We start from the raw sequence: 44,178 nt of genomic DNA, 5'->3' as shown, positions 1-44,178 counted from the left end.
GCCAGACACCAACCGTCGCCATTACTGGGAGCTGCGGTAAAACCACTGTGAAAGAAATGGTTGCGAGTATCATGGCGCAAAAAGGTCAGGTACTGTTTACCGCAGGTAACTTCAATAATGATATTGGCGTGCCACTGACCTTGCTTCGTTCGACTCCGGAAGACGACTTTGCGGTGATCGAACTGGGTGCGAATCACATTGGTGAAATCGCTTATACCACGCAATTGGTCAAACCGGATGTCGCTTTGGTCAACAACGTTGCAGCCGCGCACTTAGAAGGATTTGGCTCGATAGATGGCGTTAAGCAAGCGAAGGGTGAAATCTACCAAGGATTAAAACCGGGCTCAGTAGCGGTGGTTAACTTGGACAGTAACGGCGGGGACTACTGGCAACCAGTTCTGGCTGATAAACAGGTTAAAACCTTTTCGGTGAACGCAAAGCAAGCGGACTTTTCTGCTCGCGAGATTCAGTTGAACGAGAATGGTGAAGCTTCGTTTGTACTAGTGACCCAAGATAACGAGTTCGCGGTTAAGTTAGGCATTATCGGTGTTCACAATGTTTCTAATGCTCTGGCGGCAACCGCGCTGGCGTTAGAATTGGGTGCGACCACAGAGATGATTCAACTTGGGTTAGCGAACTTGGCCAAAGTGAAAGGTCGGGTAGAAACGGTCTCCCTGAGCGAAAACATCAAATTGATCGATGATAGTTACAACGCTAGCGTGCCGGCGATGAAAGCCGCCGCAGATCTGTTGAACGGTTTCAAAGGCGTTCGTTGGTTAATTTTAGGTAATATGGCTGAGTTGGGCGATGAAAGTCTTGCACTTCACCGCCAAGTCGGGGAACATGCTGCCCCATTCAATTTTGAACACGTGCTTACCTATGGCGCTGATGCTAAAGCGATCAGCGACGTATGCGAGGGTAAGCATTTTGATACTCATGACAGTATGATTGAGTTTGTTAAGCAGCAATTGACTCAACGCCAAGAGCCTCAAACACTTCTGGTCAAAGGCGCCAACAGTGCGGGTATGAGCAAAGTCGTTGCTGCTTTAAAGGAGATATATTCATGATCATTTGGCTTGCAGAGCTGCTACAGCCATATTTTTCATTCTTCCGTTTGTTCGAGTACCTGTCATTTCGAGCGATTGTCAGTGTCTTAACTGCTCTAGGTATTTCGTTATGGATGGGACCGATTATGATCCGCCGCCTGCAGATGTTGCAGATTGGTCAGGTAGTTCGTAACGAAGGCCCTGAATCTCATTTTAGTAAACGTGGTACACCAACCATGGGCGGGATTATGATCCTGACCGCGATTGTGACAACGGTTTTGCTTTGGACGGATTTGTCTAACCCTTACGTATGGGCAGTCCTAGCTGTTCTTGTTGGTTACGGCGCTGTCGGCTTTGTCGATGACTATCGTAAAGTGGTACGCAAAAACACCGATGGCTTGATCGCACGCTGGAAGTATTTCTGGCAATCGGCGATCGCGCTAGTGGTGGCGTTTGCTCTATACGCACATGGTAAAGATACCGCTGCAACGCAGTTAGTGGTGCCGTTTTTTAAAGACATCATGCCGCAACTTGGTTTGATGTACATTGTACTGACTTACTTCGTTATCGTCGGTACCAGCAACGCGGTTAACTTAACCGATGGCCTAGACGGCTTGGCCATCATGCCAACTGTGTTGGTTTCAGCGGGTTTTGCGGCGATCGCATGGGCGACGGGTAACGTTAACTTTGCAAACTACCTACACATTCCGTATGTACCGCAAGCGTCAGAGCTAGTGGTGGTGTGTACTGCTATTGTTGGTGCCGGTTTAGGTTTCCTCTGGTTTAACACCTATCCAGCTCAAGTGTTTATGGGCGATGTTGGTTCGTTGGCACTCGGCGGCGCGCTCGGTACGATTGCGGTATTGGTTCGTCAGGAATTTGTTTTGGTGATCATGGGTGGTGTTTTCGTGATGGAAACATTGTCGGTGATTTTGCAGGTGGGTTCGTACAAGCTGCGTGGACAACGCATTTTCCGCATGGCGCCGATTCACCACCACTATGAACTGAAAGGTTGGCCAGAACCACGTGTTATCGTGCGTTTTTGGATCATTTCCATCGTTCTTGTTCTGATCGGTTTAGCGACGCTAAAAGTACGTTAAGGATACAGTTATTTTATGACCATGAATCGTTGGCAAGATATTCATAGTGTCGTCGTAGTAGGGCTCGGTATTACCGGGCTCTCTGTCGTTAAATACCTTGTGAAATTGCCTCAAGATTTAACGATTAAAGTTATCGACACACGCGCAAATCCACCGGGTAAAGATGAATTGCCTGAAGGGGTAGAACTGCACTCTGGTAGCTGGAATCTCGATTGGTTACTCGCCGCCGATTTGGTCGTCACTAACCCTGGTATCGCGCTTGCTACCCCTGAAATTCAGCAAGTGTTGCGCGCAGATATTCCCGTTGTCGGTGATATCGAACTGTTTGCTTGGCAAGTCGACAAACCAGTTATTGCCATTACGGGATCAAACGGCAAGAGTACGGTTACCGACTTGACGGGTGTGGTCGCAAAAGCGTCTGGTCTGAAAGTCGGTGTAGGTGGCAATATTGGTGTACCAGCACTGGATTTACTCAATCAAGACGCCGATCTGTACGTGCTCGAGTTGTCGAGCTTTCAGCTAGAAACCACTTCTTCGCTTAAACTGACCGCAGCCGCTTTTCTCAACCTATCTGAAGACCACATGGACCGCTACGAGGGTATGGACGATTATCGTCAAGCCAAATTGCGTATTTTCCAACACGCCGATTCATGCGTGGTGAATGCTGACGATAAAGCGACTTACCCTGACCAGGTTAGCGGTAAGTTAGTCGAGTTTAGCCTCTGTTCAGATACGCAATTTAGTCTCAAGGTAAAACAAGACCGAGAGTTCATCTGTCGTGATGGCGAAGCCATTCTTGCGTGTGACGAACTGGCGATGGTTGGTCGACACAATATCGCGAATGTGTTGGTTGTTTTGGCGCTACTCTCCGAAGCTGGAATCGATTTTACTCAGGGTTTAGGTGCACTTAAGTCTTACAGCGGTCTGACACACCGATGTCAGGTTGTTGCTGATAATCGTGGGGTTAAGTGGGTCAACGACTCCAAAGCAACCAATGTCGCGAGTACACTGGCGGCGTTATCTGGCATTTCGCTGCAGGGCAAACTGTATTTGCTGGTGGGCGGTGTGGGTAAAGGCGCAGACTTTTCTGAGTTGTCCCCCGTATTTGCCAAGTTGAACTTGCAGCTTTGCTGCTTTGGTGAGGATGCCGAGCAGTTCATGCCGCTACACAGCAGTGCCAAACGTTTTGATACCATGAATGAGATCATCGAATGGTTGGCGCCACAATTGGAAAATGGCGATATGGTGTTACTGTCACCTGCTTGTGCGAGTTTTGACCAATTTAGCAACTTTATGGCTCGTGGCGACGCGTTTACTGAACTCGCGAAGGTTTACGCTTAATCTAATCGGAAACTATGTACTTACAGAACCTATTTGACAGCGTAAAACGTTGGGTAACCACACCGTCACCGAGTGCGCTCTATGACAGACAACTCGTATGGATTTCACTAGGCCTGATGCTAATGGGACTAGTGATGGTGACGTCGGCATCGTTTCCGATCAGTTCTCGTTTAACCGACCAGCCGTTTCACTTTATGTTTCGCCACGCGGTGTTCTTAATTCTCGCGATTGGCGTCTCGTCATTCGTGCTACAAATCCCGCTTAGGCGTTGGTTCCAATACAGTATGTGGTTGCTGCTGATCTCAGTGGGTTTACTGTTCATCGTGTTGGTAGCTGGTAAATCGGTCAACGGTGCATCACGGTGGATTCCGCTAGGCCTGTTCAACTTGCAGCCAGCCGAGGTGGCGAAACTGTCACTGTTTATCTTTATGTCCGGCTATTTGGTGCGTAAAAGTGAAGAAGTGAGGTCGAGTTTCTTTGGCGGCTTTATTAAACCGATCATTGTATTCGCCACTCTGGCGTTCTTGCTCTTACTGCAACCGGACTTAGGTACCGTGGTCGTGATGCTGGTGACGCTGTTTGGTATGTTATTTATCGCCGGTGCCAAGTTAACCCAATTCCTAGCCTTAATGGTGGTGGGTTTAAGTGCAGTATCGGCGCTTATCTATTTTGAACCCTACCGTTGGCGCCGTGTTACCTCATTCCTCGACCCTTGGGACGACCCATTTGGCAGCGGCTACCAGTTGACTCAGTCGCTGATGGCGTTTGGTCGCGGTGAGTGGTTCGGTCAGGGGTTAGGTAACTCGATTCAAAAACTTGAATACTTGCCAGAAGCGCATACCGACTTCGTTTTTGCAGTACTGGCTGAAGAACTTGGTTTTGTTGGCGTGGTATTGGCGCTGGTATTAATTTTTAGTCTGGTGATTAAAGCCATTTTGATCGGTAGGAAGGCGTTTGAACACGGCCAGTTATTCGGTGGTTACCTCGCTTTCGGTATCGGTATCTGGTTCGCATTCCAGACTTTGGTCAACGTTGGTGCTGCGTCTGGTATGGTGCCAACTAAAGGTCTGACATTGCCACTGATCAGTTACGGTGGCTCCAGTTTAATCATCATGTCTGTCGCGGTATCGATATTGTTGCGCATAGACCATGAATGCCGACTCCAAGACGAAGGCGTCGAGTTAGAACAGAAAGATGCAGATGAAAACAAATAAAAGATTGATGGTCATGGCGGGGGGAACAGGGGGACACGTTTTCCCTGGGCTCGCCGTTGCGAAGAAGCTTCAACAGCAAGACTGGCAAATCCGTTGGCTCGGAACTGCAGACCGAATGGAAGCCGATTTGGTACCAAAGCACGGTATTGAAATCGATTTTATCAAAGTAAAAGGTCTTCGAGGTCAAGGTTTTGCACGTCTAATTAAGGCACCATTTCAAATCGTCAACGCCATCATGCAGGCGCGAGCGCATATGAAACGCTGGAAGCCAGATGCGGTATTAGGCATGGGCGGTTATGTTAGTGGTCCAGGTGGTATTGCGGCGTGGACGCTCGGTATCCCGGTGGTTTTGCACGAGCAAAATGCGGTTGCTGGCCTAACTAACCAATGGTTATCTAAGATCGCCAAGAAAGTGTTTCAAGCTTTCCCGGGGGCTTTTCCAACCGCAGAGGTGGTTGGTAACCCAGTGCGTGAAGACGTGGTCGCGATTGCGGCTCCAGAACAGCGCTTAGCTGATCGAGCTGATAAGATTCGTATTCTGGTGATGGGCGGCAGTCAGGGTGCGCAGATCCTCAATCGCACTTTGCCAGAAGTGATGGCTAAGTTAGGTGATGGGTATGAGATCCGTCACCAAGCAGGTAAAAATAATCAGCAAGAAGTCGCGCAAGCATACACAGATGCAAACGTAACCAACGCTGAAACAATGGAATTTATTGATGATGTTGCCGCAGCTTATCAGTGGGCAGATCTATTAGTATGTCGCTCGGGTGCTTTAACCGTATCCGAAGTGTCTGCAGCGGGCGTAGGCGCTATCTTTATTCCATTTATGCACAAAGACAGACAGCAAGCGCTTAATGCGGACCATCTGGTTGATTGCGGTGCCGCGCAAATGATCGAACAACCAGAACTGACTGCAGAAAAGCTAGCAACGGCCATTCAGGCACTAGACCGTCCGGCGTTACTGACGATGGCGAGCAAAGCTCGTCAAGCGGCTAAACTCGACGCGGACCAAGTTGTTGCCGATGCGATTATCGAGCTTACAAAATAACGAGAAACATTAATGACTGTTCAACATACACAAGATTTGGCTCAAATTAGAGCGATGGTGCCGGAAATGCGCCGTGTTAAATGCATTCACTTTATCGGCATCGGTGGCGCGGGTATGAGCGGTATCGCCGAAGTACTGCTAAACGAAGGCTACCAAATCACGGGCTCTGATATCGCTGAAAACCCAGTGACTCAACGCTTAGTCGAAAAAGGCGCAACAGTTTACATCGGTCACCAAGAGCAAAACGTCGCGCAAGCGAGCGTTGTTGTTGTTTCAACGGCGATCAATGAAAACAACCCAGAGATTAAAGCAGCGCGCGCAGCAAGAACACCGGTTGTTCGACGCGCTGAAATGCTCGCGGAGCTGATGCGATTCCGCCACGGTATTGCCGTTGCGGGTACGCACGGTAAAACCACCACTACCGCATTGGTCACACAAATTTATTCTGAAGCCGGTCTTGATCCAACGTTTGTCAATGGTGGTTTGGTGAAGAGCGCGGGCACGAACGCTCGTTTGGGCTCTAGCCGTATTTTGATTGCTGAAGCAGACGAAAGCGACGCGTCTTTCCTTCATCTTCAGCCTATGGTAAGCATCGTTACTAACATCGAAGCGGACCATATGGACACCTATGGTGGTGACTTCGAGACGCTCAAACAAACTTTCATCGATTTCCTACATAACCTACCGTTTTACGGTCAGGCGATCATGTGTGTCGATGATCCTGTGGTACGCGAACTGATCCCACAAGTCAGCCGCCAGGTGATTACCTACGGTTTTTCTGAAGATGCAGATGTACGAATCGCAAATTACCGCCAAGCAGGCCAGCAAGGTAAATTTACGGTTATTCGTAAAGGCAAAGCTGACCTTGATATCACGTTGAACATTCCTGGTCGTCACAATGCGTTGAATGCTTCCGCGGCGATTGCTGTCGCGACTGAAGATGATATTTCTGACGAAGCGATTCTACGCGCGATGGCAGGAACGCAAGGCACAGGCCGTCGTTTTGACCATCTTGGTGAATTTGATACGGGCAATGGCCAAGTGATGTTAGTGGATGATTACGGTCACCACCCAACGGAAGTTGATGTGACTATTCAAGCTGCGCGCAATGGTTGGGCGGACAAGCGTTTGGTGATGATTTTCCAACCTCACCGATACAGCCGTACTCGTGATTTGTATGATGATTTTGCCAATGTACTGGACCAAGTTGACGTACTTATTATGCTGGATGTGTACGCGGCCGGTGAAAAACCGATTCCGGGTGCTGATGGCCGAGCGTTGTGTCGCACTATCCGTGGACGAGGAAAATTGGATCCAATCTTTGTTCCAGATAGCAAGTCATTACCGTCTGTTCTCGCAAATGTTTTACAAGATGGTGATCTTGTACTTACACAAGGTGCCGGCGATGTTGGTAAAGTGGCAAAACAGTTGGCGGCTTTTGAGTTAAATATCGATAAGATGCGCAAGGCGTAACTCAAAGTTAGGATTTTGGGAAATTAACACACTTATTGCATACTAAGTGCGGATTTCTCAATTTCTGTATTTGATACTTTCGATCTCACCAGTATAATCCGGAAGTTAAAGTCAATGCTTTTCCTCCGATACGAGTGTGAGATTAGAGATAGGTTTACGAGCTAATGGCAAGGAAAATGGACTTTGATTAAAAGTGCTTTTAATGAAGGCCCTCGTTTTACTTCTAATCCACTAGTAAGAGAGCATGCTGTCGGAGGCTGCTTTTTGCTGGTGGTTTTGTTGTTGATAGGCTCACTCCTACACTCAACAATCTCATGGATGTGGGATGATCAACGACTTCCACTGTCCAAAATCGTACTTCAGGGCGATTTGCACTACGTGTCAGCTAATGATGTTCAGAGCGCGTTTGCGCGTTTAGAGCACGTTGGCACTTTTATGTCGCAAGACGTGAGCGTATTGCAAAAAGTCGCCGAGTCGATCCCTTGGGTGGCGCATGCGTCCATTCGCAAGCAATGGCCAGACACTGTTAAAGTTTTTTTGACCGAGCATAAAGCGGAAGCCATTTGGAATGGTAATGCGCTGCTGAACGCTACGGGCGAGATATTTAATGGCGATATCGGTGAATTGGAAGAAGAGCACGTAAAATTATACGGGCCAGACGGGACGACCAAAGAAGTTCTGACGGTTTGGCGTGACTTGGAGCACAAATTTGAGGCGATAGGCTTATCGATCTCCTCATTAGTGCTCAATGATAGACGTGCTTGGCAAATTATCCTAGATAACGGCATTCGCCTTGAGCTAGGCAAAGAATCATTAGAGGAGCGTATCGAACGCTTCTTTGCTTTATATAAGAATTTAGGTAGTACCACCGAGCGGGTGAGTTACATCGACCTCAGGTATGATACGGGAGCCTCAATTGGGTGGTTTCCTCAACAAGAGTTAGAACAAGAGAACACAGATGACTAAGACCGCTGATGACAACATTATTGTTGGTCTTGATATAGGCACTGCAACCGTATCGGCTCTAGTAGGCGAAGTTTTGCCTGATGGTCAAATTAATATTATTGGTGCCGGTAGCAGCCCATCTCGCGGGATGGATAAAGGTGGCGTTAACGACCTAGAGTCGGTGGTAAAGTCCGTTCAACGAGCGGTTGACCAAGCGGAGTTGATGGCGGAATGCCAAATCAGCAACGTATATATTTCTATTTCTGGTCGCCATATTGCGAGCCGAATTGAAAAAGGTATGGGAACCATTTCTGATGAGGAAGTTTCTCAAGAAGATATGGACCGTGCGATTCACACTGCGAAGTCAATTAAAATAGGTGATGAGCAGCGCATTTTGCATGTTATTCCGCAGGAATTTACCATTGACTACCAGGAAGGTATCAAAAATCCACTAGGTTTATCAGGTGTACGTATGGAAGTTAGCGTGCACCTTATCTCTTGCCACAATGATATGGCGAGAAACATCATTAAAGCCGTTGAACGTTGCGGGCTTAAGGTTGAACATTTGGTTTACTCTGGCTTAGCCGCTAGTAACGCAGTGATTACTGAAGATGAACGTGAGCTGGGTGTATGTGTGGTCGATATCGGTGCTGGTACGATGGATGTTTCCATCTGGACTGGTGGTGCACTTCGTCACACAGAAGTGTTCTCTTATGCTGGTAATGCAGTAACCAGCGATATCGCATTTGCTTTTGGTACGCCAGTTAGTGACGCGGAAGAGATTAAAGTAAAATATGGCTGTGCTCTTAGTGAGCTGGTCAGCAAGGATGATACGGTTAACGTCCCAAGTGTCGGTGGACGACCATCGAGAAGCTTACAAAGACAGACATTGTCTGAAGTGATTGAGCCTCGTTATACTGAGCTCATGGGGTTAGTTAACCAAACTATCGATACTGTTCAAGAGAAGCTTCGTGATGAGGGTATCAAGCATCATCTAGCGGCTGGTGTTGTTCTCACTGGTGGAGCGGCACAAATTGAAGGTTTGGTAGAGTGTGCGGAACGCGTTTTCCGCAACCAAGTTAGAGTCGGCAAGCCACTAGAGGTTAGCGGCTTAACAGATTACGTAAAAGAGCCGTATCATTCTACGGCAGTTGGTTTACTCCATTACGCACGTGATAGCCAAATTAACGAAGAAACAGAATACAACGAGCCAACTCGTTCTTCAGTGACTAGTTTATTTGGGCGCTTGCGCAATTGGATACAGAAAGAGTTTTAACCTGAGCAGCAGGAAAAACGGAGATAACACATGTTTGAACCGATGATGGAAATGTCTGACGATGCGGTAATCAAAGTCGTTGGAGTTGGTGGCGGTGGCGGCAACGCCGTTGAACACATGGTGCGTGAATCCATCGAAGGTGTGGAATTCATCAGCATTAACACTGATGCGCAAGCACTTCGTAAAACAAGCGTAAACAGTGTGATTCAAATTGGTGGTGATATCACTAAAGGTCTTGGTGCTGGCGCAAATCCTCAAGTAGGACGTGACGCTGCTCTCGAAAACCGCGATCAAATTAAAGAAGAGCTAAACGGCGCCGATATGGTGTTTATCGCAGCTGGTATGGGCGGCGGTACAGGTACTGGTGCTGCTCCTGTGATTGCAGAAGTAGCAAAAGAGCTGGGCATTCTGACTGTCGCTGTAGTGACTAAGCCATTTAGCTTTGAAGGTAAAAAACGTTTAGCTTTCGCTGAGCAAGGTATTGAAGAACTGTCTAAGCACGTTGACTCTTTGATTACCATTCCAAACGAAAAGCTACTCAAAGTACTTGGCCGTGGCATCACTTTACTAGAAGCTTTTGCAAGCGCGAACGATGTACTTAAAAATGCAGTTCAAGGTATTGCCGAGCTAATCACTCGCCCTGGCATGATCAACGTCGACTTTGCGGACGTAAGAACCGTGATGTCAGAAATGGGGCACGCGATGATGGGTAGTGGTGTAGCGAAAGGTGAAGACCGAGCTGAAGAAGCGGCAGAAATGGCAATTTCTAGCCCGCTGCTAGAAGATATCGATCTAGCGGGTGCTCGTGGTGTGCTTGTTAACATTACGGCTGGTTTAGATATGCGTCTGGACGAATTTGAAACTGTAGGTAATACAGTGAAAGCATTCGCGTCTGACAATGCAACAGTTGTAATTGGTACTTCTCTAGACCCAGATATGGCGGATGAAATTCGCGTAACAGTTGTAGCAACTGGTATTGGTAACGAGAAAAAGCCTGATATTACATTGGTAGCGGGTGGTAAAGCGAAGGTTGCTCCTGTCGCTCAGCCACAGACTCAACCACAAGCAGCGCCAGCTCCTCAAGTTAGCGTAAATAAAGTGGAAGAGAAACCGGCACCAACTTTGCATGAGAAACCTCAACCGGCAACTCAGCAAACGACGACAACACCGACAAGCTCGGGAGCAGGTCAAAGCGCCGCTCCTAAAGCAGACAAAGAAAGCGGCTACTTAGATATCCCAGCATTCTTACGTCGTCAGGCTGATTAACTATAAAGCACACAATTTGACACTGTTCAAAATTGTGGTAGGATTCACAGTCGATATTGCATATCGACTGTGATTTGTAGCAATTTACTGAGGCAAAGTAGATGATCAGACAACGTACTCTGAAAGAAATGGTGAAAACAACTGGTGTGGGTCTCCACTCTGGTCGTAAAGTCACGCTTACTCTTCGCCCGGCTGCTGCAAATACTGGAGTTATCTATCGTCGTACCGATATGAACCCACCAGTAGATTTTCCTGCAGACGCTTTATCTGTTCGCGATACTATGCTGTGTACAGCACTAGTAAATGACGAAGGTATTCGTATCTCAACGGTTGAGCACCTTAATGCGGCGCTTGCGGGTATGGGTCTCGACAACATCGTTGTTGAAGTCGATGCACCTGAAATCCCAATCATGGACGGCAGTGCTAGTCCATTTGTGTTCCTGCTGCAACAAGCGGGCATTGAAGAACAAAATGCGCTTAAGCGTTTTATCCGTATTAAGAAACCAGTTCGCTTCGAAGATGGCGATAAGTGGGCAGAGCTTGTTCCTTACAACGGTTTCCGTATGGATTTTGAGATCGAATTTAACCACCCAGCGATCGAATCAGACGAGCAGCACCTTGTGTTTGATTTCTCTTCACAAGGTTTTGTGAAAGAAATTTCACGTGCACGTACGTTTGGTTTTATGCGCGATATCGAGTACTTACAGTCGCAGAACCTTGTTCTAGGCGGTAGCTTTGATAACGCAATCGTGCTGGATGACTACCGTATCCTGAATGAAGAAGGTCTTCGTTTCGAAAACGAATTCGTGACTCACAAAGTATTGGATGCAATTGGTGACCTTTACATGTGTGGCCACCCAATTATCGGTGAATTCCGCGCATTCAAGTCGGGTCACGGTCTGAACAACCAGCTACTTCGTGCCGTTCTTGCAGATCAAGAAGCATGGGAATGGGTAACATTCGAAGAAGATGCACCTTCACCAGTCGCATTTGCTGAACCAAATATGGTTATCGCGTAAAAATAAGATTATTAAAAAAGCCAGACGTAAGTCTGGCTTTTTTATATCTGCAGTTTCTTATTAATCAGCTTTCCGCTTTTTTGGCCAACTTAGCCAAGCTCTCAAGGCGTGCTTTAACTTTGGGCGATGCACCACTAGCGATCATATTGAGGTATTGCGCTGCATTTTCTGAAATTGGATCACGCGGCTTTCGCTCTGCGGGATCTTTAGTTTGTTTATTGCGATATAAATATGGGTTGATCTGCACCGTAATCGCCATCAAACGTGCAAAACCTCGTGAGCGAAGTTGGTTAAGGATCGACAGGCGTTCATAATCAAGTTTCATTTTGATCCCGGCACTGGCAACTTCAATCACCAGTTGACCGTCACGAACGTTTGCCACCCGGCAATGATCTTCCGTGCCGCGCGGTAAGATCGCTTTTAGCTCTTTATTGATCAACATGATCTCTTCGGCATGCTTCTGCAATTGAGAAAAGCGTGATTCCGCGATGATTTCATCCCCAAGGGTAGGGCGGTGATCTCTCATAGTGAGCCTCGAATCAGATATATAGCTCTATTCTAGTCAATGAGATGGTGGGAAGATAGAGCGCGTTACGAATAAACTTCCAGCATATAAGGGCAAAAAATTAAGAGTGCTTCAAACAAATAAGGATGTTATTGGTTGTTGGCGGTAAAATCCCATAAACTAAGCGCCTCAAATAAAGAGATAAGCCTTGAAATTGACAGTTCTCATCACAATATCTGAGGAAAGTGATTTATCTCAGTATTCTTAGTTCAAAACTGTTAGAGACTGAAGGCATTAAAAGTAGATCGGGCCCGATCTAAGTAAAGAGAGATTCATAGCAAATGATAACTAAGCTACTGACAAAAGTAATTGGCAGTCGCAACGATAGAACACTGCGTCGCCTTAGAAAAATTGTAAAAGAGATTAATAACTACGAACCAACATTTGAAGCACTTTCAGATGATGAATTAAAAGCAAAAACTGTAGAGTTTCGTCAACGCCTTGAACAAGGTGAGTCGTTAGATAGCTTACTTCCTGAAGCGTTTGCAACAGTTCGCGAAGCTTCGAAACGTGTTTACGGCATGCGTCATTTCGACGTTCAGCTTATCGGTGGTATGGTCCTTAACGCTGGTCAAATCGCAGAGATGCGTACTGGTGAAGGTAAAACCCTAACTGCAACACTTCCGGCATACTTAAATGCGTTACCAGGTAAAGGTGTACACGTTGTTACCGTCAACGATTACTTAGCGAAGCGTGACGCGGAAACTAACCGTCCACTGTTTGAATTCTTAGGCATGACGGTTGGTGTTAACGTACCAAACATGCCGCCACACGAGAAGAAAGAAGCTTACCAAGCTGACATCTTGTACGGAACAAATAACGAATTCGGTTTCGACTACCTACGTGACAACATGGCTTTCCGAGCGGAAGACCGTGTTCAACGTGACCGTTTCTTCGCGGTCGTGGATGAAGTGGACTCAATCCTTATCGATGAAGCGCGTACACCGCTGATTATTTCTGGTCCAGCAGAAGACAGCTCAGACCTGTACATCCGTATCAATACTCTGATCCCACATCTTCAACAGCAAGACAAAGAAGACTCAGAAGAATACCGCGGCGACGGCCACTACACAGTGGATGAGAAGTCGAAACAAGTTCACCTGACAGAAACAGGTCAGGAGTTCGTTGAAGAGTTGATGACGAAGAACGGATTGATGGAAGAAGGTGATACCCTTTACTCACCAGCTAACATCAGCCTATTGCATCATGTTAATGCAGCGCTTCGTGCACACGTGTTATTTGAGAAAAACGTCGACTACATTGTGACTGATGATGGCGAAGTGGTCATCGTTGATGAACATACTGGCCGTACTATGCCTGGTCGTCGCTGGTCTGAGGGTCTTCACCAAGCGATTGAAGCGAAAGAAGGCGTTAAGATTCAAAACGAAAACCAGACGCTGGCATCGATTACCTTCCAGAACTACTTCCGTCTATACGAAAAACTGTCAGGTATGACAGGTACAGCGGATACGGAAGCGTTTGAATTCCAATCGATCTACGGCTTGGAAACGGTGGTAATTCCAACCAACAAACCAATGATCCGTAACGATATGCCGGACGTGGTGTACCGTACAGAAGTTGAGAAGTTCAACGCGATCATCGAAGATATCAAAGAGCGTGTGGCAAAAGGTCAGCCGTCGTTGGTTGGTACTGTTTCGATCGAGAAATCAGAACTGCTGTCTAACGCGCTGAAGAAAGCTAAGATTAAGCACAATGTCCTCAACGCGAAATTCCACGAAAAAGAAGCGGAAATTGTTGCTCAAGCAGGTATGCCTGGTGCAGTGACTATCGCAACGAACATGGCTGGTCGTGGTACCGATATCGTATTGGGCGGTAGCTGGCAGGCAAAAGTTGAAGCGCTAGAAAATCCAACTCAAGAGCAGATCGACGCGATTAAAGCCGAATGGAAGATTGTTCACGACCAAGTGCTTGACGCTGGTGGTCTACATATCATCGGTACCGAGCGTCATGAATCTCGTCGTATCGATAACCAGTTACGTGGTCGTTCTGGTCGTCAAGGTGACGCGGGTTCTTCACGCTTCTACCTATCGATGGAAGATTCACTACTGCGTATCTTCACTTCAGACCGTATGGCAAGCTTGATCCAAAGCGGTATGGAAGAAGGCGAAGCGATCGAGTCGAAGATGCTGTCTCGTTCAATCGAAAAAGCACAGCGTAAAGTCGAAGGTCGTAACTTCGATATCCGTAAACAGCTGCTTGAATACGATGACGTAGCCAACGATCAACGTAAAGTTGTCTACGAATTACGTGATGAGCTCATGGTTGCTGATGACATCAGTGAGATGATCGAGCAAAACCGTGATGACGTACTGAATGCAGTGATCGACGAGTACATCCCACCACAATCGCTTGAAGATATGTGGGACATCGAGGGGCTAGAAGACCGTCTGAAGAAAGACTTCGATCTAGACGCGCCGATCAAACAGTGGCTAGAAGAAGACGACAAACTTTACGAAGAAGCACTTCGTGAGAAGATTGTTGCGACTTCAGTTGAAGTATACAAAGAGAAAGAAACCGTTGTTGGTGAGCAAGTTCTGCGTAACTTCGAAAAATCAGTGATGTTGCAAACGCTAGATACGCTTTGGAAAGAGCACTTAGCGGCAATGGACCACTTGCGTCAGGGGATCCATCTACGTGGCTACGCGCAGAAGAACCCGAAACAAGAGTACAAACGTGAGTCGTTTGAACTGTTTGAAGGTCTATTAGAAGCACTGAAGTCAGACGTGATCACTATCCTTTCAAAAGTACGTGTCCAGCAACAAGAAGAAGTTGAGCGTATGGAAGAGCAACGTCGAGCGCAAGCGGAAGAAGCGGCACGCCGAGCGCAAGCTCAACACGCGTCAGCGGAAAACCAACTATCAGACGGCGAAGAGGAGCAAGGTGCTCACCAGCCAGTGGTTCGCGACGAGCGTAAAGTGGGTCGCAATGAACCTTGCCCATGTGGTAGTGGTAAAAAATACAAACAGTGTCATGGCAAAATTGCCTAAGATTCTTTGAATCGTCGCTGTAGGCTGCGATTACTGCGTTAATGGTACTCACTTACTAGCGTAAGCTCCGTGCCATTGCCTTGTTCTCGCAACCGACAGCTTAGCTTCAAAAAGAACCTTAAATTATTATGAAATATAAAAGAGTCGCTTAGGCGGCTCTTTTTTTAAGCCGAGATTGATTAAGGAAGTAAGATGAAACGTATTCATATCGTAGCGGCGATTATTTTTAATCAAGATAAGTCAGAGATCTTTATTACTAAACGCCCAGACGATAAGCATAAAGGCGGCTTTTGGGAGTTTCCGGGTGGGAAAGTTGAACCAGGAGAAAACATTGAACAAGCGATGATTCGTGAACTGGAAGAAGAGATAGGTATCACCGCAACGCAACAAAGTCTGTTTGAGCACCTTGAATACGATTACCCAGATAAGTCACTAAAGTTTGATTTTATCTGCGTAACGCAATTTGAAAACCAGCCTTACGGCAAAGAAGGCCAACAGGGTTTGTGGGTAAAAATCACTGATTTAGAAAATTATGTATTTCCTGAGGCCAACGTGCCAATTCTAGAAAGAGTGATGAAAGAATTTTCTTGCTAGCCACAGCTCATGAATATTGTTAGTTTAAATTAACTGGCTTGAGGTATCAGCCCCGAATATTAGAATAATGGAGAAGTGCAATGGTACGTATTGCAATCGCAGGAGCAGCGGGCCGCATGGGTCGCAATCTGGTTAAAGCAACTTTTTTGAATAAACAAGCACAAGTTGGTGCAGGTTCAGAACGACCAGAATCATCGTTAGTTGGTGTTGATGTCGGTGAGCTGTGCGGTGAAGGCAAGTTTGATATCGCGTTGACAGATGATTTAGCCAAAGAGATCGAGCAATTTGATGTCATCATCGATTTCACAGCGCCAGCAAGTACATTAGCCAACCTAGAGCTGTGTAAGCAACATGGCAAGAGTATTGTAATTGGCACCACTGGCTTTACCGATCAAGAACGCGAATTGATCGATGATATTGCTCAGCAAGTGCCAGTCGTAATGGCGCCAAACTACTCGGTTGGCGTGAACTTGGTTTTCAAACTGCTCGAAAAAGCGGCTAAAGTGATGGGTGACTACTGCGATATTGAAATCGTTGAAGCTCACCACCGCCACAAAGTAGACGCACCATCAGGTACCGCTATTGGTATGGGGGAAGCTATTGCTGGTGCGATGGGTAACCAACTGAATGATGTCGCGGTATACGCTCGAGAAGGCATTACCGGCGAACGCACCAAAGATGAGATTGGTTTTGCGACCATTCGTGCTGGTGATATCGTCGGCGAACATACAGCAATGTTTGCTGATATTGGTGAGCGTGTAGAGATCACCCACAAAGCCACCGACCGTATGACGTTTGCCAACGGTGCGGTAAAAGCTGCGGTGTGGTTGAGTGACAAACCCGCGGGATTCTACACCATGACCGATGTGTTGGGTCTGAACGATTTATAAAATACATAATTATGCGCTGGGCTTGCCCGGCGCTTTTTGTATCTGGCAAAAACAATCTCAGATTAATATGACAACAGCGTGAAAAATACCGTCATTTAAAATGTTGTTTTTAGCTGTTTGGTTCTATTTTTGGTTGTTTGATGGTAAAAAGGCATGCTGATGCTTGTTGTGTAACGTTTGCTTTTTCTTGTTGCTTGAAAGTGTGATTTGGATCTTTGTTTTATTGTGCTGTTTCACTTAGTTTTCATTTTGACTAGCAAATAACCTGATTAAACTTGGTATTTTAGGCGTCTAAATGGTTTTTTGTTGCTAACAGGGTTAAATAGTAAATTTATTTTTATCTCGCTGTTGACACATCTCACACGCATCTTTAGAATACCGCCAATTTGTCTGTAATACCTATTTACGCTTATTTATAGCGCTATGGAAGGCAGATTTGCACTTAAATTTATTATATTTGCATTTTTATTCTGGAGGTTGTCTTGAGTAAATCAGCACTGTTAGTCCTAGAAGATGGGACAGTGTTCCGCGGTGTTTCCATTGGAGCAGATGGTACGTCCGTCGGTGAAGTCGTTTTTAATACCTCGATGACGGGGTACCAAGAAATCCTCACTGATCCTTCCTATTCACAACAGATTGTCACACTAACTTATCCTCACATTGGCAATACCGGAACCAATTCCGAAGACGAAGAATCTTCTTCAATTCATGCACAAGGCCTTGTGATTCGCGATCTTCCTCTTATCGCTTCTAACTTCCGTAACGAACAATCCCTTTCTGATTACCTAAAGTCACAAAATATCGTTGGCATCGCTGACATTGATACACGTAAGCTGACCCGAATCCTTCGTGAGAAAGGCGCGCAAAACGGTTGTATCGTGGCTGGTGATAACCTAGACGAAGCGCTTGCACTAGCAAAAGCGCAAGAATTCCCTGGCTTGAAAGGTATGGACCTTGCGAAAGAAGTTACAACAAAAGAAGCGTATCAATGGAAACAAGGTTCGTGGACGCTCGAGGGTGGCCTTCCAGAAGCGAAAGCTGACGGCGAATTGCCATACCACGTTGTGGCTTACGACTTCGGTGCAAAACGTAACATCCTGCGAATGCTGGTTGACCGCGGCTGCCGCTTAACGGTTGTTCCTGCTGAAACGTCAGCGGATGAAGTGTTGGCACTAAACCCAGACGGTGTGTTCCTATCGAACGGTCCTGGTGACCCAGAGCCATGTACCTACGCGATTGAAGCAACTAAAGTGTTCCTAGAGAAAGGCCTGCCAATTTTTGGTATCTGTCTAGGTCACCAAATTCTGGCGTTAGCGTCGGGTGCACAAACAGTGAAAATGAAGTTTGGTCACCACGGTGCTAACCATCCGGTTAAAGATTTAGACCGTAACGTTGTGATGATCACTTCGCAAAACCACGGCTTTGCGGCAGATGAAGCAACATTACCGGAAAACTTACGTGCAACTCACGTATCACTATTTGATGGCTCTTTACAAGGCATTCACCGTACAGACAAGCCAGCATTTAGTTTCCAAGGTCACCCAGAAGCAAGCCCAGGTCCACACGACGCGGCACCGCTATTTGACCACTTTATCGAACTCATTAAAAAACACAGCGCTTAATTCGGAGTAGTAGATAATGCCAAAACGTACTGACATTCAAAGTATTCTAATTCTTGGTGCTGGTCCGATTGTTATCGGTCAGGCATGTGAGTTTGACTACTCTGGCGCACAAGCGTGTAAAGCTCTTCGTGAAGAAGGCTACCGAGTCATCTTGGTTAACTCTAACCCAGCAACCATCATGACTGACCCTGAAATGGCTGATGCGACATACATCGAGCCAATCCAGTGGGAAGTTGTTCGCAAGATCATCGAGAAAGAACGTCCAGACGCAGTTCTGCCAACAATGGGTGGCCAGACAGCGCTTAACTGTGCGCTTGATCTAGAGAAGCACGGCGTTCTTGCAGAGTTCGGCGTAGAGATGATTGGCGCAACGGCTGACGCGATTGATAAAGCAGAAGACCGTTCTCGTTTTGATAAAGCGATGAAGTCTATCGGCCTTGAGTGTCCTCGTGCTGATACCGCGAAGACGATGGAAGAAGCTTACAAAGTTTTAGACATGGTTGGCTTCCCTTGTATCATCCGTCCATCGTTCACCATGGGTGGTACGGGTGGCGGTATTGCGTACAACAAAGAAGAGTTCGAAGAAATCTGTCGTCGTGGTCTGGACCTATCGCCGACCAACGAACTGCTTATCGACGAATCGCTAATCGGTTGGAAAGAGTACGAAATGGAAGTGGTTCGCGACAAAGCGGACAACTGTATCATCGTATGTTCAATCGAGAACTTCGACCCAATGGGCATCCACACGGGTGACTCAATCACAGTTGCACCAGCACAAACACTGACTGACAAAGAATACCAGCTAATGCGTAACGCATCGCTAGCGGTTCTACGTGAAATCGGCGTTGAAACGGGTGGCTCTAACGTACAGTTTGGTATCAACCCGAAAGATGGCCGTATGGTTATCATCGAGATGAACCCACGTGTATCTCGCTCTTCTGCTCTAGCGTCAAAAGCAACAGGTTTCCCAATCGCGAAGATTGCAGCGAAACTGGCGGTTGGCTTCACTCTGGATGAGCTACAAAACGACATCACAGGTGGCGCAACACCAGCATCATTTGAACCAACTATCGACTACGTTGTGACTAAGATTCCTCGCTTTAACTTCGAGAAATTTGCGGGTGCAAACGACCGTCTGACAACACAGATGAAGTCGGTAGGTGAGGTGATGGCGATTGGTCGTAACCAACAAGAATCTCTTCACAAAGCACTGCGCGGCCTAGAAGTTGGCGCAACTGGCTTTGATGAAATGGTTGACCTAGAAGCACCAGATGCACTCACTACGATTCGCCACGAGCTGAAAGAAGCAGGCGCGGAGCGTATTTGGTACATCGCAGACGCTTTCCGTGCGGGTATGTCAGTAGATGGTGTATTCAACCTAACGCAAATTGACCGCTGGTTCCTAGTTCAAATTGAAGAAATAGTGAAACTGGAAGAGCAAGTAAAAGCGGGCGGTTTCGCTGGTCTAACTCAAGACGTACTTCGCCTGATGAAGCGCAAAGGTTTCTCTGATGCTCGTCTATCTAAACTACTTGGTGTGGCTGAAAGCGAAATTCGTCGTATGCGCGACCAGTACGACATCCACCCAGTTTACAAACGTGTGGATACGTGTGCGGCTGAGTTCTCTTCTGACACGGCTTACATGTACTCATCTTACGATGACGAATGTGAAGCGCAGCCTACAGACAAAGACAAGATCATGGTATTGGGCGGTGGTCCAAACCGTATCGGTCAAGGTATCGAATTCGACTACTGTTGTGTACACGCGTCACTAGCGCTACGCGAAGACGGTTACGAAACCATCATGGTGAACTGTAACCCAGAAACGGTATCAACAGACTACGATACGTCTGACCGTCTGTACTTCGAACCAGTTACTCTGGAAGATGTACTGTCTATCGCGCGCGTTGAAAAGCCAAAAGGTGTGATTGTTCAGTACGGTGGTCAAACACCACTTAAACTGGCTCGCGCACTAGAAGCGGCTGGCGTGCCAATCATTGGTACAAGCCCTGACGCGATTGACCGCGCGGAAGACCGTGAGCGTTTCCAAGCAGCAGTTGAGCGTCTAGGCCTTCTACAGCCACAAAACGCTACTGTAACAGCAATGGAGCAAGCGGTAGAGAAGTCGAAAGAAATTGGCTTCCCATTGGTTGTTCGTCCATCTTACGTGTTGGGTGGTCGTGCGATGGAAATCGTATACGATGAGCAAGACCTACGTCGCTACTTCAACGAAGCGGTTAGCGTATCAAACGAATCACCAGTACTACTAGACCGTTTCTTGGATGACGCGACGGAAGTCGACATCGATGCTATCTGTGACGGTGAGCGCGTCGTTATCGGCGGTATCATGGAGCACATCGAGCAAGCGGGTGTTCACTCAGGCGACTCAGCATGTTCGCTTCCTGCTTACACGCTAAGCCAGGAAATCCAAGATAAGATGCGTGAGCAAGTTGAGAAGCTAGCGTTCGAACTTGGTGTACGCGGTCTGATGAACACGCAGTTTGCTGTGAAAGACAACGAAGTGTACCTAATCGAAGTGAACCCTCGAGCTGCACGTACCGTTCCGTTCGTATCAAAAGCGACCGGTGCACCACTAGCGAAAATTGCAGCACGTGTAATGGCTGGTCAGTCTCTGGAATCTCAAGGTTTCACTAAAGAGATTATTCCTCCTTACTACTCAGTGAAAGAAGTCGTGCTTCCATTCAACAAATTCCCTGGTGTTGACCCACTATTGGGCCCAGAAATGCGCTCAACGGGTGAAGTAATGGGTGTGGGCACGACGTTCGCTGAAGCTTACGCGAAAGCGGAACTTGGTTGTGGTGCGATTTACCCTGAAGGTGGTCGTGCGCTACTGTCAGTTCGCGAAGGCGACAAAGAGCGTGTGGTTGACCTAGCGTCTAAGCTAGTGAAGCTTGGCTATCAGTTGGATGCGACACACGGTACCGCGGTGATTCTAGGTGAAGCGGGTATCAACCCTCGTCTAGTGAACAAAGTACACGAAGGTCGTCCTCACATTCTTGACCGTATCAAGAACAATGAGTACACCTACATCGTTAACACGGCAGCAGGTCGTCAAGCGATTGAAGACTCGAAAGTGCTACGTCGCGGCGCATTGGCTGAGAAAGTGAACTACACCACAACGTTGAACGCAGCGTTCGCAACATGTATGTCTCACGCAGCAGATGCAAAAGCGTCAGTAACTTCGGTACAAGAGCTGCACGCAAAAGTGAAAGCAAGCTTAGCGTAACGAATAACAAATCGGTAAACCTCAGGTTTACCTGACAACCTCATTGCCCGCTCTATAGAGCGGGCTTTTTTATCTCTGCTTGTTCGTTGAACTCGAATACATACAGATTGTTGAATTTTAGGAATAGGTTGTAATCGAAGCTTTCGTTAACTCAATTATTTGCTCGGTGGTAACGTATAGCAATCGAGTTATAAGTGTTTGAAATACTATGGAACTATCTTTTGAGCTTCTTAGCATACTGTTTATTGTCGCCTCTGCGGCGGGATTCATTGACGCTATGGCTGGTGGTGGAGGCTTATTGACGCTGCCCGCGTTACTTGCCGCAGGCGTGCCACCGACTCAGGCGTTGGCGACCAATAAGTTGCAAAGCTCATTCGGCAGCTTTTCTGCCAGCTGGTACTTTATCCGCAATGGCATTGTCAGCCTAAAAGAGATGCGTTTAGCGATCGCTTGTACCTTCGTTGGTTCTGCCGTGGGCGCAGAAGCGGTGCAGTACATTGATGCTGGCATTCTCACCAGCTTGATCCCTATTTTATTGATCGCTATTTCTGTTTACTTTCTATTGATGCCAAAAACGACTCAGACAGAGGGCAAAACAAAAATGCCAGAAGCGCTGTTTGCATTCTCTGTCGGGGGCGGGATCGGCTTTTATGATGGCTTCTTTGGTCCTGGGACAGGCTCTATCTTTACGGTCTGTTTTGTCGCGTTGGGTCATTTTGGTTTGGTTGAAGCGACGGCTCGAACTAAGGTGCTCAACTTTACTTCCAATATCGCCGCACTGCTGTTCTTCGTACTGGCGGGATTACCGATTTGGGGGTTGGGCCTAGTGATGGCGGTTGGTGGTTTTATCGGTGCAAGGCTTGGTGCTAAAGTGGTCGTGACCAAAGGACAGAAGTGGATTCGCCCTTTGGTGATCACTATGTCTATGCTAATGGCTCTGAAGCTACTTTGGGAACAGCATCAACAATGGATTCTATCAATGTTTTGATTCGCTCGTTTCGATAGCTCGACGGTCGCAAGCAGATATGAATCGGACGATAGAGCGGTTTGAGCTGCTCAAAATGATGGCAGTACTTAGCGTCGATTTTTAGCGTTTTGATTACCGAGAGTGGCACTAGCGCAGGAGCGATGCCCGACAATGCTAACTGAGCGGCAGCCGAGTAAGAGTCCATCTCCATTATTGGTTGCATGTTGAGCTTGTTCAGAATTGCGAGCTGATAGGTGTTGGCTGGGTTATTGAGGTCATTCGTAATGATGGTGCTGGGCAGTTCAGTAAGCGGTTGACTGTAAACAATACTGAATGGCTCATCCAATAAATGGAACGTCATCAAGTTATGATGATTTGGTAAGTAACCCGCACAGATACCAAGTTGCGCTTTGCCAGATTGCACGTGTTCAACAATTCGTGGTGTGTGGTTAGTCGTGATGACAAGGTATGGGTCTTGTCGATAACGCTGGCCTAGCACTCCTGCCAAATATCCAGCGACGAGTGTTTCTGAGCAATCGAGTTTAATGACGCTGCTTTCTACGACCGATTGTTGCTCATAAATGAGCCCACGAAGTTCATTGAAGGTCGGCCCGATACTCTCGATAAGGTTAATTGCTTCTTGAGTGAGCTGAACATTTCGTCCCTCCGGAACGATCAGTTTCTTGCCTAAGCGTTTTTCTAAGTTCGCTACCCGTTTACTGACCGCTGATTGGCTGATGTAAAGCAGACTGCCAGTGCGGCTCATGGTTTTTGCTTTACTTAATACCAATAAGGTCTCAATGCCTTCCAATAGCATAATAAACCAATGAATATGAGGAATAGGTGACTTAATTTAACGGATTTGTTGTCGTTATGCACCAAGGTCTATTTGAGAAGAGACAAAAAAGCGGCGCTGTTAGAGCGCCGCTTTTGTTAGAATCTAGCTTAAAGCTTATAGAGTCTCAGTAAAAGTACGAGCAATTACGTCGCGTTGTTGCTCTGGAGTTAGCGAGTTAAAGCGAACTGCGTAGCCAGATACACGAATAGTTAGCTGCGGGTATTTCTCTGGGTTTGCTACAGCGTCTTCAAGTGTTTCACGTTTTAAAACGTTAACGTTTAAGTGTTGACCACCTTCGATACGTGGTGCAGTTTCGATAGCCACTTCGCGGCTTTCGTACTCACCTAGGTCGTTGATTGCAACGACTTGGTCTGCTTCGTAACCTGCTGTAGCTGCAACACAACGTGCTTCGCTCTTTTCGCTATCAAGTAGCCAAATAGAGTTTAACAGTTGGTCATTTGCTGCTTTAGTAATTTGAATGCCTTGGATCATCACTGTCTCCTAGTCCACAACTGTGGTGTTATTGGTGTTAACTTTCGAATTTCGTCGAGCTGAGTATTATATAGCGAATAACCATCGCTCTCATATTGATTTAAGTCAATTAACAACGAAAAACATTAATTTTGCGATGGTTATTTTGTTGAGTTAAATCAATAAAAGCTTTAAAAACAGGGTTTTTACAGTTTGTTTGACAATATAGAGTTTTGTTTAAAAATGCATTTTGTTGTAATTTTACTACAAAATGCGGTTATTACAGGAATCGGAAAAGATAACTCTCTGAAATTCGGTTCGTATGCTGAAAGTGTAAAGTGATTAAATGACAGTATTAGAAAAGTCGTCTGGAAGTAAGTTCATTGGCGCACACGTATCCGCTGCTGGTGGTGTTGACCAAGCTCCTTTACGAGCAAAAGAGATTGGAGCAAACGCGTTTGCTTTATTTACTAAGAACCAACGTCAATGGGCAGCCAAACCGTTGGAAGAGAAAACGATTCGTGCGTTTAAAGCCAATTGTCAGATGCTGGGGTATCAATCACAGCATATTCTTCCGCATGATTCTTACTTGATTAATTTAGGTGCGCCTGAAGAAGAAAAACTCAATAAATCGAGAGAAGCGTTTATTGATGAAATGCAGCGTTGTCAGCAGCTTGGTTTGTCTCTACTGAATTTTCACCCAGGCAGCCACTTAAAGAAGATCTCTGAACAAGAGTGCTTGAGTAAAATTGCCGAATCGATCAACTTAGCGCATCAAGCCGTGCCAGATGTGGTTGCTGTGATTGAAAATACCGCCGGTCAGGGGACAAACTTGGGTTGGAAGTTTGAACATTTAGCCGAAATCATTGAACAAGTAGAGGACAAGGCGCGTGTGGGCGTGTGCTTAGATACCTGTCATACGTTTGCAGCGGGGTATGATTTACGCTCGTTTGACGCGTGTGAGGAGACATTCGCTGAGTTTGACCGTGTGGTCGGTATGCACTACCTCAGAGCAATGCACATTAATGACTCAAAATCTTTACTTGGCAGTAAGGTCGATAGGCACCATGCTTTAGGGAAAGGTGAGATAGGGTGGGATTGCTTTGAGTACATCGCTAAAGATGCTCGTTTTGATGGTATCCCGCTGATCTTAGAAACAATTGAGCCTGATATCTGGAAAGATGAGATTGCTCAGTTACGTCGCTTCCATCTTGAGTCAACAAAACAGAGCGAGTAGTAACAAAAGTGGCATCAATCTTCCATATAGTAGTTTGCAGGACAACTAATAGAGGATGCCACTATGTCTTTTTCACCAAAATCGATTACGCCAAGAACGATGGCGGCTAAGTTTACCCGCTTACCGGTTCCTAACCGCCATATCGCTGGACAAGGTCATCATCGAGCGCCACAAAAACATTAATGACAATCAGGGCTTTGTTCTAACGGGGCTTTTTTGCGACAATCAGTTTTGCAATTATGACCCTATATAATAGAAGGAACAGAGCATGAACTCGTCACTGACTTGGCATGATGTTATCGGTGCAGAGAAACAGCAGGACTATTTCCAGCAAACACTGAACTTCGTAGCGGCAGAGCGTGCTGCGGGTAAAGTGGTTTTTCCGCCAGCAGAAGATGTGTTTAACGCTTTTCGCGCTACCGAGTTTAGTGATGTAAAGGTCGTGATTCTAGGGCAAGATCCATACCACGGACCTAACCAAGCGCACGGGTTGTGTTTCTCTGTTCTACCCGGGATCAAAACACCGCCGTCACTGGTCAACATGTACAAAGAGCTTGCGCAGGATATTGAAGGGTTTCAGATCCCGCCACACGGCTACTTGCAAAGTTGGGCAGAGCAGGGCGTGCTGTTGCTCAATACCGTTTTGACGGTTGAACAAGGCAAAGCGCACTCGCACTCCAAAACGGGATGGGAGACGTTCACCGACAGAGTGATTGAAGCGGTCAACCAACATCAGAGCGGCGTAATATTCCTGCTTTGGGGAGCTCATGCGCAAAAGAAAGGCCGCTTTATCGATCGCAATAAACACCATGTGTTAAGCGCACCGCACCCATCGCCATTATCTGCACACCGTGGTTTTCTTGGCTGTCGACACTTTTCCCAAACCAACCAGTTGTTAGTTAACCAAGGAAAAACCGCGATTGACTGGCGCTTACCTTTTGATCTAACACAGTAAAATGACAATGTATGGCTAATTTTCGAGCAGTATCAAAGCTAACCTAGATATTCTCATATACACTTGTTAAAGATAGGTGTTAAGGAGAAACGCTATGATGATTGAAAGGATAAGACGTGAGCACGGCTATATGGTGCGTTTGCTGGCCGTGTTGAAACAGAAAATTGCTATGCTGGAACAAGAGCAACAAATTAACTATTCGTTGCTGCGTGAAATAGTGACTTATCTATCGGATCACTCAGAGCGGGTACATCACCCTAAAGAAGATATCATTTACCAATACTACTTAGATAAATTTGGCCAGCAGCAAGATATAGAAAACCTAGAGTTGGAACATAAGACGCTGTCGACTCAAACCCATGCATTTTTAGACACGGTAGATATGATCCTGAACGATGCTATCGTTCCGCAAGATATCTTTATCAGCCAGTTGAAAGAGTTTGTTTATTCGCAGCGACGCCACCTCGAAATGGAAGAGCAGTCGATCTTACCGCTGATTACACGCAGCTTTACGGTCAAAGATTGGCAAGCGGTGGAAGATATGTGGAGCGTTAACGAAGACGATCCGGTGTTTGGTGACACAATCGCTGAGCAGTACCAGCAGTTGGCGAAGCGAGTCAGACAAGACGCACAAGAATGCGTTTAATAGTTCAGGCTATTTAGCTAATAAAAAAGAGGCGTAACGCCTCTTTTTTAATCCATTTAAAAGTCGATTTGTTCCAGTTCTTCGAATCCGATATCCATTTCTTTCAGTTCGCGCTGGAGGCGTTGTCTATCTTTTATTGCCTCGATTTCTCGCCATTTACGTTTCACTGGTTTCGAGCGAGCGGCACGAGATCTTGGCATGCCCATTTCCATAATTTCTTCAAAGTTTAAGCCGTCCATAAGCTACCTCATTTTTTAATTATTACTCTTTGAAGCGGTATTGCTTAAATACCATTCTCCATGCAGCGTATCTTTGATTCGTTTCTCATTTGTTACGATTTCATGAAAGTTTTCTGGATAATTAATCCGTAGTTCACACATTTTTGTTGTATGAATTGTTGTTTTTTTATACGAACGAGCTCACGGTAACGATTAAATTTACCTATTTAGTTTGTTAATCAGGTGTGTGTAAATTCATCAGACCAGTAGTTTATGCAATAAGTTGTTACACTCGTGGGGAAACAACTCTGCTAACGCTGGTTTGTTTGGAGGTTGGTGGAGCGCTAATGCTTGATGTGTCTAGTGTTTAGAGCATTAATCAGAATGACATTCTTTATTTTATATAATGATTGGTATTGTTGTTAATTTTTAATGTTAATGTTCTAGGTTTGTGCTTTTGTTGTTCGGAGTTGTGTTAATTAATGGTGATTTTATAGTGAAAAATAACACCAGAATGCAATTTGCTGCATATTGATTTTTGCCTTGCTTGGCTGCATTATCCGCCCGTCAAAAATACGCTGATACGTAAAACGGAAGCATGAGGCTCTTTTTACATATCTTAGTTGCACAAAAATTAAACTTAAAAATACTAAGCATCATTGACACTTAGTTTGCAACTGGATGGATGGCTGGGAAGCAGAGATCAGCGAACACTCAAATATGAGGATCTTATGACAGACTTAATCAATTTAATGAACGACCTACTTTGGGGTTCTGTTCTTGTTTATCTTTTAGTCGGTGTCGGTATTTACTTCACAGTAAGACTTGGATTTATCCAATTCCGTCATTTCGGCCACATGTTTTCTGTTCTGAAAAATAGCCGTAAAGCAGACAGTGCTGGTATTTCTTCTTTCCAAGCTCTTTGTACTAGTCTTGCTGCTCGTGTTGGTACAGGTAACATGGCAGGCGTTGCGGTTGCTTTAACCGCTGGTGGTCCTGGTGCGATTTTCTGGATGTGGCTGATCGCTATGCTAGGTATGGCGACGTCGTTCGCTGAGAGTACTCTGGCACAGTTATACAAAACCAAAGATGATGACGGTAACTACCGTGGCGGCCCTGCTTACTACATGGAAAAAGGTCTGGGTATGCGCTGGATGGGTGTGCTGTTCTCAGTATTCTTAATCATCGCATTTGGTTTGGTATTTAACGCAGTACAAGCTAACTCAATCGCTGGTGCAATGAACACCGCGTTTGGTTGGGATAAAATGTACGTAGGCATCACAGTGGTTATACTGTCTTCTGTGGTGATCTTCGGTGGCATTAAGCGTATCGCTCGCGTAGCAGAGATGATTGTTCCAGCGATGGCACTGGCGTACCTTGCGTTGGCACTGTTTGTGATGTTTATGAACATCGAGAAACTACCAGCAGTACTAAGCCTAATCTTCAAGAGCGCGTTTGGCCTGCAAGAAGCAGCCGCAGGTGGTCTAGGTTACGCAATCGCGCAAGCGATGATCAACGGTATCAAGCGTGGTCTGTTCTCGAACGAAGCGGGTATGGGTTCTGCACCAAACGCGGCAGCGTCAGCAACTCCGTATCCGCCACACCCTGCGTCACAAGGTTACGTGCAAATGCTGGGCGTATTCACGGATACCATTGTAATCTGTTCAGCGACGGTGGCGATCATCCTGATGTCAGGTGAGTACGTACCACACGGTGAAGTAACGGGTATCGAATTGACGCAAACCGCGTTGAGCTCACAAGTAGGTGACTGGGGTAGTGTGTTTGTGGCAGTTGCGATTTTCTTCTTCGCTTTTACTTCAATCATTGCGAACTACTCATACGCAGAAACCAACCTTATCTTCCTAGAGCACAACCACAAAGCGGGTATCAGCATCTTCCGTCTAGTTGTTCTGGCTATGGTGATGTTTGGTTCTGTTGCTGCGCTACCGATTGTTTGGGCACTTGCTGACGTATCGATGGGGCTGATGGCGATTGTTAACTTAGTCGCGATTATTCTGTTGTCAGGCATCGTGATTAAACTGGCGAAAGACTACAACCAGCAGCTACAAGCGGGCAAGGTGCCAACGTTTGATTCGAATGATTTCCCTGAGCTTAAATCTCAACTTGAAGATGGCATCTGGGATAACACTGAGAAGAAATAATAGCCGCTAGCTATCAATACGATTCAAAAAGCCGTGCAGACATTGCGCGGCTTTTTTTGTACCCTAGAGCCAATAAAAATAGAAAGATAAGAGTAAAGTCATGTTAATTGTAGTTTCTCCAGCAAAGACCTTAGATTACGAATCTCCTCTAGCAACGGAAAAATACACTCAGCCTGAACTTGTTGAGTATTCAAAGCAATTGATCGACGTTTGTCGCAAGTTGACGCCCGCTGACGTGGCAAGTTTGATGAAAGTAAGCGATAAGATAGCGGATCTCAACGTTGGTCGCTTCCAAGAGTGGAGTGACACCTTCACGACGGATAACTCGCGTCAGGCAATCTTGGCATTCAAAGGGGATGTCTACACAGGGCTAGATGCAGAAACACTCTCAGAAGAAGACTTTGATTACGCGCAAACACATCTACGTATGTTGTCTGGGCTGTACGGCCTGCTGAAGCCACTTGATTTGATGCAACCATACCGATTGGAAATGGGTACCAAACTGGCGAATGATAAAGGCACTAACTTGTACCAGTTCTGGGGTAACGTGATTACCGACAAACTTAATCAAGCAATCGCAGAGCAAGGCGACAATGTGTTGATTAATTTAGCGTCAAACGAGTACTTTAAGGCAGTAAAACCAAAAGCGCTTGATGCTCAGGTGATTACGCCGGTATTCAAAGACTGCAAGAATGGGCAATACAAGGTGATCAGTTTCTACGCCAAGAAAGCGCGTGGCATGATGGCGCGTTACATCATCGAAAATCGTACTTCTAGCGTCGAGGATTTGACCAAGTTTGATACCGCGGGCTATTACTTTGTAGAAGAAGAGTCGACACCAACAGAATTGGTCTTCAAACGAGAAGAGCAATAATCAGAGAGGTAGGTCATGATCGCTTGGTTTAAACGCTTAATTGCGAAGTACGATGCATGGTGTCTGTCCATGGGATTAACGCCAGAGAACAAACGAAGTTGCGTACCCTACCGAAAAGACCCGACTCATGAATCCCCGAAAAAGGCGCAGTAATAATGCGCCTTTTTGATACCCACTGTCATTTTGACTTCGAGCCATTTTCTGCCAACTTTCCTCACCATTTAGCGCAGGCAAAACAGCAAGGGGTTGAGCGATTTTTAATCCCTGCGATTGGGCCAAGCAACTGGCAAACACTCCTTGAACTGTCACATCGCTACAGCGAAATCTATTTTGCTTTGGGGTTTCATCCTTACTTTCTTGATGGCAATAGTCCGGCTCATTTAAGTGCATTGGAACGTTTGCTTGGCGAACATCATGCACGTTGTGTGGCCGTTGGGGAGTGTGGCCTAGATGCGATGATTGAAGTGAACAGTGATTTGCAGGAGCAAATGTTTATCGCTCAGATCGAACTGGCGAAAACGTTCCAAAAACCGTTGATACTTCATAGTAGGAAAACCCACAACCGCATAATCCAGCTACTTAAGCTGCATAAGTTTAGTGGTGGTGGCGTGATCCACGGCTTTGCCGGAAGCTACCAGCAAGCGATGCAATATGTTGAGCTCGGACTCTACATTGGTGTTGGTGGTGTGATTACTTATCCGCGAGCAAACAAAACTCGGCAAGCGGTTGCAAAAGTACCACTGGATAGTTTGATCTTAGAGACAGATTCACCAGATATGCCATTAAATGGTTATCAAGGTGAATATAATCACCCTAAACTACTAAGTGAAGTCTTAGCGTCTTTGGCAGAATTGAAAGAAGACTCTAGGCAAACGATTGCTCGAAAACTCTGGGAAAATAGCAGTTTGCTGTTCGGTATCTGTGAATAAAATCCAAAGAAATTTGGCATATTTTGATTGCATATACAGAGAAAAGAGATCTGACTCACGTTGTTGAGTGAATCCATGATGAATCTTATCAGAAACTGTGAACGCGGCATTACTTTCTCAATGGACGGATGAGTATAATTGCGGCTGCTTTTGAGCTCCATTTTTGTAACACGCCAACAAATAACATATAAGGAAGTCATAAACTATGAGCCTGTTTATGAGCCTAGTCGGTATGGCAGTATTGCTAGGAATTGCATTACTACTGTCTGATAACCGCAAAGCTATCAATCTAAGAACTGTGGGTGGCGCTTTCGCTATTCAATTCATCATCGGTGGTTTCGTTCTTTACGTACCATGGGGTCGTGACCTTCTAGCTGGTTTCTCAGCTGGTGTACAAAACGTTATCGACTACGGTAAAGACGGTACTGGTTTCCTATTCGGTAGCCTAGTTAACTTCTCAGTTGACGGTATCGGTTTCATTTTCGCGTTCCAAGTACTTCCAACGCTAATCTTCTTCTCATCGCTAATCTCTGTGCTTTACTACGTAGGTGTTATGCAATGGGTTATCAAGATTCTTGGTGGTGGTCTACAAAAAGCACTAGGTACTTCACGTGCCGAGTCTATGTCTGCAGCAGCTAACATTTTCGTAGGTCAAACAGAAGCACCTCTAGTGGTTCGTCCGTTTGTTCCTAAAATGACTCAGTCTGAGCTATTTGCAGTAATGTGTGGTGGTCTAGCGTCTGTTGCTGGTGGTGTACTAGCAGGCTACGCGTCAATGGGTGTTCCACTAGAATACCTAGTTGCGGCATCATTCATGGCAGCTCCTGGTGGTCTACTGTTCGCTAAGATCATCAAGCCTGAAACTGACACTCCAGACGAAGATCTAGGTGCTGATATCGACGGTGGCGACGACAAGCCTGCTAACGTTATCGATGCAGCAGCTGGTGGTGCATCTGTTGGTCTACAACTTGCTCTAAACGTTGGTGCAATGCTACTCGCGTTCATCGGTCTAATCGCGCTAATTAACGGTATCCTAGGTGGTGTTGGCGGTTGGTTCGGTATGCCAGAGCTAACTCTAGAAATCATTCTAGGTTACCTATTCTCTCCTCTAGCATTCTTAATCGGTGTGCCATGGGAAGAAGCAACGCTAGCTGGCTCGTTCATCGGTCAGAAACTGGTTGTTAACGAATTCGTAGCTTACCTAAACTTCGTACCATACGTTGGTGACAACGCTCAAATCGTTGCAGCAACAGGTGCTGTAATGTCTGAGAAGACAGCAGCAATCATCTCGTTTGCTCTATGTGGTTTCGCGAACCTTTCTTCTATCGCGATCCTACTAGGTGGTCTAGGTGGTCTAGCGCCAAACCGTCGTCACGACATCGCTCGTATGGGTGTTAAAGCGGTTTGTGCTGGTACGCTATCTAACCTAATGGCGGCGACAATCGCTGGCTTCTTCCTATCTTTCTAATTACGTAGTTAAGAGAAAGAATATATAGACGCCGTTTTACAAAGCCCCGTAGTCACACGTTGTGTGCTACGGGGCTTTTTCGTTTTCTGCATATTGAGCGCGATAGCTGCGTTAACGTCTGTTTCTCACCTCAGTCACTTAGCGAGCTAAGCTCCCGGGGATTCGAATCCTTGTTGCCTTGCTCTCACACTAACTATTTTGAAAACGGAGATGACTTGGCTTTGATTTAGTTAAGTACTCAAACATTGTCTGTACTCGGTTCAGACAACAAAACACATAGCGTTTGCGGTAGGCGAGTCTGCGCAAACGTTGAACAGACTCTTTTTTGAGATACAAACCGTTTGCGCTCTATGAGCCGCTACAGTTCTGCGACAAATATCTATAATGTATATATCTATAGAAAGTAGGGTAAAACTTATGAATGAAGTTATCCTCGCAACCCTCGCGGGTTTTGTTGTTGGAGTCCTGTTTTCCGCTATCAAGTTGCCAATACCGGCTCCGCCTGTTTTATCGGGTGTGATGGGCATCGTAGGGGTCTACTTAGGTGGCATAGCTTATCAATGGATTATTGAAAGGTTTTTCAGCTAGCGATAATCAATACATGGAGTATGATTAACGCTGGTGACGGGGGATTTCCCCACATGTTAGACACCGCAATCGCAGATTGTTGTGCCATAGACCAAACTGGTACTGTGCGGTGACAGGGATAGCAATTGGTATATTTTTCGCTGTATATACCGAGTCTTCAAGGAACCAAGTCCGTTCATAAATGAATGCAGCCTTAAAACAGAATTAAGGCCGTAACTTTTTTGAATATTGATCGGAGATAGAAATGAGCGATTTAAAAGCAGCAGCACTACGTGCACTTAAACTTATGGACCTAACTACGCTGAATGATGATGACACTGATGCGAAAGTTATCTCTCTATGTCATGACGCAAAATCAGCAGTAGGTAACACAGCTGCAATTTGTATTTACCCTCGCTTTATTCCTATTGCTAAGAAGACACTTCGCGAGCAAGGTACACCAGAAATTCGTATCGCAACTGTGACTAACTTCCCTCATGGTAACGATGACATCGAAATCGCAGTAGCAGAAACAAAAGCGGCTGTGGCTTACGGTGCAGATGAAGTCGACGTTGTTTTCCCATACCGTGCCCTAATGGCGGGTGATGAGAAAGTAGGCTTCGAACTGGTTAAGCAATGTAAAGAAGCTTGTGGTGACATTCTTCTAAAAGTGATCATCGAAACAGGTGAGCTAAAAGAAGAAGCACTGATCAAGAAAGCTTCACAAATCTGTATCGAAGCGGGTGCAGACTTTATTAAAACTTCAACAGGTAAAGTGCCTGTAAACGCAACACCTGAATACGCGCGTATGATGCTTGAAGTGATTCGTGATATGGGTGTAGCGGAAACCGTTGGTTTCAAACCAGCAGGTGGCGTACGCACTGCAGAAGATGCAGCGGCTTACCTAGCAATGGCTGACGAAATCCTAGGTGATGGCTGGGTTGATGCTCGTCACTACCGTTTCGGTGCGTCAAGCCTACTGACTAACCTACTGAATACATTAGAAGTAACAGACGAAACAGCAGATCCATCTGCATATTAATTCTAACTAGAGTCTGTTTGGTGGAGCGGTGTAAACCGTTCCACATTACCTCTTTACCTTATAACCATCGCTACTTTTAGCGTGGGAGGATCTAATGTACTTACCTCAAGAAATCATTCGTAAAAAACGCGACGGTGAAGAACTTACCGCCGACGAAATCAATTTCTTTATTCAAGGTGTTGCGAACAATACCGTCTCTGAAGGTCAGATCGCTGCATTCGCAATGACGATCTTTTTCAACGAAATGACGATGCCAGAACGTATTGCCCTAACTTGTGCAATGCGCGATTCAGGCATGGTGATTGATTGGAGCCACAAGAACTTCGGTGGTCCGATTGTCGATAAACACTCAACGGGTGGTGTTGGCGACGTAACCTCATTGATGCTTGGTCCTATGGTGGCAGCATGTGGTGGTTTTGTACCAATGATCTCAGGTCGTGGCCTAGGTCATACTGGCGGTACGCTCGACAAACTAGAGTCTATCCCTGGCTACAACATTACTCCAACCAATGAAGTGTTTGGTGACGTAACCAAAGAAGCCGGTGTGGCAATCATTGGTCAAACCGGTGACCTAGCACCAGCCGACAAACGTGTTTACGCGACTCGCGATATCACCGCTACGGTCGATAATATCTCTTTGATTACCGCGTCAATTCTGTCTAAGAAGCTGGCAGCCGGTCTTGAGTCACTGGTTATGGACGTAAAAGTAGGTTCTGGTGCATTTATGCCCACTTACGAAGCGTCTGAAGAACTGGCGAAATCGATCGTTGCAGTAGCCAATGGCGCAGGCACAAAGACCACTGCAATCTTGACAGACATGAACCAAGTGCTTGCATCATCAGCAGGTAACGCGGTTGAAGTGCGTGAAGCGGTACGTTTCCTAACGGGTGAATACCGTAACCCTCGTCTACTCGAAGTGACACTTGCGTCGTGTGCGGAAATGTTGGTGCTAGGTAAGCTGGCAGACAACACCGAAGACGCGCGAGCGAAGCTGAAGGAAGTACTGGATAACGGCAAAGCGGCTGAGTGCTTCGGTAAAATGGTTGCAGGCTTAGGTGGTCCGGCTGATTTCGTAGAAAACTACGACAACTACTTAGATAAAGCAGAGATCATTAAACCAGTATTCGCCGATCAGAACGGTGTCGTTTCAGCGATGGATACCCGTGCGATCGGCATGGCAGTCGTTGCTATGGGCGGCGGTCGACGCGTTGCAACGGACAAGATTGACTACGCGGTGGGTTTTGATGGTTTCATCCGTTTGGGAGAAGAAGCTTCGAGTGATAAACCGCTAGCGATTATCCACGCGCGCAGTGAAGAACAGTGGCAAGAAGCGGCAGACGCTTTGAAGAAAGCGATCACAATTGGTGGTGAGTACACACCAACCCCTGAGGTTTACCGCCAAATCCGCGCAGAAGATATTTAATTAGTTATAAATTAAGGCCTGCTTAATACCAATCATTACCGAGTGGGCCTAAGGAACGAGCAATGAAAAGAGCATTTATTTTAGTACTAGACTCATTCGGTATTGGCGCAACAGCAGACGCCGATAAATTTGGTGACGTTGGTTCAGACACACTAGGGCACATCGCTGAGCAATGTGCAAACGGCTTGGCTGATAACGCAGAGCGTAGCGGTGCACTTAAACTACCTAACTTGTCAAAACTTGGCTTAGCTATGGCGCATAAAGAGTCAACTGGCCAGTTCGCTCCAGGTCTGGATGCAGACGTGGAGATCATTGGTGCATACGGTCACGCGGCAGAGCTGTCGTCGGGTAAAGATACTCCGTCTGGTCACTGGGAAATCGCTGGTGTACCGGTACTGTTTGACTGGGGTTACTTCACTGACAAAACCAACAGTTTCCCGAAAGAGCTGACAGACCGCATTCTAGAACGTGCGGGCCTAGACGGTTTTCTAGGTAACTGCCACGCTTCTGGTACGCAAGTACTGGACGACTTAGGTGAAGAGCACATGAAGACTGGCAAGCCAATCTTCTACACCTCTGCGGACTCTGTATTCCAGATCGCTTGTCATGAAGAGACTTTTGGCCTAGACCGCTTGCTAGAGCTTTGCCAGATCGCTCGTGAAGAGCTAGAAGATTACAACATTGGCCGTGTTATCGCGCGTCCGTTCATTGGTCCGGGTAAAGGTCAATTTGAGCGTACAGGTAACCGTCGCGACCTTTCTGTTGAGCCACCGTCAGCAACCGTGTTGCAAAAGCTGGTTGAAGAGAAGCAAGGTAACGTTGTTTCTATCGGTAAGATTGCCGATATCTACGCAAACTGCGGCATCACCAAGAAAGTTAAAGCAACGGGTATTCCTGCGTTGTTCGAAGCCACACTTGAGCAGATTAAAGAAGCAGGTGACAACACCATCGTCTTCACTAACTTCGTTGACTTTGACTCAGCATACGGTCACCGCCGTGATGTAGCAGGCTACGCAGCGGCGCTTGAGTACTTTGACGGTCGTATCAACGAAGTACTAGAGCTGATGGAAGAAGACGACGTGCTGATCCTCACTGCGGACCACGGTTGTGATCCAACATGGCCAGGTACAGACCATACTCGTGAGCACATCCCAGTGATTGTTTACGGTAAAAAAGTACCAGCCGGTTCGCTTGGTCGCCGCGAGACATTTGCCGATATCGGTCAAACCTTGGCAAGCCACTTTGGCATTTCGCCAATGGATTACGGCAAGAATTTTCTATAATTGAAACTTTAAGTAGAGAGGCACTGTGCCTCTCTCTTTTTTTAGTTCGGATATAAGGAATATACAGACATGGCAACTCCACATATTAATGCTGAAATGGGTGCTTTTGCAGACGTTGTTCTAATGCCAGGTGACCCGTTACGCGCCAAGTACATTGCAGAAACCTTCCTCGAAGATGTCGTTCAGGTATGTGATGTACGTAATATGTTGGGCTTTACTGGCACGTACAAAGGTCGCAAAGTTTCTGTGATGGGCCACGGTATGGGTATCCCGTCTTGTTCTATCTACGCGACTGAGCTGGTTAAGGACTTTGGTGTGAAGAAAATTATCCGTGTTGGTAGCTGCGGCGCGGTGAACGAAGACATCAAAGTACGCGACGTTGTGATTGGCATGGGGGCGTGCACGGATTCAAAAGTAAACCGAATCCGCTTTAAAGGTCATGACTTTGCTGCAATTGCGGATTACAAAATGGTTCGTGCTGCCGAAGACGCAGCCAAAGCACGTGGCATCGACGTAAAAGTGGGGAACCTGTTCTCGGCTGAACTGTTCTACACCCCTGACCCAGAGATGTTTGACGTGATGGATAAATACGGCATCGTTGGTGTAGAAATGGAAGCCGCAGGTATCTATGGCGTGTGTGCGGAATACGGCGCGAAAGCACTGACGATTTGTACCGTTTCAGACCACATCAAGACGGGTGAGCAGACGACTTCAGACGAGCGTCAAACGACCTTTAACGACATGATGTTGATTGCACTGGACTCTGTTTTGCTTGGTGATAACGACTAACAATCTAAACGTTTGAAAAGCAAAAAGCCTTGGTTTGAGACCAAGGCTTTTTTGTGTTGTGTTCACGCAGCGAGCTTAGGACTCCATATCCTGCAGCAGCAAGTTCTCTCCTTTGCGTTTCGGCTTTCTGCGAATCACGATCGCCAGCACCAAACCCGCCAGGAAACTCACCGCGACCATCGAATACATATAGCGGTCGCTCTTACGGTAATAGTGGTCAGAAAACGCGGTCACTTTACCCGTTTCAAACGTGATGCGGACAAAACCAATCACTGCATTGTCGTGCATAATCGGTTCAACCAATTGCTGCTTACCAATGCGTGCGGTTGCTAGTGGCGTATCTAGCCCAAGGGTTTCGCGAACCGACTTTGCATTATCACTCGATGCTAAACGAACGCCGTCAGCGCTATAAATGGTTGCGTCGTATACCAAATCATCTTGCGCCAATTGGTTGCTAAGCTTAAGTAGACGCTCTTGATCTTCGCTTGCGATTAAATCACCTGCAGACAAAGATGCTTGTGAGATTAGCACCTGAGTGAGGGTCTTGAGCTGGTTTTGTTGAATCTGCTCGTTACCCTTGGTGATTTTGACACTGTTGACGCCAACTAATGCCACCATGGCGATCAGAGCAAGAATAGCAAGTGCTCTGATGGCGACTCGAAATGAAAACAGAGATGAATCCATTTGACCTCAAAAATCGATTTATTTAGCCATAGGGCATATTGAGACTTGCGTAGGTAAATTGCAATAGGTTAACGTGTTGCAAGGTTTTTTTAGGATTATAAACATGGAACGGTTCAATACATTATCAATTAGACGCTCTATTCCGCTGATGAATCGACTGCCAGAAACACGTTTAGCGACCTGTTTTGACGTCGCTAAGGCTAGTTGGATTATCTATGGACCTTATTTGTCTGGTAGCCAATTCGACGATATCGATTTTTTCACTGGCTACTACAACGGAGTCGTGGACGTATGGAAAGTCGGTCAGTACGAAGTTGCGCTGATGGACGGTGAACTTACCCCTGAGCACGAAGAGATTTTACAAGCACTCGGACTGGATTACGCGAAGCTACAAGATGTGCCGGATTTGAGTAAGCCGGGTGTGGTTGTATTCGATATGGATTCGACGGCGATTCAAATTGAATGTATTGACGAAATTGCCAAGCTAGCTGGTGTTGGTGAAGAAGTGGCTGAAGTGACTGAACGCGCGATGCAGGGGGAGTTGGACTTTGAACAGAGCCTGCGTCAACGAGTCGGCAAACTGGCGGGTGCGGATGAGTCGATTTTATCGGCAGTAAGAGAAGAGCTTCCGCTGATGCCTGATTTGCCTGAACTGATCCAGACTTTCAAACAGTTTGGCTGGAAAACAGCGATAGCATCAGGCGGGTTTACCTACTTCTCTGACCATTTAAAACAACAGCTTGGTCTCGACTTTGCTCAATCTAACCAGCTTGAAATTGTTAAGGGTAAGCTGACGGGTAAAGTCTTGGGCGACGTTGTGACGGCGCAAACAAAAGCTGATATTTTGGAAGACTTAGCTGAGCAATACGAGATCGAATCTCACAATACGATTGCGGTTGGTGATGGTGCTAATGACCTAACCATGATGGGTGTGGCGGGATTAGGTATCGCATATCATGCTAAGCCAAAAGTTGAACAGCAAGCGCAAGCTGCAATTCGTTTCTGTGGATTAGGCGGTGTGATTTGTATCCTATCGGCGATGTTGGTGAAACAAAAACGCGTCAGCTTCTCGCCGCAGCCGTAGAAGCGAGCGTTCAGATATAGTAAAGGCGAGCATTTGGCTCGCCTTTGTTGTACTTGTCACAAGGATTATTTGGTTAGTTCCAACCGAATCAACACTTCTTCAGTAATATCGGTCAGTTCACCGTATCCCATGACATCGTGGAGCTCTTTCTCGAGACTGCGCGCTTTCGCTTGGCTGATTTGATTGAGTTCTTTTAAGTCCTTGTGCATCAATACCGTCATGGGGTCGAGTACTGGCGCGCTTAGCACTCGAATCGCAAAGAATTCGCCGCTGGCTTGCGCGTCTTTGATAAAGTTAATCCGCGACTTGATATTGCTAAACTCACTCGAGAGCTTCGATTCCACGGCTTGAATACGTGTACCAAACTTGATCACCATCAGATAGAGCTCGTGATATTGCGGTTTTGCCCCTTCAATACGTTTCATCGGCGTCGCTAGCAAGGTATTGGTGCGACCTTTGTATATTGGCTCCAATGAGTAACTTTTCTCTTCACCGAGCTTCGCCAACAATGCGATGTGTGCTGGCAGCGGGAAGTTGACGCCAATCACTTTTGGTTTCAAGTTACCGCGACGTTTTTCAAAATACACAGGTGTTGAAACCACTTTATCCAGCAAAATATCGTGTAGCCCTTCCAGCAACTCGCCACTTGGCAACAGCTCTTTCTTCGCAACCAGTTTTTCTTGGTTGTAGTCAATCAAGCGCCCGAGGAAAGCGGTGATTCGTAGGGTAAAGCTCTCTTCCATCATCGAGAGCTGAATCGTGCGACCATCAGGGCTAATGCGGACGATCTGATAAGGAACGGAGTTAAGCGGAACGCGTTTATCGTACAGTTGCAGCTCTTTGAAGTTGAGCTCACAAATGTCACCCGCTTTGAGATGGCTCGGCTCGGAAAGTATGATGCGCACACCGTGTTTGGAGAGATCGTCGGTATCACCCACTAAGACTTGTTTGTCGTCTGTGGTTAGCTCAACCGGAGATTTAAACTGGTATCTTGACTCTCTACGGCGTGATTTGGCGTCAAAGTACAAACTGGTTGGGTCGTACTCTGGGGTGCGAGCGTGCTTAAACTGGTTCAGCGAGCTGCTTGGCAGCCTTGGCTTTTCCGTCAGCAGATAGTCTTGACTGCTCTTTTCATCGCTGATCTCTTGCAACATACCGCAGTGCGTCAGCGTGTTGGGATCCAAATCCAATTCGGTTGAGTGATGACTCAGAGCCTGTTTGTCTTCGTCTGACATTTCAAACACCGAAAGGCGGAAGGCTTTCCAAGACGGTTTCTTCGCCCCAACGTGCCAGAACAACTGACGTACTTCACGTGTCGCTTCGGGCATCATCATCGAAAAGAAGTGGGTCTTACCATGGTGCTCATGGGTAAACGAGTAGAGTACGTTGCTACTGCCTTTCAGACCCGGTCGGGTCAATTGCAACATACGGTCTTGGTTGAATAAGCTGCTCAAGGCTTGTTGGTTGCGCTCATCTTGCCAGTATTGCCAAACCGGCTGGTTGTTTTCCGTCATCAATACCAGTTTGAGCTGATCGCCGCTGAAAAACAGTGGCAAGCTGCAGGTGTGTTTGAGGAAAATGTGCTCGTAACCTCGGGTGCGGGCGCGAATGATCTTATCTTGATTATCGTGACGCGCCTTTTGTGCATCGCTTTTGAAGTACTGTTCAATCACGGTCGCGAGTGTGTTGCTGTTATCAAGCTTCAACACACGCAGGAATTTTACCGCGTCGTTTTCGTAGGAATCATCAATACCGACAACACGATAAGGAATTGCCTGATCGATCCCCTCAATTTCGCTAGTTCGGGCAAGTTCGACGAAACGTGCGTGAATGATCTCACCGAGTTTGTAATCAAACGCAGAGGGGACTTTAAACTTAGCGCCAGACGGAGATAGATCGACGGTAACGGCGTGAACCAGTTGGTTGCTGTCGAGTTGAATCTCGAGCTGGGAGGAGACTTTGAGGCGGTTTTCTTTGCGTTTTAAATCAAAGCCTAAATTGATCGCTTCTACTTCGAGTGGATTTTCAGGGGGCTGGCTTTCGCTGTGCAGAGACTGGTGTCGCTGCTTCATGACACGGAAGTTATTATGGGTATTAAACAGCGCTTCCCAAACACCTTCCGTGTAGCCACCAAATTTGTTTGTCAGCTTGTGATATGCATTGAACGCGACATCGTCCAGCCAGTGCGTGCGACCAGCGAGTTCGTATTGTCGGCATTCGCCATTGACCCTGCCACGCAAATCAATGCTTTTGTAGCAAGGTGCCATCATTCGGTTGAGTTCCATCTTGACTAAGAACTTCACTGAAGGCGCTTCGCCTTTAGTCATTTGACTGAGTAACTGGTCAAAGTCGTCCGAATGATAGACGGGAATAAGCCTTTCTGCTAAAGAGAGAATTTCTGGCTGCTGCATATCGTTTGTTTAAAGTGCTCCATGCTGAATTTATCGGCCTTGAAAGGCAGATCTTTAGTGATATGTTACCGCGAATCAAGCAGAATTAGAGCCAAAGCGATATTCAAGTTCACAATTTATAACTGAGGCGACATGGCAAAAGCGAAAACAGCATATGTATGTAACGATTGCGGTGCAGATTTCCCCAGATGGCAGGGGCAGTGTAACGCATGTGGTTCGTGGAACACGATCAGCGAAGTACGTTTAGCCGCATCTCCAGCGGCGGCGAGAAACGAGCGTTTGTCGGGTTATGCGGGTAACAGCGGCGAGACCAAAGTACAAACACTGGCTGAGATCGACTTACAAGAAGTGCCTCGTTTTACCAGTGGCTTTAAAGAGTTTGACCGAGTGATGGGTGGCGGTGTCGTTCCCGGTGCTGCGATCTTAATCGGTGGTAACCCGGGCGCGGGTAAGTCGACCTTGTTGCTACAAACCATGTGTTTTCTTGCCTCGCACATGCCAACGCTTTACGTCACCGGTGAGGAATCTTTGCAGCAGGTAGCGATGCGTGCTTCGCGGTTAGGATTACCCAAAGATAACCTCAAGATGTTATCGGAGACCAATGTTGACCGCATCTGTCAGATCGCAGAGAAAGAACAACCAAAGATCATGGTGATCGACTCGATCCAAGTAATGCACGTATCGGATGTGCAGTCTTCGCCGGGCAGTGTCGCACAGGTCCGTGAGTCGGCGACCGCGTTGACACGATACGCCAAGCAAAACAATGTGGCGGTATTTATCGTTGGTCACGTGACCAAAGACGGCTCGCTCGCCGGACCAAAGGTTCTAGAACATATCATCGACTGCTCTGTACTGCTCGATGGTGGAACCGACAGTCGTTTCCGTACTTTACGCAGTCATAAGAACCGTTTTGGTGCGGTCAACGAGCTCGGCGTGTTTGCCATGACAGGGCAGGGACTGAAAGAAGTCAGCAATCCATCTGCGATCTTCTTATCGCGTGGTGAAGAAGAAACCTCGGGCAGCTCGGTGATGGTGGTATGGGAAGGTACTCGTCCATTGCTCGTCGAGATTCAAGCGCTGGTGGACTATTCACAATTGGCTAATCCTCGTCGTGTTGCAGTAGGCCTAGAGCAGAACCGCTTGTCGTTACTGCTTGCGGTGCTGCACAAACACGGCGGCTTACAAATGGCCGACCAAGACGTGTTTGTAAACGTAGTTGGTGGGGTGAAAGTGACAGAAACCAGTGCCGACTTGGCGTTGGTGGTGGCGTTGCTCTCGAGCTTCCGTGACCGCCCACTACCGAAAGATGTGGTGGTATTTGGTGAGGTCGGCTTAGCAGGGGAAATTCGCCCAGTGCCAAGTGGTCAGGAGCGTCTCAACGAAGCGTTCAAACACGGTTTCAAGAAAGCAATTGTGCCAGCGGCAAATATGCCCAAAGGTGGTATTCCGGGCATGCAAATCCACGGGGTGAAAAAGCTTTCAGAAGCGATTGAAGCGTTTGATGAGTTGTAATACCTAAAGTTAAAATATAAAAAGAGCGAGCCACAGTGCTCGCTCTTTTTGCTTATCGTATCGAACATCAAAGCATATCAACGGCTTTCTCGACCGCTTGGATAAATCGCTCAACGTCGTCGAGAGTGTTGTAGATCGCGAAAGACGCACGCACCGTCCCCTTGACGTTCAGCGCGTCCATTAATGGGTGAGCGCAGTGGTGACCAGCACGAACCGCGATGCCTTGTTGGTCAAGCAAAGTGGCGATGTCTTGGTGATGAACCCCGTCAATCACAAACGAAATGACCGAGGCGTGTTCTTGGTAGCCAAGTATCCGTACATCTTCGATTTGATTCAACCGGCGCTTCGCTTCGTCGACTAGCGAGTGGATATGCGCGGCTACGTCTTGAGGGACAAATTCTTGATACCATTTGATCGCGGTTTCGAGCGCGATTGCGCCAGCCACGTTAGGTGTTCCTGCTTCAAATTTTCCTGGTAACTCGCTATAGGTCGTGCCATTGAAAGATACTTTTTCGACCATCTTGCCGCCACCATGCCAAGGGGGCATCGCTTCCAGTAAGTCGAGTTTTCCGTACAACACGCCGATACCCGCTGGTGCGTAAATCTTGTGGCCTGAAAAGACGTAAAAATCGGCATCTAGCGCTTGTACATTCACTGTTTCGTGGACGATACCTTGTGCACCATCGACTACGACTACTGCGCCAGCTTGATGCGCTTTTGTGATCACTTGTTCAATCGGTTGGCGTGTGCCAGTGACATTGGTGATGTGGGCAATGGCTACCAGCTTTGTACGGCTAGATAACAGTGATTCGAATGCCGCTAAGTCAAACTGACAGTCTGGCGTCATCGGAACTTTTACTACTTTGACTCCGGTCTGCTCGGCGACAATCTGCCAAGGGACGATGTTGGCGTGATGCTCCATCTCTCCGACGAGAATTTCATCTCCCGCTTGTAACGTATTACG

38 protein-coding genes are annotated in these 44,178 nt (G+C 46.8%); 31 read left to right on the top strand and 7 right to left on the bottom strand.

Annotation, left to right across the window (positions count from 1 at the left end):
- The 10 genes from HCZ42_RS18970 to lpxC form a co-directional block, all read left to right on the top strand.
- Positions 1-1,067: UDP-N-acetylmuramoyl-tripeptide--D-alanyl-D-alanine ligase (locus HCZ42_RS18970; protein ID WP_167422287.1), on the top strand; the 1,067-nt coding region annotated here is incomplete at its 5' end.
- On the top strand, positions 1,064-2,146 hold the full coding sequence (mraY, locus tag HCZ42_RS18965) for a phospho-N-acetylmuramoyl-pentapeptide-transferase (protein ID WP_167422286.1): 1,083 nt from the start codon (positions 1,064-1,066) through the stop codon (positions 2,144-2,146). The genes HCZ42_RS18970 and mraY, both read left to right, overlap by 4 nt.
- Before the next feature lie 15 nt (positions 2,147-2,161).
- Positions 2,162-3,487 (top strand): UDP-N-acetylmuramoyl-L-alanine--D-glutamate ligase, encoded by a 1,326-nt coding sequence (gene murD, locus HCZ42_RS18960; protein ID WP_167422285.1) that lies wholly within the window; start codon positions 2,162-2,164, stop codon positions 3,485-3,487.
- Between the two features lie 14 nt (positions 3,488-3,501).
- Positions 3,502-4,701, top strand: coding sequence for a cell division protein FtsW (gene ftsW, locus HCZ42_RS18955; protein ID WP_167422284.1), 1,200 nt, complete (start codon positions 3,502-3,504; stop codon positions 4,699-4,701).
- Complete coding sequence (gene murG / locus HCZ42_RS18950; protein ID WP_167422283.1) at positions 4,688-5,749, top strand: undecaprenyldiphospho-muramoylpentapeptide beta-N-acetylglucosaminyltransferase; 1,062 nt, start codon at positions 4,688-4,690, stop codon at positions 5,747-5,749. The genes ftsW and murG overlap by 14 nt, the downstream gene beginning before the upstream one ends.
- 12 nt (positions 5,750-5,761) lie before the next feature.
- The gene (gene murC, locus HCZ42_RS18945) at positions 5,762-7,222 is read left to right on the top strand and encodes a UDP-N-acetylmuramate--L-alanine ligase (RefSeq protein WP_167422282.1); all 1,461 of its coding nucleotides are present in this window, start codon (positions 5,762-5,764) and stop codon (positions 7,220-7,222) included.
- A 183-nt stretch (positions 7,223-7,405) separates the two neighbouring features.
- A complete protein-coding gene (locus tag HCZ42_RS18940) occupies positions 7,406-8,188 on the top strand; it encodes a cell division protein FtsQ/DivIB (RefSeq protein WP_167422281.1) in 783 nt (260 codons plus the stop codon).
- Positions 8,181-9,443 carry a cell division protein FtsA gene (gene ftsA / locus HCZ42_RS18935; protein ID WP_053408968.1) on the top strand — a complete coding sequence of 421 codons (1,263 nt, stop codon included), beginning with the start codon at positions 8,181-8,183 and terminating at the stop codon, positions 9,441-9,443. The genes HCZ42_RS18940 and ftsA overlap by 8 nt, the downstream gene beginning before the upstream one ends.
- Positions 9,444-9,473: 30 nt before the next feature.
- On the top strand, positions 9,474-10,709 hold the full coding sequence (gene ftsZ, locus HCZ42_RS18930) for a cell division protein FtsZ (RefSeq protein WP_053408967.1): 1,236 nt from the start codon (positions 9,474-9,476) through the stop codon (positions 10,707-10,709).
- A 101-nt stretch (positions 10,710-10,810) separates the two neighbouring features.
- Positions 10,811-11,728, top strand: a complete 918-nt coding sequence (gene lpxC, locus HCZ42_RS18925) for a UDP-3-O-acyl-N-acetylglucosamine deacetylase (protein ID WP_167422280.1) — start codon at positions 10,811-10,813, stop codon at positions 11,726-11,728.
- Positions 11,729-11,792: 64 nt separating this feature from the next.
- Here the strand turns inward: lpxC and HCZ42_RS18920 are convergent, their stop codons facing one another.
- Positions 11,793-12,254: a DUF721 domain-containing protein gene (locus tag HCZ42_RS18920; RefSeq protein WP_167422279.1), complete on the bottom strand. Its 462-nt coding sequence runs from the start codon at positions 12,252-12,254 to the stop codon at positions 11,793-11,795.
- Between the two features lie 320 nt (positions 12,255-12,574).
- Here HCZ42_RS18920 and secA point away from each other — a divergent pair, with 320 nt between their 5' ends.
- The 6 genes from secA (at position 12,575) to HCZ42_RS18890 (ending at position 22,642) form a co-directional block, all read left to right on the top strand.
- Positions 12,575-15,301 (top strand): preprotein translocase subunit SecA, encoded by a 2,727-nt coding sequence (gene secA / locus HCZ42_RS18915; protein WP_167422278.1) that lies wholly within the window; start codon positions 12,575-12,577, stop codon positions 15,299-15,301.
- A 192-nt stretch (positions 15,302-15,493) separates the two neighbouring features.
- The gene (gene mutT, locus HCZ42_RS18910) at positions 15,494-15,895 is read left to right on the top strand and encodes an 8-oxo-dGTP diphosphatase MutT (protein WP_167422277.1); all 402 of its coding nucleotides are present in this window, start codon (positions 15,494-15,496) and stop codon (positions 15,893-15,895) included.
- Between the two features lie 80 nt (positions 15,896-15,975).
- Positions 15,976-16,785 (top strand): 4-hydroxy-tetrahydrodipicolinate reductase, encoded by an 810-nt coding sequence (gene dapB / locus HCZ42_RS18905; protein ID WP_167422276.1) that lies wholly within the window; start codon positions 15,976-15,978, stop codon positions 16,783-16,785.
- Between the two features lie 482 nt (positions 16,786-17,267).
- Positions 17,268-18,407: a glutamine-hydrolyzing carbamoyl-phosphate synthase small subunit gene (carA, locus tag HCZ42_RS18900; protein WP_167422275.1), complete on the top strand. Its 1,140-nt coding sequence runs from the start codon at positions 17,268-17,270 to the stop codon at positions 18,405-18,407.
- Between the two features lie 16 nt (positions 18,408-18,423).
- A complete protein-coding gene (gene carB, locus HCZ42_RS18895; protein ID WP_167422274.1) occupies positions 18,424-21,654 on the top strand; it encodes a carbamoyl-phosphate synthase large subunit in 3,231 nt (1,076 codons plus the stop codon).
- 208 nt (positions 21,655-21,862) lie between these two features.
- Positions 21,863-22,642 (top strand): TSUP family transporter, encoded by a 780-nt coding sequence (locus tag HCZ42_RS18890; RefSeq protein ID WP_167422273.1) that lies wholly within the window; start codon positions 21,863-21,865, stop codon positions 22,640-22,642.
- Here the strand turns inward: HCZ42_RS18890 and HCZ42_RS18885 are convergent.
- Both HCZ42_RS18885 and grcA read right to left on the bottom strand, forming a co-directional pair.
- Positions 22,578-23,438, bottom strand: coding sequence for a LysR family transcriptional regulator (locus tag HCZ42_RS18885; RefSeq protein ID WP_167422272.1), 861 nt, complete (start codon positions 23,436-23,438; stop codon positions 22,578-22,580). The genes HCZ42_RS18890 and HCZ42_RS18885 overlap by 65 nt on opposite strands.
- Positions 23,439-23,573: 135 nt before the next feature.
- On the bottom strand, positions 23,574-23,951 hold the full coding sequence (grcA, locus tag HCZ42_RS18880) for an autonomous glycyl radical cofactor GrcA (protein ID WP_167422271.1): 378 nt from the start codon (positions 23,949-23,951) through the stop codon (positions 23,574-23,576).
- A gap of 325 nt (positions 23,952-24,276) precedes the next feature.
- Here grcA and nfo point away from each other — a divergent pair, with 325 nt between their 5' ends.
- The 3 genes from nfo to HCZ42_RS18865 all read left to right on the top strand — a co-directional run bounded on the left by nfo (position 24,277) and on the right by HCZ42_RS18865 (position 26,768).
- The gene (gene nfo / locus HCZ42_RS18875) at positions 24,277-25,167 is read left to right on the top strand and encodes a deoxyribonuclease IV (RefSeq protein WP_167422270.1); all 891 of its coding nucleotides are present in this window, start codon (positions 24,277-24,279) and stop codon (positions 25,165-25,167) included.
- 268 nt (positions 25,168-25,435) lie between these two features.
- Positions 25,436-26,122 carry a uracil-DNA glycosylase gene (gene ung, locus HCZ42_RS18870; protein WP_167422269.1) on the top strand — a complete coding sequence of 229 codons (687 nt, stop codon included), beginning with the start codon at positions 25,436-25,438 and terminating at the stop codon, positions 26,120-26,122.
- 94 nt (positions 26,123-26,216) lie between these two features.
- Entirely contained in the window at positions 26,217-26,768 is a 552-nt protein-coding gene (locus tag HCZ42_RS18865; RefSeq protein WP_167422268.1) for a hemerythrin domain-containing protein, read from the top strand.
- A gap of 56 nt (positions 26,769-26,824) precedes the next feature.
- Here HCZ42_RS18865 and HCZ42_RS18860 read toward each other — a convergent pair whose 3' ends face one another.
- Positions 26,825-27,007 carry a DUF3545 family protein gene (locus HCZ42_RS18860; protein WP_167422267.1) on the bottom strand — a complete coding sequence of 61 codons (183 nt, stop codon included), beginning with the start codon at positions 27,005-27,007 and terminating at the stop codon, positions 26,825-26,827.
- 710 nt (positions 27,008-27,717) lie between these two features.
- Between HCZ42_RS18860 and HCZ42_RS18855 the strand changes: the two genes are divergently transcribed.
- From HCZ42_RS18855 to deoD, 10 genes are all read left to right on the top strand, one after another.
- The gene (locus HCZ42_RS18855; RefSeq protein ID WP_167422266.1) at positions 27,718-29,148 is read left to right on the top strand and encodes an alanine/glycine:cation symporter family protein; all 1,431 of its coding nucleotides are present in this window, start codon (positions 27,718-27,720) and stop codon (positions 29,146-29,148) included.
- 100 nt (positions 29,149-29,248) lie between these two features.
- Complete coding sequence (gene yaaA / locus HCZ42_RS18850) at positions 29,249-30,022, top strand: peroxide stress protein YaaA (protein ID WP_167422265.1); 774 nt, start codon at positions 29,249-29,251, stop codon at positions 30,020-30,022.
- A gap of 15 nt (positions 30,023-30,037) precedes the next feature.
- A complete protein-coding gene (locus HCZ42_RS18845) occupies positions 30,038-30,175 on the top strand; it encodes a DUF5363 family protein (protein ID WP_167422264.1) in 138 nt (45 codons plus the stop codon).
- Positions 30,176-30,177: 2 nt separating this feature from the next.
- Positions 30,178-30,951 carry a TatD family hydrolase gene (locus HCZ42_RS18840; RefSeq protein WP_167422263.1) on the top strand — a complete coding sequence of 258 codons (774 nt, stop codon included), beginning with the start codon at positions 30,178-30,180 and terminating at the stop codon, positions 30,949-30,951.
- Positions 30,952-31,156: 205 nt separating this feature from the next.
- Complete coding sequence (locus HCZ42_RS18835) at positions 31,157-32,419, top strand: NupC/NupG family nucleoside CNT transporter (protein ID WP_167422262.1); 1,263 nt, start codon at positions 31,157-31,159, stop codon at positions 32,417-32,419.
- Positions 32,420-32,836: 417 nt separating this feature from the next.
- Entirely contained in the window at positions 32,837-33,007 is a 171-nt protein-coding gene (locus HCZ42_RS18830) for a XapX domain-containing protein (protein ID WP_167422261.1), read from the top strand.
- 244 nt (positions 33,008-33,251) lie between these two features.
- Positions 33,252-34,028, top strand: coding sequence for a deoxyribose-phosphate aldolase (gene deoC, locus HCZ42_RS18825; protein WP_053408949.1), 777 nt, complete (start codon positions 33,252-33,254; stop codon positions 34,026-34,028).
- 94 nt (positions 34,029-34,122) lie between these two features.
- The gene (gene deoA, locus HCZ42_RS18820; RefSeq protein ID WP_167422260.1) at positions 34,123-35,451 is read left to right on the top strand and encodes a thymidine phosphorylase; all 1,329 of its coding nucleotides are present in this window, start codon (positions 34,123-34,125) and stop codon (positions 35,449-35,451) included.
- Between the two features lie 62 nt (positions 35,452-35,513).
- A complete protein-coding gene (locus HCZ42_RS18815) occupies positions 35,514-36,734 on the top strand; it encodes a phosphopentomutase (RefSeq protein WP_167422259.1) in 1,221 nt (406 codons plus the stop codon).
- Positions 36,735-36,803: 69 nt separating this feature from the next.
- On the top strand, positions 36,804-37,523 hold the full coding sequence (gene deoD, locus HCZ42_RS18810; protein WP_167422258.1) for a purine-nucleoside phosphorylase: 720 nt from the start codon (positions 36,804-36,806) through the stop codon (positions 37,521-37,523).
- A 75-nt stretch (positions 37,524-37,598) separates the two neighbouring features.
- On the opposite strand, the gene HCZ42_RS18805 is transcribed toward deoD, so the two are convergent.
- Positions 37,599-38,207: a YtjB family periplasmic protein gene (locus tag HCZ42_RS18805; protein WP_167422257.1), complete on the bottom strand. Its 609-nt coding sequence runs from the start codon at positions 38,205-38,207 to the stop codon at positions 37,599-37,601.
- Positions 38,208-38,310: 103 nt separating this feature from the next.
- Here HCZ42_RS18805 and serB point away from each other — a divergent pair, with 103 nt between their 5' ends.
- Complete coding sequence (gene serB, locus HCZ42_RS18800) at positions 38,311-39,291, top strand: phosphoserine phosphatase (protein ID WP_167422256.1); 981 nt, start codon at positions 38,311-38,313, stop codon at positions 39,289-39,291.
- Between the two features lie 65 nt (positions 39,292-39,356).
- On the opposite strand, the gene HCZ42_RS18795 is transcribed toward serB, so the two are convergent.
- Positions 39,357-41,702, bottom strand: a complete 2,346-nt coding sequence (locus tag HCZ42_RS18795) for a PilZ domain-containing protein (protein WP_167422255.1) — start codon at positions 41,700-41,702, stop codon at positions 39,357-39,359.
- Between the two features lie 132 nt (positions 41,703-41,834).
- Here HCZ42_RS18795 and radA point away from each other — a divergent pair, with 132 nt between their 5' ends.
- Positions 41,835-43,214 (top strand): DNA repair protein RadA, encoded by a 1,380-nt coding sequence (radA, locus tag HCZ42_RS18790; protein WP_053408942.1) that lies wholly within the window; start codon positions 41,835-41,837, stop codon positions 43,212-43,214.
- A gap of 67 nt (positions 43,215-43,281) precedes the next feature.
- Here radA and HCZ42_RS18785 read toward each other — a convergent pair.
- Positions 43,282-44,178: aminotransferase class V-fold PLP-dependent enzyme (locus HCZ42_RS18785; RefSeq protein WP_167422254.1), on the bottom strand; the 897-nt coding region annotated here is incomplete at its 5' end.

This window comes from Vibrio hepatarius (assembly GCF_011806575.1).
In the GTDB taxonomy this organism is placed as follows: domain Bacteria; phylum Pseudomonadota; class Gammaproteobacteria; order Enterobacterales; family Vibrionaceae; genus Vibrio; species Vibrio hepatarius_A.
This window is presented reverse-complemented; position numbering and strand designations above follow the sequence as displayed.

What these genes read in the sequence shown, in the direction of transcription:
- HCZ42_RS18830 (WP_167422261.1), top strand. Translation starts at nt 32,837, where the DNA reads ATGAATGAAGTTATCCTCGCAACCCTCGCGGGTTTTGTTGTTGGAGTC.
- HCZ42_RS18840 (WP_167422263.1), top strand. Translation starts at nt 30,178, where the DNA reads ATGCGCCTTTTTGATACCCACTGTCATTTTGACTTCGAGCCATTTTCT.
- ftsW (WP_167422284.1), top strand. Translation starts at nt 3,502, where the DNA reads ATGTACTTACAGAACCTATTTGACAGCGTAAAACGTTGGGTAACCACA.
- HCZ42_RS18835 (WP_167422262.1), top strand. Translation starts at nt 31,157, where the DNA reads ATGAGCCTGTTTATGAGCCTAGTCGGTATGGCAGTATTGCTAGGAATT.
- serB (WP_167422256.1), top strand. Translation starts at nt 38,311, where the DNA reads ATGGAACGGTTCAATACATTATCAATTAGACGCTCTATTCCGCTGATG.
- secA (WP_167422278.1), top strand. Translation starts at nt 12,575, where the DNA reads ATGATAACTAAGCTACTGACAAAAGTAATTGGCAGTCGCAACGATAGA.
- HCZ42_RS18865 (WP_167422268.1), top strand. Translation starts at nt 26,217, where the DNA reads ATGATGATTGAAAGGATAAGACGTGAGCACGGCTATATGGTGCGTTTG.
- dapB (WP_167422276.1), top strand. Translation starts at nt 15,976, where the DNA reads ATGGTACGTATTGCAATCGCAGGAGCAGCGGGCCGCATGGGTCGCAAT.
- deoD (WP_167422258.1), top strand. Translation starts at nt 36,804, where the DNA reads ATGGCAACTCCACATATTAATGCTGAAATGGGTGCTTTTGCAGACGTT.
- lpxC (WP_167422280.1), top strand. Translation starts at nt 10,811, where the DNA reads ATGATCAGACAACGTACTCTGAAAGAAATGGTGAAAACAACTGGTGTG.
- nfo (WP_167422270.1), top strand. Translation starts at nt 24,277, where the DNA reads ATGACAGTATTAGAAAAGTCGTCTGGAAGTAAGTTCATTGGCGCACAC.
- ftsA (WP_053408968.1), top strand. Translation starts at nt 8,181, where the DNA reads ATGACTAAGACCGCTGATGACAACATTATTGTTGGTCTTGATATAGGC.
- grcA (WP_167422271.1), bottom strand. Translation starts at nt 23,951, where the DNA reads ATGATCCAAGGCATTCAAATTACTAAAGCAGCAAATGACCAACTGTTA.
- HCZ42_RS18805 (WP_167422257.1), bottom strand. Translation starts at nt 38,207, where the DNA reads ATGGATTCATCTCTGTTTTCATTTCGAGTCGCCATCAGAGCACTTGCT.
- murG (WP_167422283.1), top strand. Translation starts at nt 4,688, where the DNA reads ATGAAAACAAATAAAAGATTGATGGTCATGGCGGGGGGAACAGGGGGA.
- radA (WP_053408942.1), top strand. Translation starts at nt 41,835, where the DNA reads ATGGCAAAAGCGAAAACAGCATATGTATGTAACGATTGCGGTGCAGAT.
- HCZ42_RS18795 (WP_167422255.1), bottom strand. Translation starts at nt 41,702, where the DNA reads ATGCAGCAGCCAGAAATTCTCTCTTTAGCAGAAAGGCTTATTCCCGTC.
- mraY (WP_167422286.1), top strand. Translation starts at nt 1,064, where the DNA reads ATGATCATTTGGCTTGCAGAGCTGCTACAGCCATATTTTTCATTCTTC.
- deoA (WP_167422260.1), top strand. Translation starts at nt 34,123, where the DNA reads ATGTACTTACCTCAAGAAATCATTCGTAAAAAACGCGACGGTGAAGAA.
- HCZ42_RS18860 (WP_167422267.1), bottom strand. Translation starts at nt 27,007, where the DNA reads ATGGACGGCTTAAACTTTGAAGAAATTATGGAAATGGGCATGCCAAGA.
- yaaA (WP_167422265.1), top strand. Translation starts at nt 29,249, where the DNA reads ATGTTAATTGTAGTTTCTCCAGCAAAGACCTTAGATTACGAATCTCCT.
- HCZ42_RS18920 (WP_167422279.1), bottom strand. Translation starts at nt 12,254, where the DNA reads ATGAGAGATCACCGCCCTACCCTTGGGGATGAAATCATCGCGGAATCA.
- ftsZ (WP_053408967.1), top strand. Translation starts at nt 9,474, where the DNA reads ATGTTTGAACCGATGATGGAAATGTCTGACGATGCGGTAATCAAAGTC.
- HCZ42_RS18815 (WP_167422259.1), top strand. Translation starts at nt 35,514, where the DNA reads ATGAAAAGAGCATTTATTTTAGTACTAGACTCATTCGGTATTGGCGCA.
- murD (WP_167422285.1), top strand. Translation starts at nt 2,162, where the DNA reads ATGACCATGAATCGTTGGCAAGATATTCATAGTGTCGTCGTAGTAGGG.
- HCZ42_RS18855 (WP_167422266.1), top strand. Translation starts at nt 27,718, where the DNA reads ATGACAGACTTAATCAATTTAATGAACGACCTACTTTGGGGTTCTGTT.
- ung (WP_167422269.1), top strand. Translation starts at nt 25,436, where the DNA reads ATGAACTCGTCACTGACTTGGCATGATGTTATCGGTGCAGAGAAACAG.
- HCZ42_RS18845 (WP_167422264.1), top strand. Translation starts at nt 30,038, where the DNA reads ATGATCGCTTGGTTTAAACGCTTAATTGCGAAGTACGATGCATGGTGT.
- carB (WP_167422274.1), top strand. Translation starts at nt 18,424, where the DNA reads ATGCCAAAACGTACTGACATTCAAAGTATTCTAATTCTTGGTGCTGGT.
- HCZ42_RS18890 (WP_167422273.1), top strand. Translation starts at nt 21,863, where the DNA reads ATGGAACTATCTTTTGAGCTTCTTAGCATACTGTTTATTGTCGCCTCT.
- murC (WP_167422282.1), top strand. Translation starts at nt 5,762, where the DNA reads ATGACTGTTCAACATACACAAGATTTGGCTCAAATTAGAGCGATGGTG.
- deoC (WP_053408949.1), top strand. Translation starts at nt 33,252, where the DNA reads ATGAGCGATTTAAAAGCAGCAGCACTACGTGCACTTAAACTTATGGAC.
- HCZ42_RS18885 (WP_167422272.1), bottom strand. Translation starts at nt 23,438, where the DNA reads ATGCTATTGGAAGGCATTGAGACCTTATTGGTATTAAGTAAAGCAAAA.
- mutT (WP_167422277.1), top strand. Translation starts at nt 15,494, where the DNA reads ATGAAACGTATTCATATCGTAGCGGCGATTATTTTTAATCAAGATAAG.